53 protein-coding genes (1 of these 53 running past the window's edge) are annotated in these 56175 nt (G+C 64.5%); 34 read left to right on the forward strand and 19 right to left on the reverse strand.

Annotated elements, in window-relative coordinates; genetic code table 11:
• Positions 1-929, forward strand: partial view of a catalase/peroxidase HPI gene (gene katG, locus ACVIGA_RS26580; RefSeq protein ID WP_456668584.1) — the final stretch only. It extends 1237 nt beyond the left edge of the window; 929 of the gene's 2166 nt are visible here — the last part of the coding sequence; its start codon lies off the left edge, out of view; the stop codon is at positions 927-929.
• Between the two features lie 99 nt (positions 930-1028).
• Here the strand turns inward: katG and ACVIGA_RS26585 are convergent, their stop codons facing one another.
• The 3 genes from ACVIGA_RS26585 to ACVIGA_RS26595 all read right to left on the reverse strand — a co-directional run bounded on the left by ACVIGA_RS26585 (position 1029) and on the right by ACVIGA_RS26595 (position 2956).
• Positions 1029-1229 (reverse strand): hypothetical protein, encoded by a 201-nt coding sequence (locus ACVIGA_RS26585; RefSeq protein WP_223966658.1) that lies wholly within the window; start codon positions 1227-1229, stop codon positions 1029-1031.
• 251 nt (positions 1230-1480) lie between these two features.
• On the reverse strand, positions 1481-2503 hold the full coding sequence (locus ACVIGA_RS26590; RefSeq protein WP_456668585.1) for an aldo/keto reductase: 1023 nt from the start codon (positions 2501-2503) through the stop codon (positions 1481-1483).
• A 27-nt stretch (positions 2504-2530) separates the two neighbouring features.
• Positions 2531-2956: a PaaI family thioesterase gene (locus tag ACVIGA_RS26595; RefSeq protein WP_456668586.1), complete on the reverse strand. Its 426-nt coding sequence runs from the start codon at positions 2954-2956 to the stop codon at positions 2531-2533.
• 92 nt (positions 2957-3048) lie between these two features.
• On the opposite strand from ACVIGA_RS26595, the gene ACVIGA_RS26600 reads away from it, so the two are divergent.
• On the forward strand, positions 3049-3678 hold the full coding sequence (locus tag ACVIGA_RS26600) for an NUDIX hydrolase (RefSeq protein ID WP_456668587.1): 630 nt from the start codon (positions 3049-3051) through the stop codon (positions 3676-3678).
• Positions 3679-4062: 384 nt separating this feature from the next.
• The gene (locus ACVIGA_RS26605; protein WP_456668588.1) at positions 4063-5259 is read left to right on the forward strand and encodes a hypothetical protein; all 1197 of its coding nucleotides are present in this window, start codon (positions 4063-4065) and stop codon (positions 5257-5259) included.
• A 72-nt stretch (positions 5260-5331) separates the two neighbouring features.
• On the opposite strand, the gene ACVIGA_RS26610 is transcribed toward ACVIGA_RS26605, so the two are convergent.
• Complete coding sequence (locus ACVIGA_RS26610; protein ID WP_050405553.1) at positions 5332-5631, reverse strand: hypothetical protein; 300 nt, start codon at positions 5629-5631, stop codon at positions 5332-5334.
• A 205-nt stretch (positions 5632-5836) separates the two neighbouring features.
• On the opposite strand from ACVIGA_RS26610, the gene ACVIGA_RS26615 reads away from it, so the two are divergent.
• Complete coding sequence (locus ACVIGA_RS26615; protein ID WP_223966664.1) at positions 5837-6316, forward strand: hypothetical protein; 480 nt, start codon at positions 5837-5839, stop codon at positions 6314-6316.
• A gap of 19 nt (positions 6317-6335) precedes the next feature.
• Positions 6336-7238, forward strand: a complete 903-nt coding sequence (locus ACVIGA_RS26620) for an HpcH/HpaI aldolase/citrate lyase family protein (RefSeq protein WP_456668589.1) — start codon at positions 6336-6338, stop codon at positions 7236-7238.
• A 15-nt stretch (positions 7239-7253) separates the two neighbouring features.
• Here ACVIGA_RS26620 and ACVIGA_RS26625 read toward each other — a convergent pair whose 3' ends face one another.
• Both ACVIGA_RS26625 and ACVIGA_RS26630 read right to left on the reverse strand, forming a co-directional pair.
• A complete protein-coding gene (locus ACVIGA_RS26625; protein WP_456668590.1) occupies positions 7254-8468 on the reverse strand; it encodes an EAL domain-containing protein in 1215 nt (404 codons plus the stop codon).
• A 350-nt stretch (positions 8469-8818) separates the two neighbouring features.
• Positions 8819-10078 (reverse strand): MFS transporter, encoded by a 1260-nt coding sequence (locus ACVIGA_RS26630; RefSeq protein ID WP_456668591.1) that lies wholly within the window; start codon positions 10076-10078, stop codon positions 8819-8821.
• 174 nt (positions 10079-10252) lie between these two features.
• Here ACVIGA_RS26630 and ACVIGA_RS26635 point away from each other — a divergent pair, with 174 nt between their 5' ends.
• The 4 genes from ACVIGA_RS26635 to ACVIGA_RS26650 all read left to right on the forward strand — a co-directional run bounded on the left by ACVIGA_RS26635 (position 10253) and on the right by ACVIGA_RS26650 (position 14754).
• On the forward strand, positions 10253-11200 hold the full coding sequence (locus tag ACVIGA_RS26635) for a TAXI family TRAP transporter solute-binding subunit (protein WP_456668592.1): 948 nt from the start codon (positions 10253-10255) through the stop codon (positions 11198-11200).
• A gap of 153 nt (positions 11201-11353) precedes the next feature.
• On the forward strand, positions 11354-13462 hold the full coding sequence (locus ACVIGA_RS26640) for a TRAP transporter permease (protein ID WP_456668593.1): 2109 nt from the start codon (positions 11354-11356) through the stop codon (positions 13460-13462).
• On the forward strand, positions 13459-13836 hold the full coding sequence (locus ACVIGA_RS26645; protein WP_456668594.1) for a DUF1850 domain-containing protein: 378 nt from the start codon (positions 13459-13461) through the stop codon (positions 13834-13836). Before ACVIGA_RS26640 ends, ACVIGA_RS26645 begins: the two co-directional genes overlap by 4 nt.
• 111 nt (positions 13837-13947) lie before the next feature.
• Complete coding sequence (locus ACVIGA_RS26650) at positions 13948-14754, forward strand: SDR family NAD(P)-dependent oxidoreductase (protein WP_456668595.1); 807 nt, start codon at positions 13948-13950, stop codon at positions 14752-14754.
• Between the two features lie 2 nt (positions 14755-14756).
• On the opposite strand, the gene ACVIGA_RS26655 is transcribed toward ACVIGA_RS26650, so the two are convergent.
• Both ACVIGA_RS26655 and ACVIGA_RS26660 read right to left on the reverse strand, forming a co-directional pair.
• The gene (locus tag ACVIGA_RS26655) at positions 14757-15527 is read right to left on the reverse strand and encodes a hypothetical protein (RefSeq protein WP_456668596.1); all 771 of its coding nucleotides are present in this window, start codon (positions 15525-15527) and stop codon (positions 14757-14759) included.
• 172 nt (positions 15528-15699) lie between these two features.
• Positions 15700-17244, reverse strand: coding sequence for a cation:proton antiporter (locus ACVIGA_RS26660; protein WP_456668597.1), 1545 nt, complete (start codon positions 17242-17244; stop codon positions 15700-15702).
• Positions 17245-17402: 158 nt separating this feature from the next.
• Between ACVIGA_RS26660 and ACVIGA_RS26665 the strand changes: the two genes are divergently transcribed.
• From ACVIGA_RS26665 to ACVIGA_RS26680, 4 genes are all read left to right on the forward strand, one after another.
• Entirely contained in the window at positions 17403-18185 is a 783-nt protein-coding gene (locus ACVIGA_RS26665; RefSeq protein WP_456668598.1) for a hypothetical protein, read from the forward strand.
• 124 nt (positions 18186-18309) lie between these two features.
• Positions 18310-20217 carry a propionyl-CoA synthetase gene (locus ACVIGA_RS26670; protein ID WP_456668599.1) on the forward strand — a complete coding sequence of 636 codons (1908 nt, stop codon included), beginning with the start codon at positions 18310-18312 and terminating at the stop codon, positions 20215-20217.
• Between the two features lie 323 nt (positions 20218-20540).
• Entirely contained in the window at positions 20541-20813 is a 273-nt protein-coding gene (locus ACVIGA_RS26675) for a hypothetical protein (protein WP_194458312.1), read from the forward strand.
• A 93-nt stretch (positions 20814-20906) separates the two neighbouring features.
• Positions 20907-22022: an acyltransferase family protein gene (locus ACVIGA_RS26680; RefSeq protein ID WP_456668600.1), complete on the forward strand. Its 1116-nt coding sequence runs from the start codon at positions 20907-20909 to the stop codon at positions 22020-22022.
• 118 nt (positions 22023-22140) lie between these two features.
• On the opposite strand, the gene ACVIGA_RS26685 is transcribed toward ACVIGA_RS26680, so the two are convergent.
• Positions 22141-22836 carry a DUF1013 domain-containing protein gene (locus ACVIGA_RS26685; RefSeq protein ID WP_050405544.1) on the reverse strand — a complete coding sequence of 232 codons (696 nt, stop codon included), beginning with the start codon at positions 22834-22836 and terminating at the stop codon, positions 22141-22143.
• A 229-nt stretch (positions 22837-23065) separates the two neighbouring features.
• On the opposite strand from ACVIGA_RS26685, the gene ispH reads away from it, so the two are divergent.
• The 3 genes from ispH to rnhA are packed head-to-tail and all read left to right on the forward strand — an operon-like array spanning position 23066 to position 25475.
• On the forward strand, positions 23066-24040 hold the full coding sequence (gene ispH / locus ACVIGA_RS26690) for a 4-hydroxy-3-methylbut-2-enyl diphosphate reductase (RefSeq protein ID WP_223966682.1): 975 nt from the start codon (positions 23066-23068) through the stop codon (positions 24038-24040).
• A 5-nt stretch (positions 24041-24045) separates the two neighbouring features.
• Entirely contained in the window at positions 24046-25026 is a 981-nt protein-coding gene (locus tag ACVIGA_RS26695) for a homoserine kinase (RefSeq protein WP_456668601.1), read from the forward strand.
• Positions 25014-25475, forward strand: a complete 462-nt coding sequence (gene rnhA / locus ACVIGA_RS26700; RefSeq protein ID WP_456668602.1) for a ribonuclease HI — start codon at positions 25014-25016, stop codon at positions 25473-25475. Before ACVIGA_RS26695 ends, rnhA begins: the two co-directional genes overlap by 13 nt.
• A 189-nt stretch (positions 25476-25664) precedes the next feature.
• Here rnhA and ACVIGA_RS26705 read toward each other — a convergent pair whose 3' ends face one another.
• From ACVIGA_RS26705 to ACVIGA_RS26730, 6 genes are all read right to left on the reverse strand, one after another.
• Positions 25665-26150 (reverse strand): peroxiredoxin, encoded by a 486-nt coding sequence (locus tag ACVIGA_RS26705; RefSeq protein WP_223966688.1) that lies wholly within the window; start codon positions 26148-26150, stop codon positions 25665-25667.
• 108 nt (positions 26151-26258) lie between these two features.
• The gene (locus ACVIGA_RS26710; RefSeq protein WP_456668603.1) at positions 26259-26816 is read right to left on the reverse strand and encodes a DUF924 family protein; all 558 of its coding nucleotides are present in this window, start codon (positions 26814-26816) and stop codon (positions 26259-26261) included.
• Positions 26817-26843: 27 nt separating this feature from the next.
• Positions 26844-28526 (reverse strand): long-chain-fatty-acid--CoA ligase, encoded by a 1683-nt coding sequence (locus tag ACVIGA_RS26715; protein WP_456668604.1) that lies wholly within the window; start codon positions 28524-28526, stop codon positions 26844-26846.
• A 165-nt stretch (positions 28527-28691) separates the two neighbouring features.
• Positions 28692-30065: a D-alanyl-D-alanine carboxypeptidase family protein gene (locus ACVIGA_RS26720; RefSeq protein ID WP_374707959.1), complete on the reverse strand. Its 1374-nt coding sequence runs from the start codon at positions 30063-30065 to the stop codon at positions 28692-28694.
• Positions 30066-30316: 251 nt separating this feature from the next.
• Complete coding sequence (locus tag ACVIGA_RS26725; protein ID WP_456668605.1) at positions 30317-32095, reverse strand: glucan ABC transporter ATP-binding protein/ permease; 1779 nt, start codon at positions 32093-32095, stop codon at positions 30317-30319.
• A 312-nt stretch (positions 32096-32407) separates the two neighbouring features.
• Positions 32408-33463, reverse strand: coding sequence for an ABC transporter substrate-binding protein (locus ACVIGA_RS26730; protein ID WP_456668606.1), 1056 nt, complete (start codon positions 33461-33463; stop codon positions 32408-32410).
• A gap of 262 nt (positions 33464-33725) precedes the next feature.
• Between ACVIGA_RS26730 and ACVIGA_RS26735 the strand changes: the two genes are divergently transcribed.
• The 8 genes from ACVIGA_RS26735 to ACVIGA_RS26770 all read left to right on the forward strand — a co-directional run bounded on the left by ACVIGA_RS26735 (position 33726) and on the right by ACVIGA_RS26770 (position 41463).
• Positions 33726-34160, forward strand: coding sequence for a hypothetical protein (locus tag ACVIGA_RS26735; RefSeq protein WP_375777206.1), 435 nt, complete (start codon positions 33726-33728; stop codon positions 34158-34160).
• Positions 34161-34283: 123 nt separating this feature from the next.
• Complete coding sequence (gene hisE / locus ACVIGA_RS26740; RefSeq protein ID WP_456668607.1) at positions 34284-34697, forward strand: phosphoribosyl-ATP diphosphatase; 414 nt, start codon at positions 34284-34286, stop codon at positions 34695-34697.
• Between the two features lie 63 nt (positions 34698-34760).
• A complete protein-coding gene (locus ACVIGA_RS26745) occupies positions 34761-35342 on the forward strand; it encodes a YqaA family protein (RefSeq protein WP_223966697.1) in 582 nt (193 codons plus the stop codon).
• Between the two features lie 124 nt (positions 35343-35466).
• Complete coding sequence (locus ACVIGA_RS26750; protein ID WP_456670896.1) at positions 35467-35970, forward strand: hypothetical protein; 504 nt, start codon at positions 35467-35469, stop codon at positions 35968-35970.
• Positions 35971-36141: 171 nt separating this feature from the next.
• Positions 36142-37113 carry an NAD(P)H-dependent flavin oxidoreductase gene (locus ACVIGA_RS26755; RefSeq protein WP_420968630.1) on the forward strand — a complete coding sequence of 324 codons (972 nt, stop codon included), beginning with the start codon at positions 36142-36144 and terminating at the stop codon, positions 37111-37113.
• 95 nt (positions 37114-37208) lie between these two features.
• Positions 37209-37982, forward strand: coding sequence for a thioesterase family protein (locus tag ACVIGA_RS26760; RefSeq protein ID WP_456668608.1), 774 nt, complete (start codon positions 37209-37211; stop codon positions 37980-37982).
• Between the two features lie 215 nt (positions 37983-38197).
• Positions 38198-40339 carry an ATP-binding protein gene (locus ACVIGA_RS26765; RefSeq protein WP_456668609.1) on the forward strand — a complete coding sequence of 714 codons (2142 nt, stop codon included), beginning with the start codon at positions 38198-38200 and terminating at the stop codon, positions 40337-40339.
• A 167-nt stretch (positions 40340-40506) separates the two neighbouring features.
• A complete protein-coding gene (locus ACVIGA_RS26770) occupies positions 40507-41463 on the forward strand; it encodes an alpha/beta fold hydrolase (RefSeq protein ID WP_456668610.1) in 957 nt (318 codons plus the stop codon).
• Positions 41464-41505: 42 nt separating this feature from the next.
• Here ACVIGA_RS26770 and ACVIGA_RS26775 read toward each other — a convergent pair whose 3' ends face one another.
• Positions 41506-43068 carry an AMP-binding protein gene (locus ACVIGA_RS26775; protein WP_456668611.1) on the reverse strand — a complete coding sequence of 521 codons (1563 nt, stop codon included), beginning with the start codon at positions 43066-43068 and terminating at the stop codon, positions 41506-41508.
• A gap of 65 nt (positions 43069-43133) precedes the next feature.
• Between ACVIGA_RS26775 and ACVIGA_RS26780 the strand changes: the two genes are divergently transcribed.
• The 3 genes from ACVIGA_RS26780 to ACVIGA_RS26790 all read left to right on the forward strand — a co-directional run bounded on the left by ACVIGA_RS26780 (position 43134) and on the right by ACVIGA_RS26790 (position 45326).
• Complete coding sequence (locus ACVIGA_RS26780) at positions 43134-44132, forward strand: NAD(P)H-dependent flavin oxidoreductase (protein ID WP_456668612.1); 999 nt, start codon at positions 43134-43136, stop codon at positions 44130-44132.
• Between the two features lie 114 nt (positions 44133-44246).
• Entirely contained in the window at positions 44247-44489 is a 243-nt protein-coding gene (locus tag ACVIGA_RS26785; RefSeq protein WP_223966703.1) for a hypothetical protein, read from the forward strand.
• 108 nt (positions 44490-44597) lie between these two features.
• On the forward strand, positions 44598-45326 hold the full coding sequence (locus ACVIGA_RS26790) for a hypothetical protein (RefSeq protein WP_456668613.1): 729 nt from the start codon (positions 44598-44600) through the stop codon (positions 45324-45326).
• Between the two features lie 140 nt (positions 45327-45466).
• Here the strand turns inward: ACVIGA_RS26790 and ACVIGA_RS26795 are convergent, their stop codons facing one another.
• A complete protein-coding gene (locus tag ACVIGA_RS26795) occupies positions 45467-46891 on the reverse strand; it encodes a toll/interleukin-1 receptor domain-containing protein (RefSeq protein ID WP_456668614.1) in 1425 nt (474 codons plus the stop codon).
• Positions 46892-47286: 395 nt separating this feature from the next.
• Between ACVIGA_RS26795 and ACVIGA_RS26800 the strand changes: the two genes are divergently transcribed.
• From ACVIGA_RS26800 to ACVIGA_RS26810, 3 genes are all read left to right on the forward strand, one after another.
• Positions 47287-48426 carry a patatin-like phospholipase family protein gene (locus ACVIGA_RS26800; protein WP_456668615.1) on the forward strand — a complete coding sequence of 380 codons (1140 nt, stop codon included), beginning with the start codon at positions 47287-47289 and terminating at the stop codon, positions 48424-48426.
• Between the two features lie 169 nt (positions 48427-48595).
• A complete protein-coding gene (locus ACVIGA_RS26805; RefSeq protein WP_456668616.1) occupies positions 48596-49123 on the forward strand; it encodes a hypothetical protein in 528 nt (175 codons plus the stop codon).
• 12 nt (positions 49124-49135) lie between these two features.
• The gene (locus ACVIGA_RS26810) at positions 49136-50476 is read left to right on the forward strand and encodes a tetratricopeptide repeat-containing protein (protein WP_456668617.1); all 1341 of its coding nucleotides are present in this window, start codon (positions 49136-49138) and stop codon (positions 50474-50476) included.
• A 24-nt stretch (positions 50477-50500) separates the two neighbouring features.
• Here ACVIGA_RS26810 and ACVIGA_RS26815 read toward each other — a convergent pair whose 3' ends face one another.
• On the reverse strand, positions 50501-51166 hold the full coding sequence (locus tag ACVIGA_RS26815; protein ID WP_456668618.1) for an O-methyltransferase: 666 nt from the start codon (positions 51164-51166) through the stop codon (positions 50501-50503).
• 94 nt (positions 51167-51260) lie between these two features.
• Here ACVIGA_RS26815 and ACVIGA_RS26820 point away from each other — a divergent pair, with 94 nt between their 5' ends.
• Complete coding sequence (locus tag ACVIGA_RS26820; protein ID WP_456668619.1) at positions 51261-51893, forward strand: TetR family transcriptional regulator; 633 nt, start codon at positions 51261-51263, stop codon at positions 51891-51893.
• Between the two features lie 312 nt (positions 51894-52205).
• On the opposite strand, the gene ACVIGA_RS26825 is transcribed toward ACVIGA_RS26820, so the two are convergent.
• Entirely contained in the window at positions 52206-52457 is a 252-nt protein-coding gene (locus ACVIGA_RS26825) for a C40 family peptidase (RefSeq protein WP_097673702.1), read from the reverse strand.
• A 520-nt stretch (positions 52458-52977) separates the two neighbouring features.
• On the opposite strand from ACVIGA_RS26825, the gene ACVIGA_RS26830 reads away from it, so the two are divergent.
• The 3 genes from ACVIGA_RS26830 to ACVIGA_RS26840 all read left to right on the forward strand — a co-directional run bounded on the left by ACVIGA_RS26830 (position 52978) and on the right by ACVIGA_RS26840 (position 56077).
• The gene (locus ACVIGA_RS26830; protein WP_456668620.1) at positions 52978-53442 is read left to right on the forward strand and encodes a RidA family protein; all 465 of its coding nucleotides are present in this window, start codon (positions 52978-52980) and stop codon (positions 53440-53442) included.
• Positions 53443-53709: 267 nt separating this feature from the next.
• Positions 53710-55677, forward strand: coding sequence for a thiamine pyrophosphate-binding protein (locus ACVIGA_RS26835; RefSeq protein WP_456668621.1), 1968 nt, complete (start codon positions 53710-53712; stop codon positions 55675-55677).
• Positions 55678-55693: 16 nt separating this feature from the next.
• Positions 55694-56077 carry a c-type cytochrome gene (locus ACVIGA_RS26840; protein ID WP_456668622.1) on the forward strand — a complete coding sequence of 128 codons (384 nt, stop codon included), beginning with the start codon at positions 55694-55696 and terminating at the stop codon, positions 56075-56077.
• Positions 56078-56175 lie beyond the last annotated feature (98 nt).

Consider the following 56175-nt stretch of genomic DNA (forward strand, 5'->3'; position numbering starts at 1 on the left):
ACCTCGGCCCGCTGGTGCCGAAGGAGACGCTGATCTGGCAGGACCCGGTGCCGGCGCTCGATCACGCCGTGATCGACGACAAGGATATCGAGGCGCTCAAGGCGAAGATAACAGCCTCGGGTCTTTCGGTGTCCGAACTGGTGTCGACCGCGTGGGCCTCGGCCTCCACTTTCCGCGGCTCCGACAAGCGCGGCGGCGCCAACGGTGCGCGCATCCGCCTTGCTCCGCAGAAGGACTGGGATGTCAACGAACCGGCCCAGCTCAAGGGTGTGCTGGCCAAGCTCGAAGCCATCCAGAAGGAGTTCGGCAAGAAGGTCTCGCTGGCCGATCTCATCGTGCTCGGCGGCGCGGCTGCGATCGAGAAGGCGGCGAAGGACGGCGGTACCAATGTGAAGGTCCCCTTCACGCCGGGCCGCACCGATGCGACGCAGGATCAGACCGACGTCGAATCGTTCGCTCCGCTCGAGCCGCGGGCTGACGGCTTCCGCAACTACATCAGAGGCAAGCATCAGTTCCTGCAGCCCGAAGAGGCATTGGTCGACCGTGCGCAGCTCCTGCGGCTGACCGGACCGGAATTGACGGTCCTAGTCGGCGGCCTGCGCGTGCTCGGCGCCAACGCCAAGAAGTCGAAGCATGGCGTCCTCACCGGCAAGCCGGGGACGCTGACCAACGACTTCTTCCTCAACCTGCTCGACATGGGCACGGTGTGGAGCGATGCCGGCCAGGGCGTCTATGAGGGCCGCGACCGCAAGACAAAGGCGGTGAAGTGGACCGGCACCCGCGCCGACCTGATCTTCGGCTCACACTCGCAGCTGCGCGCGTTTGCCGAGGTCTATGGCTCGTCGGATGCCAAGGAGCAGTTCGTGAACGACTTCGTCGCGGCCTGGGCCAAGGTGATGAACGCCGATCGCTTCGACCTCGTGAAGTAAGCGGCCGGTAAGTCACGGCAATCAGGGCAGGGCGGCGCTTCGGCGCCGCCCTGTTTTCATTTCGGGGACGCCATTGAGATAAGGCTTTCCGCGCCTTGCTCAGTCGTGCAGCTTCATGTCCCGGATCATCTCCTCGAACTCTGCCTGCGTCGGAATCGCCGGCGGCGATTGCGGGGCGTTGCTCATCACGACGGGAGCATCGCACTGCGAGGCTCCGCGCGAAGGCTCGAAGATCGCGGTCAGGCTCGCCCAGCACACCAGGAGAGCCACGATCCAGTCCAGTACGTTGGATGCCGTCATGGCAGCACCGGTATCAACGTTGTCATGGCCTGATGCTGCAGCCGCCGCGGACATTCCGCAATTCGGAAGGTACGAAACGTAACTTCGGCAAAACCGAGCGACTTGTCCGTACCGAGCGAATGCAAGACTCCATCATTGCGAGCGAAGCGAAGCAATCCATCCTGCCGCTTGCGGAGACGTGGATTGCTTCGTCGCTATCGCTCCTCGCAATGACGGCGGAAAAGATTGAACGCAGCCCTGATGTACGGTTGTTATTCCAGTGGCCGTTCAGTCCGTGCCCGGCGCCCCTCGATCGGATAGGCGGGATCGTTGAAGCCCGGCGTCGAGGGATGGCCGGCGACGACGAGGCGGTTGATCAGGGCTTCGTCCTCGGAGGTGAAGCGATAATCGAGCGCACGGATGTAGTCGTCCCATTGCGCTTCGGTGCGTGGGCCCGCGATGACCGCGCTGACGAACGACGAGTTCAGCACCCAGGACACCGCGAACTGCCCGGCGGTGACGCCGCGGCTCTCGGCGTGGCGCTTGATCTCCTGCGCGAGCTGCAGCGATTCCGGCCGCCACTCGGTCTGCATCATGCGCTTGTCGTTGCGGCCGGCGCGGGTGTCGGCGGGCGGCGCGGCATCGGGTGCGTATTTGCCGGTCAGCACGCCGCGTGCCAGCGGGCTATAGGGCACGATGCCGAGGCCGTAATAGGCGCAGGCCGGGAAATGCTCGACCTCCGGCATCCGGTTCATTGCATTGTAATAGGGCTGGCTCGCGACGGGACGGTCGATGCCGAGCCGGTCGCAGATGTTGCAGATCTCGGCGACGCGCCAGGCGCGGTAGTTGGAGACGCCGAAATAGCGCACCTTGCCGGCGCGGATCAGGTCGCCCATCGCGCGCACCGTCTCGTCGAGCGGCGTGGTGTGGTCTTCCTTGTGCAGATAGTAGACGTCGATGTAGTCGGTGCCGAGCCGCCTCAAACTCTCGTCGGCGGCCTGCAACACCCAGCGCCGCGACAGCCCGCCATGGTTCGGATCGTCGCCGATCGGGTTGGCGAGTTTGGTCGCAAGCACCCAGTTCGACCTGTTATTCGAGATCGCGCGTCCGACGACCTCCTCGGACTTGCCGCCATTATAGGCGTCGGCGCTGTCGATGAAGTTGATGCCGGCCTCGCGCGCCTTCGCCACGATCCGCGACGAGGTCGCCTCATCGGTCGGTCCGCCGAACATCATGGTGCCGAGGCAGATCGGCGAAACCTTCAGGCCGCTGCGGCCGAGCTGGCGATATTGCATCGGGCACTTCCTCCAGAATGACGGGGATCAACTCTCGTTCTTCAGGATCTTGAACACGCCGTTGGCCATCGCGACACAGCGCTTGTCGACGGTCACCTCGGCGGTGATGAAGATCAGGCTGCGAGTCGAGCGTACCACACGGGGACGTGTGGTCAGGATCTCGCCGATCTTGCCGGCCTCGATGAAATGGGTGTCGAGCTGCACCGTCGCAAGCGTCGGCTTGCCCGAGACGAAGCGTGCGGCCATACCGCAGGCGCGGTCGGCGAAGGTCATGATCACGCCGCCTTGCACCAGGCCTCGGCGATTGTGGTGCTTGTCCTCGGTGATCAGCGCGAGCTCGAGCGCGCCGTCCTTCAACCGCTCCCACAATGGGCCGATCAGCGTCAGGAAACCCGTGGTGTCGGCGATCTTCCAGCCGTCGGATTTGAGTTTGTCCGCGGCCTTGGCCGTCATGAGGAGGGATCCCTTGCTTGCAGATGATTGATCGCAGGAGGCATGTCGTTCCGCTCATTTCATCAAACGCTGTTGTGTTGTAGTCAAGCTCAATGGCCCGCACATTTGACGATGCCACCCGGCGGAATATCGCAGAGCTCTGTGCCGCATTCGCGCGCCTGGCGCCGGCGGATGCCGCGCCGACGCTGAAGCGCGCGGCGGTCGCGATCGCACTGACCGAAGGCGACGACGGCAGCGGCACCGCCTTCCTGCTGACCCGCCGCAGCGCGCGCTTGCGCGCCCACAGCGCGCAATGGGCGCTGCCGGGCGGGCGCTGCGATGCCGGCGAGACACAATCCCAGGCCGCGCTGCGCGAACTGCACGAGGAGCTCGGGCTGGCGCTGTCCGAGCGCGACGTGCTCGGCATGCTCGATGACTATCCGACGCGCTCCGGCTATCTGATCACGCCGGTCGTGGTCTGGGCCGGTGCGGATGCGGCGATCACGCCGAACCCGGACGAGGTCGCTTCGGTCCACCGCATCGGTCTCGACGCGGTCGAGCGAGAAGATGCATTCAGCTTCGTCACGATCCCCGAGAGCGCGCGGCGCGTGATCCGCTTCCGGCTCGGCGGCCAGCAGATTCATGCGCCGACCGCCGCGCTGATCTATCAGTTCCGTGAGGTGCTCGCCGGCCGCAACACCCGCGTCGCTGATCTCGAGCAGCCGGTGTTCGCATGGAAGTAGGCCGCAACGATGCGGCTATTTGTGACGCCGCTTGCGGGCGTTCATCTTCATTACCTTGCCTTGTGTAACAGGCGAATGCGCGGCCCTCTCGGGTTCCGGCGGCGCTCGCGACACATTCTCGTAACACGAGAGCCGTGAACGGGTATCCGGAAACGACCCGCAATCCGGACGCTCGGCGCGCGCAGGTGCGGCGAGCGTCAAAGTGCCGGCGGCGGCGAGCCAGAGTGCCATCCTCATCGCAATCTCCAAGGCGTTCCCGGGAAGCACATTCTTCGGAGAACACCGCATTGTGGCGAAAATTCTGGACTTGATCGCGGCATCCGGCCGCTTTCGCTCCGGACATTTCCGGGCTGACTTCGCGGTGGCGCTTGCTACAACGAGGCCATGCACCCGCAATTGATTCGCCTCGTTCCTGGATTTGTCGCGCTCGCGCTCGCCGCCAGCGCGCCGTCTGTATTGGCCGGCGAGGCCGATGCGTTGCCACCGTCCGTCGCCAATGCGATGGCGCAGGCCTCGCCGCAGGCGATCATGGAATATCGCCGCAAGCTGCAGGAATATCAGGCGGCGCGCGACGCCTTCGAGCAGGATGCCAGCGCCTATTGGAGCGCGATCGCCGACAAGCGGCGTGGCCGCAACGCCAAGCGCCGCGACCGCGTGCAGATCACGCTGGACGATTACGTGCTGCAACAGCCGCCGGTCTATGAGGGCCCGAAGCGTCCGGTCAATCCGGCGCCGGAAGAAGAGGGCGGCAAGCCGCCGCGTCCGCCCAAAACGATTCCCGTGGTCTCGGATCTCGTCAGGGCGGCGGCCGAACAGTTCCAGTTCACGCCGCAGCGGCCGTCGAGCGAGGTCGAGTTCAAGCGCGCCTATGCTCGTTACGCGCGCGCCGCAGGGCTGACGCCGGAGCAGGCGGTGCGGGTCTATTCGTTCGAGACCGGCGGCACCGGCAATTACGACGTGCAGGCGGGCATCGAGCACGGCGGCAAGCGCGCCATCTCCACCGCGATGGGCTACAACCAGCTGCTCACCACCAACACCGTCGAGCTCCTGGCCGAGCAGGGCCATGAATTCGTGCGGGACCTGTCAGCGCGGGTGGCGGCGACGCAGGGGCCGGCGCGCAAGGCCATGGAGCACAAGCTCGCGGTGCTGAAGAAGATGGTCGCGTTCACGCTGACCGTACCCGACGACTGGTCGGCGCATCAGCGCCTGGCCGACACGCCGCAGGGCTGGGCCTGTCACGCCATGGTGCTCGACATCGATATCGGCCCGATGCTGCAGACCCACAAGCTGCTGACCTCGGTGATCTTCGCCCGCAACAAGGGCTACACAAGGCCGCTGACCGCGGCCGAGCTCGAGATGATGAACCTGACCGGTGACGGCACCGGCCTCGACATGGTGACCATGCCGCAGGCGATGCGCGAGCAGGTGCCGACCACGAATTTCTTCCAGCGCTCCGGCTACGAACGCAATCCGGTCGCGATCCGTCACAACACCGTCGCCAGGTTGCTCGCCATCACCAACGAACGGATGGATTTCAACAGCAACAAGCCCGGCGCGCGGGAATTGGCCGCGGCGTTCTGAGGTCTGCCGAAGACGCTGGAGCTTGACGCGTTTTCTTCACGCTAACCGGCGTCCACTTCGCTCGAAAACGCTCTAATTCGAGCCGAACATGAACTTGCCGTCGCCCTCGAGATAGGGCCCGGAGCGCATGTAGAGCTGGCCGTTGTGGCCGATGAAGAACAGCGTCCCCTTCGGCACCTTCTTGGCGCCCTTCAGCAGCGTGTTGGCATTGCTGGTCCCCATCTTGTAGGCCCAGGTCTTGCCGTCCTTGTCATAGGCGTAGCCCATGTCGGTCTTCAGCTCCCAGGGCGCAGCTTCCTGCGCGAATGCGCATGTCGTCAGCGCGGCAAACGCCGCAGTCGCAATAAAGGTCTTGGTCAAAAAATGCGTCATGATCCACCTCCGGCCGAAAAAACGGCGTCGTCCCCACGTTTTTGAACAAATCACGAACGGCATTCGCGCGTCAATACGACAATCGGCGCGACCGCTATCGTAGATCACTGACTTTGTGATTTCCCGCGTCAAGCTTGGCGACTATCTTCGCGTTACCGTTTACAAACGCTTCGATTGCCGGAAACACTACCTGGGGATGATCGGGATGAACCACGTCATGAAGATCGGTATCGGTGTCGCGCTGTCGTTCATGGCGCTGGCGTCAGTCGCGCAGGCGGACGAGTTCAAGCTCTCCAACAACCAGCGGATCTCCTGCAGCCGCGGCTTGTCGGCCGGCAAGCTCAACACCGCGACCTGCAAGTCCTACGCCTATCTGTTCAACGCCAAGACCTCCGAATACTTCCGCTGCCAGGTTTCGCTGGCGCTGACTCGGGACAACAAGGAGGTCATCAACGTGCAGGCCGACGGCGGCTGCACCAAGAAGCCGCGCATCTTCGAGACCGACGGCAATTATACGTTCGATGCCACCGAGACCGAGCCGCCGAACACCAATTCGTTCTTCGGTCCGGGCGGCTATGCGATCTGGGCCAGTGATGCCAACACCCAGAAGATCCGCGGCTGCATCACCATCTCGTCCGGCCTCGGCTCCGATATTTCGAAATGCCTCGACATGACGTTTCAGTGACGGCTGTGCGGGCGGCGTGATGCGCAAGGTCCGCCCGGCGCCGCTGTGCCGCTCCTGGCTGTTTCTCGAAGGCGCCAACGAGGCGGTCCTGCAAGGCGCGGCCGCTGGCGGCGCCGATGTGCTGATCCACGAGCTCGAGGACTTCACCCCGCCGCTGCTGCGCCCGAAGGCGCGAGCGCTGGCGGCCGAGCTGTACGCGACCTGGCGCGACCAGGGCGCGGTGGTCGCGGTTCGCGTCAATCCGCTGGACCAGGACGGCATGGATGATCTTGCCGCCGTGATGCGCGGCCATCCCGATATCGTCGCGCTGCCGAAGGTCGCCGAGCCGCATCATGTTGTCAGGCTCGACGAGGCGGTAACACGGTTCGAGCGCGACTATGGCATCGCCGAGGGATCGACCTCGCTGTTGCCGAACATCGAGTTCGCGCGCGGCCTGGTGCAGACCGGCGCGATCGCGGCCGCGAGCCGGCGCACCATCGGTTGCCTGATGGCTGCCGAAGACCTCGCCGCCGATCTTGGCGCCGAGCGCGGCAGCGATGGTCTGGAGCTTGCTTACGCGCGGCAGCGCTTCATCGTCGAATGCCGCGCCGCCAATGTCGTCGCGGTCGACTGTCCCTACACCTGGAGCGACGCCGCGGGCGTCGAACGCGACACGATCTGGGCACGACGGCTGGGTTACACCGCAAAGAGCCTGGTCGATCCTGCGCATGCCGCCATCGTCAACGGCGTGCTCACGCCGAGCGAGGATGAGTTGCACCAGGCCGGCAGGATCGTAGCCGCCTTCGAAGCGGCGCGGGCACAGGGCCTTGGGCGCGTCGAGCTGGACGGCTCGCTGCTGGAAGTCCCGACCTATTCCAACGCAAAGCGCCTGATCGCGCGCGGCGAAGCGCTGCGCGCGATCGATCGCGACACTCAAGCCTGACCGGAGGCCATGCCCTCAGGACGCCGGCTGTTTCTCCGAGAAGTGCATGCGTGAGCGGGCGAACTTCTTGACGCCCATCGGCTTGCCGAACAGGTAGCCCTGGACCTGATCGAAATCCATCTCGTGCGCGGCGAGAAAGTCCGCGCGCGTCTCGACCCCCTGAGCAATAACCTGCGCGCCGGCGTCGTGCGCGAGTTCGACGATACGCCGGCACACCGTCTGTTTCAGGCGCTGATCCGCGCAACCGGTGACGTATTGATGGTCGACCTTCAGCTGGACGAACGGAAAGTTCGGCAATCCCAGCAGGGATGGCCAGTTCGCGCCGACGTTGTCGATCGAGATGCCGATATTGTGCAGGCGAACGCGCCGGGCGACATCGATCGCCAAATCGAGATTGTCGACCACCTCGGCGCTGTCGATCTCGATCAGCAGGCCGGCGAAGGCGGCATGATCCGGAATCCGGTAACAAAGCTCGCGCACCGCGTGATCGTCGGCGAGGAACGAGATCGGCAGGTTGATCGAGAGATCGACCGGTCCGATCTGTTCGAGCAGATAGCGCCAGTCCTCGATCGCGCGCTCGATCACGAACTCGGACAGCGCATGAAAATGCGGATCGGTTTCGTCGGGGATGAAGTAGGCAGGCGGCACGACGCCCCATGCTGGATGGCGCATCCGGATCAGCGCCTCGGCGCCGCTGGGAACCAAGGTCCGGAGATGAATTTTCTGCTGATACCACAGCTCGAGCCAGCCGGCCTTCAGCGCTTCGGGAACATCTACTGCCGGGCTCGGTGCGGGCTCGAGCGGCATCAATGACGCAAGACTGTCACGAAGGGTTCCGGCGCTGAACGGGGTCGAGAGGGCCGGCAGCATGGCGACACCGTACTCGTCGCCGATCTGCCGGACCGCTTTCACGATGATGGAGTCCGGCTGGCCGATGACGAGGACCTTGCCGCCGTAGTCCTTTCTCACCAAAGTCTCGAGAATTTTACTGACTTCGATGCCGTCCACGGACACGCCGAGCACCAGAAGATCGGGCCGTTCCGCGTCCAGTACGGTGTCGAGTTCCAAAGCCTGGCCGCATTCGCTGGTGATGAAGCCGAGGTCCTCCAGCGCCTCTGCGAGAAAGGTCCGAAGGTGTTTTTTGCTGTCCGCAATGCATGCGCGTGGGGTCAGCTTGCGATGTCCGAACCAGCCGGCTCGCGCTTGTCCGATGTGACTGATGTGGTTCATGCCCCGCCTTATCCGTAATTACCCCGGCCTGACTCGTACATCCATGAGCGGCGGCAATCATGGAAATTTCTGGTTCATACATTGATTGGTTCGCTAACCTTAAAGGATTCAATTCGACTCAAATGATCCCGGAATCGCCGCGTCTTGCCGCGGTTACGGGCGCAACAAATGCGTCATCTGGCGTTCATGAGAGCAATCGTGTCCGACTTTGCACCGCACCGGAAACGTTGCGCGCGTGTGTCATCGCGAGACGACGTTAATGACTGTGGTGTCGGGTCGATGCAGAAGCGGAATTGCACCATTGTCGGACGTCAGATCGAGTTGCCGCCGAGCACGAACGGCGAATCAGATCATCCGTTCTGCGATGCCAATGCAGTCGTGCGTGACGTCGCCGTTGCCGTTCGCAACGTCTCCGGCATCAACGCGCAGAAGCCGATCAGCCCGGCACAAGCGACGGCTGCAAGAAACAGAAAGGCGGCGCTGTAGCCGGCGTGGACAATGATGAACCCGGCGACCGCCGTGCTCAGCGCGCCGCCGAGGCCGGTTGCGGTGGCGATCGCGCCCTGGCTGATGTTGAAATGCCCGGTACCGTGCGTGAGATCGGCGACGACGAGCGGAAACAGCGCGCCGAAGATTCCGGCGCCGATGCCGTCGAGCAATTGCACCGACACCAGCCAGTATGGATTGTCCGACAACGGATAGAGCGCGCCGCGAATAGCCAACACCGCGAGCGCTACAGCAAAGATCGGCTTGCGGCCCCAGACGTCGGCCTTGCGCCCGACCAGCATCGCGACCGGCACCATCACTATCTGCGCCGCGACGATGCAGACCGACATCAGCGACGTCCCGAGGTTGCGGTTGACCAATGCGAGCTTCTGTCCGACCAGCGGCAGCATCGCTGCATTGGCAAAATGAAAGATCACGGTCGCGGCGGCGAAGATCAGCAGCGGCTTGCAGGTCAGGAGCACGCGAAAGCCGGACGGCTGGTCATGCAGCGTGCCATGCTCCTCGGCGTCACCGTCGAGCCCGCGCGCGACCTGGTGGTCGATCGCGGCGGCTGGAATCGACAGCGTTGCGGCGACGCTGGCGAGCGCCATCGCCGCGAGCAGCCAGAACACGACGACGGGACCGAACCAGTAGGCGGTACCGCCGGCGATAGCCGCGGCCACCGCGTTGCCGGCATGATTGAACGCCTCGTTGCGGCCGGTCCGCGCAGCGAACGCCTTGGGTCCGACAATGCCGAGCGTCACCGCGGCGATCGCCGGTGCGAACACCGAGCCGGCGGCCGCAGCGAGCGCCTGGGTCGCGGCGACCAGTGCGTACCGGTCGAGCAGCGGCAGCAGCAGACATGCGGCGGTCACGGCGACCGCGGCTGCGATCATCAGGGCGCGCTTGGCGCGGCTGCGGTCGATCAGGGCACCGGCCGGTGTCTGGGCGACGATCCCGGCGATCGCAGCGATCGACATCACCGACCCGATCGAGGCCTCGTCCCACCTCCGTTCGGTCAGGAGGTAGATCGCCAGATAAGGGCCGAGCCCGTCCCGCACGTCGGCGAGGAAGAAGTTCAACGCATCAAGCGCGCGTTCAACGGGCGTCCCGGACGGCTGCAAGTGATACCTCGCGGCGAGATTGCGCACCTCAACCCGCTCGCAGGCACAGGGTTCCTGCGCAGGTAAAGTGGTGCTGCCATCAGGGGTTTCGGCCCTGCATGCGTCATTTGGATGGGTTGACCCGGCAGGGGCGTGCGGCCAATTTCCGGCCCGGCTTAGGGGAGAATAATACTCATGAATTCAAGGTTGATGGCTGCCGCGATCGTGGCCACCAGTGTTTTGTCCGCGCCTGTCGCACAGGCCCAGCAGTTCATTAACGTGCTCACCGGCGGCACCTCGGGCGTCTACTATCCGCTCGGCGTCGCGATCGGGAAGATCTACGGCGACAAGATCCCCGACGTGAAGACCCAGGTGCAGGCGACCAAGGCCTCGGTGGAGAACCTGGTGCTGCTGCAGCAGGGCCGCGGCGAGATCGCCTTCACGCTCGGCGATTCGCTGAAGGCTGCCTGGGAAGGCGACGCCGAGGCCGGCTTCAAGGCCAAGCTCGACAAGCTGCGCACCATCGGTGCGATCTATCCGAACTACATCCAGATCGTCGCCACCGCTGAAAGCGGCATCAAGACGCTCGCCGATCTCAAGGGCAAGAGCCTGTCGGTCGGCGCGCCGAAGTCCGGCACCGAGCTCAACTCGCGCGCGATCCTCGCGGCCGCCGGCATGAGCTACAAGGATCTCGGTAAGGTCGAGTATCTGCCGTTCGCCGAATCGGTCGACTTGATGAAGAACCGCCAGCTCAACGCCACGCTGCAGTCCGCCGGCCTCGGCGTCGCCTCGCTGAAGGACCTCTCGACCTCGAGCGAGATCACCGTGGTCGCGGTGCCGAAGGAGACCGTCGACAAGATCGGCCCGCCCTTCGTCTCCGTGATCATTCCGGCCAACACCTATACCGGCCAGGACAAGGATGTGCCGACCGCCGCAGTCGTGAATTATCTCGTCACTTCGAGCGCGGTGTCGGACGATCTCGCCTATCAGATGACCAAGCTGGTCTTCGAATCGCTGCCGGAACTTGCCAATGCCCACGCCGCGGGCAAGGAGATCAAGCTTGCGAGCGCCGCGACCGGCAGCCCGGTGCCGCTGCATCCCGGCGCGATCCGCTATTACAAGGAAAAGGGCCTGATCAAGTAAGGCCGGCTACGTTTCGAGGTGTCGTGGCCGGGCTCGACCCGGTCATCCATCTTCCAAGGACATTATTTTGCGATGGATGCGCGGGTCGGGCCCGCGCATGACGATTTGGCCAAGGTGCTATAAGCGTCGCGGGCACGGCGGGGGACCAATCATATGCAGCAGCAGGTTGCGGGCGAGCAGCCCATCAAGGTTGAATTCGACAATTTCGAGCATGGTTTTCCGGAGGGGTTCGGCCCGGGCGCCTGGGGGCATCTGGCCTATGCCATCGGTCTCGCCTTTGCGGTGTTCCAGCTCTATGTCGCGGCCTTCAATTATCTGCCGAGCCAGGTGGTGCGCGGCGTCCATGTCGGCTTCCTGATCCTGCTGACCTTCGGTCTGATCGGCAATTTCACCGCGAAAACCGATTTCGGCCGCGCGGTGAGCTGGATCGTCGGCGCCGCCGGTTTCCTCTGCGGGCTCTATCAGTGGATCTTCTATGCCGACCTGATCGCCCGCGACGGCGATCCGACCAACATGGACCTTGCGGTCGGCACGGTGCTCGCGATCCTGATCTTCGAGGGCACGCGGCGGCTGATGGGGGCGGCGCTGCCGCTGATGTGCGGCGCCTGTCTGCTCTACTGGTTCTTCGGGCAATATCTGCCGTCGCCGTTCAACCATCGCGGCTATGACTTCGACCGGATCGTCACCCATCTCTCGTTCGGCACGGAGGGCTTCTACGGCGTGCCGATCTACGTCTCGGCGACCTACATCTTCCTGTTCATCCTGTTCGGCTCGTTCCTGGAGCGCGCCGGGATGATCCAGCTGTTCACCGACGTCTCGCTCGGCCTGTTCGGCCGCACCCGCGGCGGCCCGGCCAAGGTCGCGGTGTTCGCCTCGGGCATGATGGGCACGATCTCCGGCTCCGGCGTCGCCAACGTCGTCACCGTCGGCCAGTTCACGATTCCCTTGATGATCAAGTTCGGCTACCGCCGCGCGTTCGCCGCCGGCGTCGAGGCCACCGCCTCGATGGGCGGCCAGATCATGCCGCCGGTGATGGGCGCCGTCGCGTTCATCATGGCCGAGACGCTCGGCGTGCCCTATTCGGAGATCGTCAAGGCCGCCGTAATTCCCGCGATCCTGTATTTCGCTTCGGCGTTCTGGATGGTGCATCTGGAAGCCGGCAAGCACGGGCTTGTCGGCATGAAGCGTTCGGAGATTCCGAGCGCCTGGAAGGCGCTGGTTGCGCGCTGGTACCTGGTGTTGCCGCTCGCAGCTTTGGTCTACATGCTGTTCGAAGGCTTCACGCCGCTCTATGCCGGCAGCATGGGGCTCGCGTTGACGGTCGCGCTGATCCTCGGCGCCAGCATCACGCTCGGCTTCTCCAACACCGTCGTGCGCTACATCTTCTGGATCGGCCTCGCGCTGGTGGTTGCCGCGGTGTCGCGCCACGGGCTCGAGATCGTTCCGGTGGCCAGCGTCGTCGCCGGCCTGATCGTGATCGCAGCAATCACGCGCGGCGGCCGCGCCACGCTCCGCGCCTGTCGTGACTCGCTCGCCGACAGCGCCAAGTCGGCGCTGACCGTCGGCATGGCCTGCGCCATCGTCGGCACCATCATCGGCATGATGACGCAGACTGGCGTCGGCACCATCTTCGGCAGCTGGATTATCGGGCTCGGCGCCAAGAGCCTGTTCCTGGCGCTGATCATGACCATGCTGCTGTCGATTCTGCTCGGCACCGGCATCCCGACGATCCCGACCTACATCATCACCGCGGCTCTGGCGGCACCTGCGCTGGCCAAGCTCGGCGTGCCGCTGATCGCAAGCCACATGTTTGCGTTCTATTACGGCATCATGGCCGACCTCTCGCCGCCGGTCGCGCTCGCGGCATTGGCGGCGGCGCCGATCGCCAAGGAGAATCCGGACAAGATCGGCTGGGAGGCGATGCGGATCGCGCTTGCCGGCTACGTCATTCCCTTCATCTTCGTCTATTCGCCGGCGCTGATGCTGCAAGGCAATGATCCGATGGTCGCGCAACTCGGGTTCTACGGCGCGGTCGCGCTGGCGACCTTCAAGGCGCTGGTGGCGATCGCCCTGTTCGGCATCGTCGCGATCGGCTTCCTGTTCACGCGGCTGACCCTGATCGAGATCGTGGTCGCCTTCGGCGCCGCGCTCTGCCTGCTCGGCGATTTCCAGTTCTCGGACACGGCGGGCTTCACGCTCGCCGCAGCGGTGCTGCTGTGGCAGTGGCGGCAGCGTCCGCGCGATGCGGTGGCGGCGGCTTGAGCCTCTGCCTCGCATCCGCGGGTGTCGTGAAGGCGCTGTCGATCGCAGCCTTCACGCTCGCCTGGACGCATTCGATCGAGAAGACCGCCTGGCAGGAAGACTGGAAGGTGACGCCGGCCGGGCTGACGCTGCTGCAGGCACGCATCAAGGGCACCGGCGCCGGCATGGAGCCGCCGCCGGAGGCGCGGCTCATTGGCGGCTGGTTTCAATGGTCGCCGCCGCCGGTGCCCAGGGCGGAAGTCGTGCTCGGCAATTCCGGCGCGGCGGGCGAATGGCACCTGTGCCACGCGGGACGCTGCCAGACGCTATCGGAGATTTTCGGACATCCGATCGGTGCTAATGTCACGACGATGAGTGTGTGCAAAAGTCCGTAGCCCGGATGGAGCGCCAGCGTAATCCGGGGCCGATGTTCCCTGATTCCGCTTCGCTTCATCCGGGCTACGGATTACGTCAGGCGGCAAGAACAACAAGCGGGAGAACAGGCGATGGATCGGCTCAAGGGCAAGGTTGCGATGGTGGTCGGGGCGGGCTCGATCGGGCCCGGCTGGGGCAATGGCAAGGCGACCGCCGTGACCTTCGCGCGCGAGGGCGCCAGCGTGTTCTGCGTCGATCGCAACGGCGCCGCGGCAGAAGAGACCGTCGGCCTCATCACCGGTGAGGGCGGCAAGGCGGCGGCATTCACAGCCGATGTCTCGCGCGCCGGCGAGGTCGAGGGGATGGTCGCGGCCTGCCTGAAGGCCTATGGTCGCATCGACGTGCTCGACAACAATGTCGGCATCGCCGAGGTCGGCAGCGTGGTAGAAGTCGCTGAAGCCGAGTGGGACCGCGTCTTCGCGGTCAACCTCAAGAGCGCCTATTTCTCGATGAAGCACGTCATTCCCGTCATGATCAAGCAGGGTGGCGGCTCGATCATCAACATCTCCTCGATCGCCTCGATCCGCCATGTCGGCATTTCCTACGTCAGCTACAACGCGAGCAAGGCGGCGATGAACCAGATGACGCGCTCGACCGCGGTCGAGTTCGCCTCCAAGCATGTGCGTGTCAACGCGATCCTGCCCGGATTGATGAAGACGCCGATGGTCGAACACTCGGCGGGGCTGGCGCAGAGCTATGCCAAGGGCGATGTCGAAGCGATGTGGCGTGCCCGCGACGCGCAGGTGCCGATGGGGCACATGGGCGACGCCTGGGACGTCGCCAACGCCGCGCTGTTCCTGGCGTCGGACGAATCGAAATACGTCACCGGCATCGAGCTCGTGGTCGACGGCGGCATCACATCGAAATCGGGTGCCTGAACTTACTGCGCCAGCGCCAGGATGCCGCCGGCGAAGGAATGCCAGGCCGCCGAGGTGCTGATCGGCCAGTTCAGCAGCTTCACCGCGACCAGCGCCAGCCCGCCATAGATATAGACCGGGTGCGGACGGCCCCGGGTGCGCCAGTCGAACACGATCGCGACGACCAGCAGCAGATAGGCGACGAACGCGGGCGCGATCGTGACCGGGACCGGCGGTGGACCCGGCGGGCCGGGTGGCGCGAGGAAGGTCAGGAACCAGCGTGCGACCGCCGCATCGAGGATCGAGATCGCCGCGAGCAGCATCAGCCGCTTGTGAGTCTCGCGGTCGCGGACATAGATGATCGCGAGCGCGACAACGACGGCAAAGAACAGGATGCCGCTGAACGGGACGATCGAGAAGGCGATGCCTTCGTTGATCTGCCCGATGGCGGCCGAGCGCTTCATGACGCTGATCGAGGCCATGAGGCCCAGCATCGTCATGGCGGTTGCAAGCGATACGCCAATCATGCCGACCCGGCGATGCCGCGCGATCCGCCCCGAAGCGGCAAGCCAGCTCTGCAGCACGAAATAGAGCGTCCAGGCGAAGAACAGCAGACCGTGCAAATGCACGACAGGGGGCGCTTCGAGCGAACCCCGCGCCATCGGCACCCAGTAGGTTGGGGCAAAACCGAGCAGGGCGACCGCCATGCACGACAACGCCATATAGAAATAGAAGTACTGCGCTTCGACTTTCACCGAGGCGCCGGGCGAGTTGCCGTCAATCAGGATTGTCATGAATGTTAGGTCCGGCAAACTCCGTCATGGTTCAATGGGAAATCTGCCGGGATTTGTGACCGCTGCCGGGTACTAAAGCGCAATGAGATCAGGTTGAAGCGTCATCGCGCCTAGATTCTTGTTTGAACCTGATCTTTTCGGAAAACCGCTTCGCACTTTTCCGAATCATGCTTTAGGCCTCGACGCTGAGCTCGGCGCGGTCGAGCTCTTCCTCGACCAGATGGAAGGCGTCGTCGCCGATGGTCTCGGTGCGCCGCAGCTTGAGCAGCGCCTGACGCGCGGCCGCGATGGCGCGGCGGCGGATCGGATCCGACGGCAGCTCGCGTGAGGTCAGGCCGCCGTCGGGGTCGTTCTCCGCACGCATGAGCACGGCGCGATATTCGAGCCGGAGGATCTCGGCTTCTTCCGACGGGTCGGCGTCGATCTCCTCGAGCGCGGCGCGAAACACCACGCTGCGGGCATGGGCCGCCTCGCGTCCGACCGGATCGTCGTCATCGAAATTGAGCGCCAGGATCAGCGGCCGCAAGGTCAGTCCCTGGATCACGAGCGAGCCCAGCACCACGGCAAACGCCGTCAGCAGGATCAGGTCGCGATACGGAAACCATTCAGGCAGTGCAAACGCGGCGGCGAGCGTGACGATGCCGCGCATGCCGCACCACGATACGATGAAGCCGCGCTTCAGGGTCGGCACGGCCTCCACCACATGGGCGGGAAGCCAATGGCGCGCCTTCAGCAGGCGCAGCAGGGCGCCGTAGGGCATCACCCAGAGGATGCGGGCGAGGATCACGACGGCGAGGATCGCGGCCGCAAAGCTGCAATATTTCCACCGCACCTCGTCGTCGAGCTCGGACCAGATCGGGCGCAACTGCAGGCCGATCAGCATGAAGGCGAGCACGTTGAGCACGAACACGACGGTCTCCCACACCGCATAGGACGACACGCGCAGCCGTGCCGAGGTGCGGGCCGGCGCGGTGCGGGCGATGGTGATGGCATAGGCGATGATGGTGAGGATGCCGGACAGGCCGAGATGCTCGGCGACGATCCACACCATGAAGGTGCCGCCGAATTGCGTGATGATCGCGCTCGGCGCCTCGGTGATGCGGCGGGTGATCATCATCCAGACCCGTGCGAACAAATAGCCGGCGGCGAGGCTGCCGACCAGCGCGACCGTGATCGACGGCACGAATTCGCGGATCTTCATGTGCTCGGCGGCGACGAGGCCGACCGCGACGCGATAGATCAACAGCGAAGTGGCATCGTTGAGCAGGCTTTCGCCTTCGAGGATCTTCTGTATCCGGTAGGGCAGGTTGACCTGGCGCAGGATCGCGGTGGCCGCGGCCGCGTCCGGCGGTGCCACGATGGCACCGAGCGCGATCGCGACCGGCCAGGGCATGTCCGGGCGCAGCCAATGCGCCACCACGGCGACGGCTGCCGTGGTGACACCGACCGCGACCACCACCAGCGTCGAGACCGGCAGCCAGTTGTTGCGGAGATCGCGCAGCGAGGTGTCGTAGGCGGCGTCGAGCAGCACTGGTGCGACGAACAGCGCCAGCGCCAGTTTCGGTTCCAGTGCCCAGGTCGGGGCCCATGGTAGCAGGGTCAGCAGCACGCCGCCGAGTGCAAGAAAGGTCGGGTAGGGCACCTTGATCCGCCGCGCCAGCGCCGACAGCGCCACCGCCGCAAGCAACAGGCCGATGATCCATTCGAATGTCAGCAAGGCGAACCCCCAAGTGCGGCCCAACGTGCGGCTCCAAGTGCAGCCGATCGTCGCAATTGACGTATAATCCAGCGTGTGGTTTTGCGGCAAATGGCGCCGCCGGACATCGGGGGTCGGCGGTTCGGGTGCGGGAGAGGTATGTCTTGTCGGCGATCGGGATGCGACGTAGCTCTGCGAATCTGGCTTTCAATCTGACTCTGGCGCTGCTGTGCGTTGGCCTGTCGGGCGCGCTGACGTCAGGCGTTGCGCGCGCGGCCGGCAGCGAGCCAGGCAAGGATGTTCAGGCCGATGCTGGACCCTGCATCGCTGCTGCTGCGGCGGCGGACGACGACAAGACCATCGAGGCCTGCGGCGCGCTGATCGACAATGAGAAGGCGGCCAAGCCGGATCGAGTCAATGCCCTCCTGGCTCGCGCGAGCGCCTATGACCGCAAGCAGATGATTGACCGCGCGATCACAGACTACGACACCGTGCTCCGGCTCGATCCATCGCTTGCGGACGCCCACAATGCGCGCGGCGAGCTGTGGCGCCGCAAGGGTGACCGGCCGAAGGCGATCATGGATTTCGGCGCCGCCGTCAAGCTCAACCCCGATCACGCCGCCGCCAAGGCCAACTACAAGTCGTTGTCGCTGGAGCTGGAGCGGATCGGCGCCCTCATGGCGGTGGCCGGCAAGCCGAGCTTCGATTGCCGCAAGGCGCGCCGGCCGGTGGAGAAGGCGATCTGCGCCAATCCCGAGTTCGCCGATCTCGATCGCGAGATCGGCGCGTCGACTTTCCGCACGGTGCGCGAGGCGAAAGATCCGCGCCAGGCGCGCGAGCTGCAGCGCGATCAGGACCAGTTCATCGCCCGCCGCAACGCGGAATTCGGCAAGCCGGGCTACGATCTGCAAAAGGCGATGCGCGAGCGGTTGCAGCGGATCAACGGGGTCGACGGGCACTAGACCCCGTCCCGAAAACGTTCTCGTTCCACCCGGCCGAAGGTCGCGGTCATTTCGGCTTGAAACGGCGCCGCATCCCGTGACAATGGTCGGAAAATGACGCGCGACCGCGCGAGGGAGAAACGCGATGAACATCCAGCAGAGCCGGTATCATGAGGTGTATGCCCGCTCGCTTCGAGACCCTGAGGGCTTTTGGGCGGAAGCGGCGCGCGAGATCGACTGGATCGAGCCGGCCAAAAAGATTTACGATTCTTCCGTGGGTGCCTACGGACGCTGGTTCGCCGGCGCCGTGGTCAACACCTGCTACAACGCGCTGGATCGCCATGTCGCCGGCGGCCGCGCCGACCAGGTCGCGCTGATCCACGATTCCCCGCTCACCAACACGATCACCAAATTCACCTATTCCGAGCTGCTGAAGGAAGTGCAGGCGCTCGCCGCGGTCATGCAGGATTTCGGCGTGGCCAAGGGCGACCGCGTCATCCTCTATATGCCGATGGTGCCGGAGGCCGTCGTCGCGATGCTCGCCTGCGCGCGGATCGGCGCGGTGCACAGCGTGGTGTTCGGCGGCTTCGCGGCCAAGGAGCTCGCGACCCGCATCGACGACGCCAAGCCGAAGCTGATCTTCTCGGCGAGCTGCGGCATCGAGCCCGGGCGCATCGTGCAGTACAAGCCGCTGCTCGATGAAGCGATCCGCCTCGCCGGCGCCAAGCCCGACACCTGCATCATCCTGCAGCGGCCGCAGCAGGCGTGCGAGCTCACCGCGGGCCGCGACCATGACTGGGCGGCGCTGCGCAGCGCGGCGCTCGACGCCGGCAAGGCCGCGCCTTGCGTGCCGGTCGCCGCGACCGATCCGCTCTACATCCTCTACACCTCGGGCACGACCGGAATCCCGAAGGGCGTGGTGCGCGACAATGGCGGGCATCTCGTGGCGCTGAAATGGTCGATGCACAATCTCTACGGCGTGAAGCCCGGCGAGATCTGGTGGTGCGGCTCCGACATCGGCTGGGTGGTCGGCCACTCCTACATCGTCTATGGCCCGCTGATCCACGGCGCGACCACCATCATGTATGAGGGCAAGCCGGTCGGCACGCCGGATGCTGGCGCGTTCTGGCGCGTGATCTCGGAGCACAAGGCGGTCGCCTTCTTCACCGCGCCGACTGCGTTTCGCGCGATCAAGAAGGAAGATTCCGAGGGCAAGCTGCTCAGGAGCTACGACCTCTCGAGCTTCCGCACGTTGTTCCTCGCCGGCGAGCGCGCCGATCCGCCGACCGTGGAATGGGCGGAGCAGCAGCTCAAGGTGCCTGTCATCGATCACTGGTGGCAGACCGAGACCGGCTGGTGCATCGCGGGCAATCCGGTGGGGCTCGGCCAGCTGCCGGTCAAGCACGGCTCGCCGACGGTGCCGATGCCGGGCTATCAGGTCGACATCGTCGACGAGGCGGCGAAGCCGGTCGCCGCGGGCACCATGGGCTCGATCGTGATCAAGCTGCCGATGCCGCCGGCCTGCCTGCCGACGCTGTGGCAGCAGGACGATCGCTTCAGGGACGCTTATCTCACGGAATTCCCCGGCTACTACAAGACCTCGGACGCCGGCTACAAGGATGCGGACGGCTATGTCTGGGTGATGGGCCGCACCGACGACATCATCAATGTCGCCGGCCACCGGCTGTCCACCGGCGGCATGGAGGAGATCCTCGCCTCGCATCCCGATGTCGCCGAATGCGCCGTGCTCGGCGTCAAGGATGCGATCAAGGGCGAGGTGCCGTGCGGCTTCCTGGTGCTGAAGGCGGGCGTGACCAAGGCGCCGGATCAGGTCGAGAGGGAAGTCGTGGCGCTGGTGCGCGAGAAGCTCGGCCCGGTCGCCGCGTTCAAGCTCGCGATCACGGTGGCGCGGCTGCCGAAGACCCGCTCCGGCAAGATCCTGCGCGGCACCATCAAGAAGATCGCCGACGGCGAGCCCTGGACCATGCCGGCGACCATCGAGGACCCCAAGGTGCTCGACGAAATCGGCGAGGCGCTGAAGGGCAAGGCGTAGGTTGCCTGTTGTGCTATCGGCGCGCTGCCGAGAGAGTGCGTTGCTCGGCACCCCTCTCCCCACCCTCTCCCACAAGGGGAGAGGGAGCCTTACCAGCGTGCTCACCTGACGTGAGGCAGCCACCGGCGGAAGGGTTCCCTCTCCCCTTGTGGGAGAGGGTTGGGGAGAGGGGCGGCCGCGGGCGCGATGGCCGATGAGTGCGTGATCGTCCAGCTCGCTCGCGCTCCATCGAAACCCATTGGAAGCAAAATGGCCTTGATTTTGATGGATTGCCGGGTCATCCCGGCCTTCCCTGTCATATGCCATGAGATACGGACCACCGGATGCGATCCATTTCCGCACGCGCGCCTCTTGCATTGCTGCTCGCACTGCCACTGCTGGCAGGCTGCCTCGAGCGCGGCCGATCGCCGATCGCGGAGAGCATGGGCGACGACGACCAGTACTGCCAGGCTGGCGGCAAGGTGGCGGTCGGCTCGCCGGAATATGTCGCCTGCCGCAAGGATCGCGACGTGCAGCGCCAGAACGCCGAAGCCCGCACCGATCGGCGGCAGCGCGATCTCGGCGAATACATGATGAACAATCCGGACCGCCATTAGGCGCCATGGTGACAGCCCGCCCGGTGAGGTATGCGTGGACCGCCGCCGGGCCGAATTCCGGCAAGGTATCGGCTCGCCGCGTGCGATGATGAGATGAGACCAGGTCCTGTGCTTGTGGAAGGCGAGCTCGCGTTGCAACGTGACAGGATCGGGGAGCTCGACGGGCTGCGCGCGATCGCGTTGCTGATCGTCGTCATCTGGCACTATTTCGGCGCGCCGGACGGTCCGCAGGGCTCGCCATGGAAGCTGCTGCATGTCGGCCGCTTCGGCGTCGACCTGTTTTTCATTCTGTCCGGCTATCTCATCACCGATATTCTGCTGCGCCACCGCGCGGCCGAACGATATTACTCGGCCTTCTACGGCAGGCGCGCGTTTCGCATCTGGCCGCTCTACTACCTGATGTGCGCTGGCGCTCTGATCGGCTGGTATTTTTCGTTAAGTCCCGATCTGTTCGACACCAGGGGCGTGCCCGGCTGGCTGTATCTGTTCGGCTTGCAGAATTTCGGCATGGCCAAGGCGCAGACCGATGGTGCTTACTTTCTGGCCGTGACCTGGTCGCTTGCGATCGAGGAGCAGTTCTATCTGCTGTTTCCGTTGCTGGTCCGGAACATTCCACCCGAGCGGCTGTTCGCGATCCTGCTCGTGCCGATCCTGATCTGTCCGATCGGGCGCCTGATCGATAGCGCGCTGCCGGACGCCTATGGCTGGTACGTGCTGCCGCAATTCAGGATCGATTCCCTTGCGATCGGCGCGCTGATCGCCTGGTGGCGCCTCTATCGCAAGCCGGATGCCGAGGTCTCCAGGCGCGTCGCCGCCATCCTCAAATGGTCGATCATCTCGCTTCCCCTGCTGTGGCTGTTCGGGTGGAAGCGCTGGTCGGTGGCGTTCTCGCACACGCAGGTCGAGATCTTCTTCGGTTCTCTGCTGTTTGTCGTTCTGGAAAATCGCGGCTCGCCAAAACTCGCACTGCTGCGCAGTTCGGTCGCGACCTTCTTCGCCAGGACGTCTTATGCGGCGTATCTCACCCACCACGTCATCCTGTACCTGTTGTTCGCCGTGCTGCATCAACCGAGGACGGTCGGGAGCCTTGCCGGCCTCTCGCTGACCTTCGGCGCGCTCGCGCTGACGTTCGCCCTGTGTGCCCTGAGCTATCGATACTTCGAACGTCCGCTGCTCGACTTCGCCCACCGGCGCTTCTCGTTCGGGTAGGCCAAAGCGGTCCCCGGCGCGCCGCTCGCGGGATCAAGGCTGCGCGTGCCGCAAACAAAAACGCAGCGGGTTGCCCGCCGCGTTTCGTATCGTGATCTTCGAGAAACGCAGCCCGCGCTTACTCCTCGTCGTCGGCCTTCTTGCCGCCGATCGTCTTCAGCTTGGCGAACACGGCATCGACATTGAGATCGTCGTGCCGCTCGATCGGCTGATCGTCGAGCTCGTCCTTGCGCGTGGTCTCGGAGGCCGGCAGCAGCGTGGCGCCGCCGTAGACGGTCGTGGTCGGCTTCTCCTTGGCGGCGCGCTGCACCTCGAAATCGAGCTCGATCTGCGAGCACAGGCCGAGCGTCACCGGGTCCATTGGGGTCAGGGTCGACGCGTTCCAGTGGGTGCGGTCACGCACGCTCGCGATCGTGGTCTTGGTGGTGCCGACCAGACGCATGATCTGGGCGTCCTTGAGCTCGGGGTGGTTGCGCACCAGCCAGAGGATCGCGCTCGGCCGCTCATGGCGGCGCGACACCGGGGTGTAGCGCGGGCCTTTCTTCTTGGCGGCGGTCGGCAGCACCACCTTGCTCTCCTGGAGCCTGAGACGGTAATTCTGGTCCCGCTCGCCGCGCTCGATCTCCTCGCGGGTCAGCTGGCCGTTGGAAATCGGGTCCATGCCCTTGATGCCCTGGGCGGCGTCGCCGTCGGCGATGGCGCGCACCTCCAGGGGGTGCATTTTGGTGAAATCGGCCACCTGATCGAACGTCAGGGCGGTATTATCGACCAACCACACGGCAGTCGCCTTCGGCATCAGCGGTGCGTTGCTCATGGCAAATCTCCTTTGTGCTTCGCCCACCTCTGTAGAGGCGAAGCTGGTAGTCATCGGCGATGACGGGAATTATAGGGCCTATATAAGCCCTCCGGGGGGAATGGCGCAATGGGCCAGCAAAATCGCCTTGACAGCGCCCGAAAGCAGTCCCAAGTCCTTATCCTAACTGGCCGTTCCCCGCCCGCCGGCGAGGGGTGATTCGGTCCCGAGATTGCCCCGAGACAGCCTGATGTCAGCGAAAAAACCCGATCTTAGAATCGTGCTTTGTTCCCCCCGCGGCTTTTGCGCCGGGGTGGTCCGCGCCATCGATACGGTCGAACGCGCGCTCACCATTTATGGTGCCCCGGTCTATGTCCGGCACGAAATCGTCCATAACAAGTATGTGGTCGACAGCCTGAAGACCAAAGGCGCCATTTTCGTCGAGGAACTGGCCGAAATCCCCGATGATACCAACGCGCCGGTGGTGTTTTCGGCCCACGGCGTTCCCAAGTCGGTTCCGGCCGAGGCCAAATCCCGCAATTTCTTCTCGCTGGACGCGACCTGCCCGCTGGTGACCAAGGTCCACCGCGAGGCGGCGATCCATTTCAAGCGCGGCCGCGAGATCCTCCTGATCGGGCACTCCCATCACCCCGAGGTGGTCGGAACCCTGGGCCAGCTGCCAGAGGGCGCCGTGACCCTGATCGAGACCGCAGAGGATGCCAAAACCTTCGTGCCGAAGGATCCCGACAACCTCGCCTTCGTGACCCAGACCACGCTGTCGATCGACGACACCGCGGAGATCGTGGCGCTGCTCAAGCAGCGCTTCCCGAACGTCAACGGTCCGCACAAGGAAGACATCTGCTACGCCACCACCAATCGCCAGCTCGCGGTGAAGAAGGTGGCGCCGGTAGTTGATGCCCTGATCGTGGTCGGTGCGCCGAACTCGTCGAACTCGCAGCGCCTGCGCGAGGTCGCCGAGCGCGAAGGCTGCCCCATTGCGATTCTTGCCCAGCGTGCCAGCGACATCGACTGGAGCAGGTTTGAAGGCATCACGAGCCTCGGCATCACCGCGGGCGCTTCGGCGCCGGAAGTGATCGTCGAGGAGATCATGGGCGCCTTCGCCGAGCGCTTCGAGCTTCACGTGGAGACGGTCTCGGCCGCGGAAGAGAACGAGTTCTTCCCGCTGCCGCGTTCGCTGCGGCCCGACGCTGCCGCCGCGGAATAGACTATATGGCGGTTTACACCGACGTTGCCGCCGAAGACCTCGCGGAATTCCTCAAGAGCTACGACATCGGCGAACTGCTCTCCTACAAGGGCATCGCCGAGGGCGTCGAGAATTCGAACTTCCTGCTGCACACCAGCCAGGGCGCCTACATCCTCACGCTCTACGAGAAGCGCGTGGCCGAGGACGACCTGCCGTATTTCCTGTCGCTGATGGCGCATCTCGCCGCGCGCGGGGTGTCGTGCCCGCAGCCGGCGCGCAACCGCAGGGGTGAGGTCTACAGCCGGCTCGCCGGCCGGCCGGCGGCGATCATCAACTTCCTCGAAGGCATGTGGCCGCGGCGGCCGAACGTGGCGCATTGCTCCGGCGTCGGCGAGGCGCTGGCCAGGATGCATCTGGCTGGCCGCGACTTTCCGCTGGTCCGCAACAACCCGCTGTCGGTCTCCGGCTGGCGGCCGCTGTTCAATCTTGCCGCCGCGCGGGCCGACAGCGTGCAGCCGGGTCTGCACGACTTCATTGCGCGCGAGCTCGATCATCTCGAAGCCGCGTGGCCGGCGGATCTGCCGGTCGGCGTGATCCATGCCGATCTGTTTCCCGACAACGTCTTCTTCCTCGGCGACAAGGTCTCGGGCCTGATCGACTTTCCGTTCGCCTGCAACGACATCCTGGCCTACGACGTCGCGATCTGCCTCAACGCCTGGTGCTTCGAGCCGGATCATTCGTTCAACGTTACGAAGGCGCGCGCGCTGCTCAATGCCTATGGCCGCGAGCGGCAATTGTCGGGGCCTGAACAGGCCGCGCTGCCGCTGCTCGCGCGCGGCGCCGCGCTGCGTTTCCTGCTGACGCGCCTGGTCGATTTCCTCAACGTGCCCGAGGGTGCGCTGGTGCAGCCGAAGGACCCGCTGGAATACGTCCGTAAGCTGCGCTTCCACCAGAACGTCGCTGCTATCAACGACTACGGCATCCCGCCGACCGGATGCACGGCGTGAGCGACAAGCCGCATGTGATCGTCTTCACCGATGGTGCCTGCTCCGGAAACCCCGGACCGGGCGGCTGGGGCGCGATCCTCAGATTCGGCGACGTCGAGAAGGAATTGAAGGGCGGCCAGGCCCACACCACCAACAACCAAATGGAGCTGATGGCGGCGATCTCGGCGCTGGAAGCCCTGAAGAAGCCCTGCGTGGTCGACCTCACCACCGACAGCCAATACGTCCGCCAGGGCATTACCGCCTGGATCCATGGCTGGAAGCGCAACGGCTGGCGCACCGCCGACAAGAAGCCGGTGAAGAATGTCGAGCTGTGGCAGCGCCTCGACGCCGCGCTGAAGCCGCACGAGGTGCGCTGGCACTGGATCAAGGGCCATGCTGGCCACGCCGAGAATGAACGCGCCGACGAGCTGGCGCGCGAGGGCGTGGCGATGGCGCGGTTGAAGGGGTAGGGCGCGCCGTCGCGTCCGCGATTTCTGCTATCGCCATATCCAAAAACTGTCATCGCCCGCGAAAGCGGGCGATCCAGTATTCCAGAGACAGTGGCAATTGAAACGTGAGGCCGCGGCGTACTGGGTTGCCCGGTCCATGTGCGCAATTGCGCACAGGTCGGGCAACGACAGTGTGCGCGCGGCGTCAGCTCAGAGCTGCCCGAGCAGCGTGTCGCCGCCGGAGACCTCGACCTTGCCCGGAGCCGGCTCCTTGTTGAGCTTCTTCACCACACCGTCCTCGACCAACATCGAGTAGCGGTGGGAGCGGATGCCGAGACCGTTGCCGGAGGCGTCGAGCTCCATGCCGATCGCCTTGGCGAAGTCGGCGTTACCGTCGGCCAGGAAGACGGCTTCGTCGCGCTGGTCGGTGTCGCGCTTCCAGGCATTCATCACGAAGGCATCGTTGACCGAGACGATCGCGATGGTATCGACGCCCTTGTTCTTCATGGCATAGGCGTTGAGGAAGATGCTCGGCAGATGCATCTTGTGGCAGGTGCCGGTGTAGGCGCCGGGCACTGCGAACAGGGCGACCTTCTTGCCCTTGAAAATGTCTTCGGTGGTTTTGACCTGCGGACCCTCGGCGGTCATTACGCGAAACTTGGCTTCCGGCAGCTTGTCGCCAACATTGATCGTCATCGTTGTTCTCCCTCGGTGAAGCGGAATTGTCTTAAACCCGGCCGTGGGATCGCACAATACGAGCTGATGGAGGAACGGCAATGCCGGAAGCCGGTCACCGTTCCGTCATCAGCCGGAAAACCCGCCGGCGTCGAGAAAGGCCTGTTCGTCGGCCGTGGTTTCCCGGTCCAGCACCCGGTTACGGTGCGGGAAGCGGCCGAACCGGCGGATGATGTCGGCGTGGTCCTCGGCATATTTCAGGTTGTCGGGATGGCAGTCGTATTGCCGGAACAGCGTCACGCAGCGCTGCTGGTCGTCGAGGTCTTCCGAATGCTCGAAAGGCAGATAGAGGAATTCGCGCAGCACCGGGTCGGTCCGCGCATCGACGCCGCGGTCGATGGCGCGCCTTGCCACGTCACGCGCCAGCGCATCACTTGAAAAGGTCCTGGCGTCGCCTCGAAACAGGTTTCGCGGAAACTGGTCGAGCACGATGGTCAGCGCCAGCGCGCCGTCGTCGCTCGCCTCCCATGACGACAATTCGCCGGCAGCCGCCTTCTGCCAGGTGGCAAGGAAGCGGCTGCGGATTTCGGCATCGAAAGTGTCGTCGTGCCTGTACCAGCGATCGCGGCCGGCTTCTCGCCAGAACGCCATGACGTCTGCAGGCGTCGCGATGCGAGCGTCAGTCATGTTTGTCCAACGCCCGCGTCACCTGCTTCAGGCCGCGGCCTTCTTCTCGTCGCGCAGCTCGCGGCGCAGGATCTTGCCGACATTGGTTTTCGGCAGGTCGGCCCTGAACTCGATCTGTTTCGGCACCTTGTAGGCCGTGAGCTGGGTGGCGGCGAACTTGATGATGTCCTCGGCGGTGACGCTCGGGTCCTTCTTGACCACGAAGGCCTTCACGGCCTCACCGGACTTCGCGTCGGGGACGCCGATCACGGCGCATTCGAGCACGCCCGGATGGCTCGCCAGCACTTCCTCGATCTCGTTCGGATAGACGTTGAAGCCCGAGACCAGGATCATGTCCTTCTTGCGGTCGACGATCTTGGTGTAGCCCTTCTCGTCCATCACGCCGATGTCGCCGGTGCGGAAATAGCCATCCGCCGTCATCACCTTGGCGGTCTCGTCAGGCCTGTTCCAGTACCCCGACATCACCTGCGGGCCCTTGGCGCAGATTTCGCCGGCTTCGCCGAGCGGCAGTTCATTGCCGTCGTCGTCGCGGATCGAGAGCCAGGTCGAGGGGACCGGAAGGCCGATGGTCCCGGAGAACTCCGTGATCGTCGCGGGATTGCACGTCAGGGTCGGCGAGGTTTCTGACAGACCATAGCCTTCCGACAACGAGATTCCCGTGACTTTCAGCCATTTTTCAGCGACCGGCTTTTGCGTCGCCATGCCGCCGCCATTGGCGATCTTCAGCTTGGAGAAATCCAGCTTGTCGAAGCCTGGCGTGTTCAACAGGCCATTATAGAGCGTGTTGACTGCCGGGAAAAAGCTGACCTGGTATTTCGCCAGCTCCTTGATGAAGCCGGCCATGTCGCGCGGATTGGGGATCAACAGATTGGTGCCGCCGGAGCGCACGCCCAGCAGGTAGCACGCCGTCAGGGCGAAGATGTGATAGAGCGGCAGCGCGCAGACGATGACCATCTGGTCGACGATCGGCGGCTTCTTCAGCGCCGGCTGCAGCCAGGCGTCATTCTGCAGTACGTTGGCGAGCACGTTCTGGTGGATCAGCGTGGCGCCCTTGGAAACGCCCGTGGTGCCGCCGGTGTATTGCAGGAAGGCGACGTCCTGGCGCGTCAGCACCGGCTTGTTGAGCTTCATGCCGCGGCCGGCCGACAGCGCCTCGTTGAAGCCGACCGCACCCGGGATCGACCAGGCCGGCACCATCTTCTTCACCCGGCGCACCACCAAGTTGACGATCACGCCTTTGAAGCCGAGCAGGTCGCCCATGCTGCCGACGATCACCTGCTTCACCGCGGTGTTAGGCAGCACCTTCTGCACGGTGGTGGCGAAGTTCTCCAGCACGATGATCGCTTCCGCGCCGGAATCCTTGAGCTGATGCTCGAGCTCGCGCGGGGTATAGAGCGGATTGACGTTGACCACGGCATAGCCGGCGCGCAGCACGGCGGCGGTCGCGATGGGATATTGCAGCACGTTCGGCATCATCAGCGCGACGCGTGCGCCCTTCTGCAGGCCCTTGCTCTGCAGGTAGGCGCCGAGCGCCGTCGACATCTCGTCGAGCTCGCGATAGGTGATCGCCTTGTCCATGCAGATGAACGCCTTGCGATCGGCGAACTTCTTGAAGCTCTCTTCCAGCAATTCGACCAGCGACGAATATTGCGTGACGTCGATATCGGCGGGCACGCCGGCCGGATAATGCTTGAGCCAGATGCGCTCCATAATGGCTATTCCCTCTCTAAAATTTTGGCTGACGTCCCGGATTGCTTCCGGATTTTCCGGTCCTTGACCGTGTTATTTCAGGCAGTATTGAGCGATGCCGCGGCCAATGGCAAGCCGCTGCGCGCTATCGACGCATTGGGAATTCGGAGAGGGCCGGCGTTCTGCTTAGCCTGCCGGCTTGGCGTCGGCCTTCGGCTTCTCGGCCTTGGGCTTCGCAGCAGGCTTTGCCGCCGCCGGCTTGCCGGCAGGCTTTGCGGCGGCCGGCTTGTCCGCGGCGGGCTTCGCAGCTGCGGCATCCGGCTTGGCGTTGGCGTGACGCACCGGCTTGGCCGCCGGCTTGTTGTCTGACTTGGAAGCGCTCTTGGCATCACCCTTGGCGTCATCAGCCGCATCGGACTTCTTGCCGGCGACACGGGTGTGCTTGCCCTTGGCGCGCTTGGCCGGCTGCAGCTTCTCGGTGTCGGCATCGACCGCGGCGATCAGCGCAGCCCCGGTCTTGGTCGGTCCCGTATAAACCACGACCGGTTCGGACGCCGCCGCCGGCTGCGCCAGCATGTCGGCCGGTTTGGTCGGCATCGCGGCCTGCAGGCCCGAGGCGAAGAAGCTCACGCCGCTGTCGCCGTTAGTGCTCGCGCCGGCGCTGGCGACGGTGTCTTCTCCGTCCTCGTCGCTGGCGGGCCGCTTGTGCTTGGCGCCGCACATCTCCTCGCGCAGGTTCGGCGGGGTGGTATCGATCGGCACCAGATTGTCGACGGTGCCGAGCGAGGGCCGCAGCCACGCCAGCCCGTTATTGGCAAAGCCGCGATCCAAAAGCTGTGCGGCGCGGATCGCGCGCATGCGGCCCGAGGAAGCGCCGAGCACCACGGCGATCAGCCGCTTGCCGTCGCGCGTCGCCGACGCCACGAGATTGTAGCCGGAGGCGCAGATGAAGCCGGTCTTGAAGCCGTCGGCACCGGGATAGCGGCCGATCAGCTTGTTGAAGTTCTGGGTGACGCGGCGGCCGAAGCGGATCGACGGGATGTGGACGAAATACTCGTATTCCGGCAGGTCGCGGATGATGGCGCGGGCGAGGATCGCCATGTCGCGCGCCGAGGTGATCTGGCCGTCGGCGGGCAGGCCGTTCGGGTTGACGTAGCTCGTTTGCGTCATGCCGAGCTTTTGCGCGGTCTGGTTCATTTCGCCGGCAAAGCCGTCGATCGAACCGCCGATGCCCTCGGCCAGCACCACGGCCATGTCGTTGGCCGACTTCACCAGCATCATCTTGAGCGCGTTGTCGACGGTGACCTGGGTGCCGGGCCGAAGGCCCATCTTCGAGGGCGACTGTGATGACGCAGTCGGCGACACCGTGAGCAGCGTGTCGAGCGACACCCGGCCATCCTTGACCGCCTTCAGCGTCACATAGGCGGTCATCAACTTGCTAAGCGAGGCCGGATACCACGGCATCGTGGCGTTGTCGGCCTGCAGCACCTTTCCGGAATCGGCCTCGACGACCAGCAGCGCCTCGGCTTGCGCGATCTGCGGCGTTGCGATGGCGAGCATCGCTGTGGCCAGAATCCATTTCAACGAGGGGCGCAGCGGGCGAGGAAAATACACGACGGTTCCGGTCCTTTGAGACCCGCCTTCGAGAAGGAGGTCTTGCGATGTGACGTACGGGTTTCAAGCGTGTCCGGCGCCGCATTGCGGCGATGCAAACCTATACCGGCTTGCTAACAGAGAACAGAGGCCGGCCAATTATATCGTGGACGAAATCGGCTGAATTTCGGCAGCCGCCTCAATTGGAAAGGGGAGAATTATGGTGCCTCGATGCCGGCGCGCGCCTGTTCCTGGACCATGAACTGGGCCCGCGCCAGTTCGGCAAAACGCCCGCCTTTCGCCACCAGTTCATCGAAAGTTCCGCTTTCGATCACCCGTCCCTGGTCGAACAACAGGATGCGCGTGGCGTAGCGGATGGTCGAGAGACGGTGCGCGATCGCGAAGGTGGTGCGGCCCTTCATCACTTCGTCGAGAGCAGCATTCACCTTGGCCTCGGTGACGGCGTCGAGCGCGCTGGTCGCCTCGTCGAGGATCAGGATCGGCGGATCCTTGAGCAGCGCACGCGCAATTGATAATCGCTGACGTTCGCCGCCGGACAGCATGCGGCCGCGCTCACCGGCATGGGTGTCGAACTTCTTTTCGCTGCGCTCGATGAAATCCAGCGCCTGAGCGCGCGCCGCGGCGATACGCAGCTCCTCGTCGGTCGCATCGGGCTTGCCGACGCGCAGATTGTCGGCGAGCGAGCGGTTGAACAGCAGCGCTTCCTGGAACACGACGCCGATGTTCCGCCGCAGCGCCGTCAGCTTCAGCGCGCGTATGTCCATACCGTCGATCTTGATGATGCCGGATTGCGGATCGAACGCGCGATGCAGCAGCGCGATCGCGGTGGACTTGCCGGCGCCCGTCGAGCCGACCAGCGCGATGGTCTGGCCGGGCAACGCGGTGAAGCTGAGATCCTCGATCGCCGGCCGCTTGCCGTCATAGGAGAACGAGACGTCGTTGAATTCGACCAGCCCCGACAGCCGGCCGGGATCGACCGCGCCGGGCCGGTCGCGCACCGCCGGCACCGCATCGAGTACGTCGAAGAATTCCTGCAGGCGAGGTGCTTCCATGAACACGTTGTTGATGAAGCTTACCACCTGCTCGAGCTTCTGGATCAGCATGGTGGCGAAGGAGACGAACATCACGATCTCGCCGACCGTGGTGAGGCCCTCATTGTGGAGCGCGATGCCGACCGTGAAGATCGCGAGCACCGTGATCGTGGTCGAGGCGCGTGTGATCACGGTGACCAGCGCCCACCATGACAGCACCGGCATCTGCACCGCGAGCAGCTTGTCGGCGACGTAGCGCAGGCCCTGCACCTCGGAATCGATCCGCACGAAGCTCTGCACCAGCGCGACATTGCCGAGCGCGTCGGAGGCGCGCGCCGAAAGATCGCTGTAATAGGCCTCAACCTCGCTCTGCATGCCGTAGGTCTTGCGCACCACCAGCGTGGTCAGCACGGTGAACACGACACAGAGCGCGAACAGCAGGATCGCCAGCCGCCAGTTGATGTAGAGCGCGAGCGGCAGCAGCACGATCAGCGACATGATCGCGGCGAAGTGTTCGCGGAAGAAGCCGAGCCAGAGCCGCCACAGCGCGTCGGTGCCGTTCAGCATCACCTTCATCAGCCGCCCGGAATGGGTGCCGGAGTGGAAGGTCAGCGGCAGCTGCAGGATGTGCTCGAAATAATCCGTCAGCACTGCCTGGCGCTGGCGGTGCGCGAGACGGTCGGCCTGTAGTGCTACGACCGCGCTGCAGCCGATCGTGAACAGGCCGAACGCCGCCCAGGCCGCGAGCAGCGGCCACGCCGAGGAGGTCGCGAACAGCCCGGTGACCGGCCGGCCCGACAGCACGTCGACGATCTTGCCGAACAGCACCGGCTCGGCGAATTGCGCAGTGGCGAGCAGCATGTTGGCGGCGGCGAGGATCCAGCCGAGCCGCGCCTCCTTGCCGAGCAGTTCGAGGACGCGGGTGTAGAGGCGAAGCATGGACATGCCGGCGGGACTCGTCAGCGGTGGGCGCCCGGTCAGGCGGGATGCAATTTAATCAGGGTTCGCCAGCGAGGGCCAGCGGTGACAGCGCGTCATGCTCAGGCCGACGGAGATTGCGGCGAGCGGCTCCCTACGCCGTCGTCCTGGCGGAAGCCAGGACCCATAGCTACCGAATTTGGTTGTGAATTTGATTGTGAGTGGGATAGCGGCCCCAGCGTCGCGCCACAACAAACGGCTGGGGTAATGGGTCCTGGCTTTCGCCAGGACGACGTTGAACATTCGGTGCCGCCTCGTCGGTAGTGCATTCGCGTGCGGTCAATTCACCAGCCGGCCGTCGATCGGCGGCAGGAATTGGTCGTCGAAGATGTCGGCGGCGTGCGGCCGCTTCTGGAATTTGAAGTCTTCCGCGAGCTGGTCGACCGACCGCTCGAAGCGCTCCGCCTCGATGCCGCCGAGGCCGTTGCGCTTCACCTCGCCGGTCAGGATGTTGTCGCGGATGATGGCGCCCAGCCGCTCAAGCTCGAGATCGCGCGAGCCGCCATCCATCCGGCTCACCACCTCGCCGGCGGCACGGGCCGGGTCCTTGACCGCGAGGTTGGTGCCGCCGATCACCGCGCGCACGAAGCCTTTCACCGCGTCCGGCTTAGCCGCCGCAAGGCGCGGGCTGACGATCACGGCAAAGCCATAGGCTTCGCAGCCATAGTCGGCGAAGCGCAGCACCGCGAGATCGTCGGCGGGCACGCCGCGATCGCGCAGATTGATCGCCGAGAGATAGGAGAAGCCGGTGACGGCATCGATCTGGCCTGCGGAGAGCATCGGCTCGCGCACCGCGGCGCTGATCGTGTTCTGCTTCACGCTCGCAAGCTTGATGCCGTTCTGCCTGGCGACCGCGGGCCACAGCCGGATCGAGAGGTCGCCCTCGGCGACGCCGAGGTTCTTGCCTTGAATGTCGGTCAGCGCCTTGATGCCCCGGCTTTTGCGGGCGATGATCGCATAGGGCGCCTGGTTGAACAGCACGAACACCGCCTTGACGGGCGCCGCACCAGGCTTGTCGCGAAAGCGGATCAGCGCGTTGATGTCGACGAGGGCGAAATCGCTCGCGCCGTCGGCGACGCGCGCGATGGCGTCCGCCGAGCTGGTGGCGACGTTGGTGCCGACCGCAAGGCCCTCGGTGCTGAACAGGCCGCCGGCCGACGCCATCACGAATGGGGCCGCGGCGGCATCAAGCGGACGGTCGAGCGTGAACTGGATGGTGATCGGCTGCGGCGCGTCGCCGGCGCGCAGCGGTGTGACGGCCGGCCACACGCCGCCCGAAAGGCCGATCATGCCGGCCAGTATCCAGCGGAGAACGGTGGTCCGACTTACCTGCATCATGACATCCGGGAGGCGAGACAAAGTGCCGCGCCGGCTGCGCCTGCTTCATGACATCGAATGCGCCAGGGCAGGGTGCAATTCAAGCATCAATTTCAAGCGTTGTTTGCATGCATTCTGCCCCAGGGAAGGTGAACGGCCGATGACTGCCTCGATTTCACCTCAGGTTGTTCAGCTTGCATTCGGTTTGGGGAACCTAATCTAGAGGCAGTGGTTAGCTAACCAGGGCCCGTCGGGCCGGCTTCCACAAAGGATGACTGCAATGTTTGCGCGAAAAGGTGTTTTTTCGTCCATTGGCCGCGCAGCCACATTGGCAACGGTTGCCGCGGTGGCGTTGACGGCCGTTGAGCCGACGATGGCGTTCGCAGGCTCTGCGCCGGCGGGCAAGGCGGCGGCCGTGACCACGTCGCACGGCACGAGCGGCGCGACCGACATCAGCGCGCGCCGTCGCTACTATGGCGGCGGTGGCGCGGCTGCCGCGGCTGCGTTCGCCGGGATCGTCGGCACGGGCCTGGCAATCGCCGCAGCCCAGAACCGTCGCGACTATTACGACTCCTATGGCTACTACGATGGCGGCCCGGGCTACGGCGGCCCAGCCTATTATGGTGGTGGCCCGGCCTATTACGGCGGCGGACCGTATTATGGTTATCACGGCTATTACGGGCGCCGCTCGGCACTGCCCTATACGCCGTATTGACGCCGGCGTCGGTTCTCAGAACTGTCACAAAAGATCGAATCCACCGGCTGCGAGGCCGGTGGATTTTTCGTTGTCGGCTGGCCCGTTAACACGCTGGCGACGCGTTTCGATTAGGCTCGTAGGATGAGTGATTCGATCGAGCGGCTTTACCAGGCGGTGATCGCGGCCAAGGATCTTGATCCGGCTACGTCGCGCACGGCACGGCTGTTCCATCGTGGGCCGGCCAAGATGGCCAAGAAGCTCGCCGAGGAAGCGGTCGAGGTCGTGATCGACGCCGTCACCGGCAAGCCGGACGCCGTCGTCCGCGAGAGCGCGGACCTGCTCTACAATCTCACCGTTCTCTGGGCGTCGGTAGGCGTGAAGCCCGAGGATGTCTGGCGCGAGATGGCGCGGCGCGAGCGGCTGCTCGGGATCGCCGAGAAGCTCCCGAAGTCGCCGGTCAAGGTCTCCAAGGCCCTGCCCAAGACCGCGCCCGTTCCGGTGGTTCGGCGTCGAATTGTCGCGCTGGAGAACCGGCTGCGCAAACGGCAGTCGTAAATCAACCAAATTCGATTCATTCCCGGCATGGACAAATCCGCTCCATGATGGTTCATCGCGCCCATGTTGAAACGGATTTACGACTGGTGCGTCGCGGCGGCCGACAAGCCCTACGCACTCTGGATTCTCGCGGCCGTCGCTTTCGCCGAGAGCTCCTTCTTCCCGATCCCTCCTGACATCATGCTGTTGCCGATGTCGCTGGCGCGGCCGAAGCGGGCCTGGTGGTTCGCGGCCGTCTGCACCGTCGCGTCGGTCGCCGGCGGCGTGCTCGGCTACGCGATCGGCGCGCTGCTCTACGACTCGCTCGGACAATGGCTGATCCATCTCTATGGCCTCTCCGACAAGGTCGACGCGTTCCGCGCTTCCTATGCCGAGTGGGGTGCCGTGATCATCCTCGTGAAGGGGCTGACGCCGATCCCCTACAAGCTCGTGACGATCACGTCGGGCTTTGCCGGCTACAACATCTGGCTGTTCATCCTGTGCTCGATCGTCGCACGCGGCGGCCGCTTCTTCTTCGTCGCGGTGCTGCTCAACCGCTATGGCGATATCATCCGCGCCGAACTCGAGAAGCGGCTTGGCCTGTGGGTCGCGATCGGCGCGATCGTGCTGGTGCTGGGCTTTGTTGTCGCATTCAAGCTGATCTGACCAAAGTTCTAGCCGTTCGCGTCTTTGCTCGCGGACGGCTTCGGACTACGGTCGTTGTGTTGGCTGATGGAATCGACGACCGGTGAATCTCGCGAGACTCAATCCCGCCAGGGCGCGCGTTGCGATGACGGGCCTTGCGCTGTCGATGGCGCTGCCGGCAATGGATAGCGCGTGGGCGCAGACTGCGCCGCCCGCGCTCGGCGTGCAGTCGCCGGCGCAGCAGTCGCAGCCTGTTGAAGTTCAGCCGCAACCGATCGAACTACCGCCCGTGCCCGTCGAGCGAGAAAATCCCGGACTGATCAACGAAATCGGAAAGCTGTTTGAGAAATCGAAGTCGGCGCTGCCGTCATTGAAGAGCCCCAGCGAGACCATGAACGATCTATCCAACATCGCGCGCCCCTCAACGGTGGTGACTGGACGCGCCGCCTGCGTGGTGGCCTCCAACGGTGCGCCGGACTGCAAGATCGGCGCCGATCGATTGTGTCAGAGCAAGGGGTTCAAGGAGGGCAAGGGCCTCGACACCGACGCCTCGGAGAAATGCTCGCCGCTGGTCTATCTGCCCGGCCACAAGCGCGGCCCGAACGACTGCAAGACGGAAAATTTCGTGACACGGGCAGTCTGCCAATAGAGGCGATCGAAACCGCGTCTGGGATGCCAGATGCGCCCGAAAACACGGACATCTGGATGAGGTTTTGTCATCCTTTTGCAGCGCCAAAACGCAATCCTTGACAGTGGAAAGATTGCCTTGTTGGTATGACGCTCAGCATTCGAGACCAACCAACTTGAGGATCCGCCGCCTATGTCCATGCCTGCTCTGTTCAAGGGCCGCCTGTCTCTTCCCGTGATCGGGGCGCCGCTGTTCATCATCTCGGTGCCCGACCTCGTCATCGCCCAGTGCAAGGCCGGCGTGGTCGGCTCGTTTCCGTCGCTGAACGCGCGGCCGCCGGAACTGCTCGACGAATGGCTGTACCGGATCAAGGAAGAGCTTGCCGCCTACGACAAGGCGCATCCGGAGCGGCCGTCGGCGCCGTTCGCGGTGAACCAGATCGTGCACAAGTCGAACAACCGGCTCGATCACGACATGGCGCTTTGCGAGAAGCACAAGGTGCCGATGATCATCTCCTCGCTCGGCGCGCGCGAGGAGCTCAACCAGGCCGTCCACGGCTGGGGCGGCATCGTGTTCCACGACGTGATCAACCAGAAGTTCGCACACAAGGCGATCGAGAAGGGCGCCGATGGCCTGATCCTGGTCGCGGCCGGCGCCGGCGGTCATGCCGGCACGCTGTCGCCGTTCCCGTTCGTGTCGGAGACGCGGCAGTGGTTCGACGGGCCGATCGCATTGTCGGGCACCATCGCCAACGGCCGCGCCATTCGCGCCGCGCGCATCATCGGCGCCGACTTCGCCTATATCGGCTCCGCCTTCATCGCGACCAAAGAGGCAAACGCGGTCGAGGGCTACAAGAGCATGATCACCAATTCGTCCGCCGAGGACATAGTCTACTCCAATTTGTTCACCGGTGTGCACGGCAACTACCTGAAGCCGTCGATCGTCGCGGCCGGCATGGATCCGGAAAACCTGCCGACCTCCGATCCCTCGAAGATGAGCTTTGGCACCGACTCCTCCGGCGAGCGCGCCAAGCCGAAGGCCTGGAAGGAGATCTGGGGCTCCGGCCAGGGCGTCGGCAGCATCTCCAAGGTGGTGCCCGCGGCCGAGCTGATTGGCCGGTTCAAGAAAGAGTATGACGAAGCGGTCGATCCGGCGCTTGCCTAAAGCACGGTGACCAAGATGGATCACCGCGCTTTAGCTTTCTGTTTGAGCATGATCTTTTCGGAAAACCGCTCCACACTTTTCCGGATCATGCTCTGATGGAGCCGATCTTTCGCGTTGATGGCGACCGCGTCGTCACCAGTCCCGATGCCGCGGGTCCGTGGGACCCGCGGATGCAGCACGGTTCCGCGCCGGCCGCGCTGGTGGTGTGGGCTGCCGAAGCGATCCCCGCGCCGGTGCCGATGCGGATCGCGCGGGTCACCATCGACTTGATGCGTCCGGTGCCGGTGGCGCCGCTGACGGTCTCGAGCGAGATCCTGCGCGATGGCCGCAAGATCCAGCTCTGCGGCGTCAGGCTGCTCGCCGACGGCGTCCTCGTCGTCTCGGCCACCGTGCTGAAGATCAAGCAGCAGACAGCCGAGCTGCCGCCCGATATCGCAGCCCTTCCGGTCGATCTGCCGGGGCCCAACGAAAGCACGGTCGAGCCGGGCAATCTTGCGAACAGTCCGTTCACGAAGAACATCTCGATGCGGGCCGCGCGCGGCCGCTTCGGCGTGCTGGGCCCGGGCGCGATCTGGTTCCGCATCAAGCAGCCGCTGATCGAGGGCTCCGCCGTCTCGCAGGCGATGCGTGCGGTGGTCGCCTCGGATTTTTCCAACGGCGTTTCGCCGGCGCTCGATTTCAACCAGTGGACCTTCATCAATGCCGACCTCACCGTGAGCCTGGCGCGTGAGCCGGTCGGCGACTGGGTCCTGCTCGACAGCGAAACCTGGATCGGGCCTGACGGTGCGGGGCTTGCGATGTCGCGGCTCGCCGACCAGCGCGGCTATTTCGGCAGGGCCGTCCAGAGCCTGGTGATCGAGCGGCGCTAGCGCCGGACCCGTTTCACCCACCACGATGGAAGGGCAGCCCGCGGCGGCCGCCCTTGCGCAAAAATACCCCCGCGCGTCCGGAACGGTTGGCGGCACCAACGAGTTTTGGTCTCGTTAGGGGGTGTCATGACGCGCATCGATCTAGCCGCCGGTTTCCTGGCCAAGGCCGTCCGGCGGCCCTGTGCGTTGCGGGCGGCTGGTATCGGTGCTGTGCGGTGGCCCGGAGCCACGCGGTGAAGCCCGGCCCGTCCTCGGAACGCGCGGTCATCCTCGCCGCGAGCGAGCGGGACGCCGTCAAGACCGCCCACCTGATCAAGGAAGCCGGCTACTACGCCAACATCTGCGGCGACCTCGCCGAGTTCGAGCGCCAGGTCGCAAGCGGGGCCGGCCTTGCCATCATTGCCGATGAGGCGATCAGGACCGCCGACCTTGCCGACCTGACGCGCTGGCTGAACGAGCAGCCGTCATGGTCGGATTTTCCCATCGTGCTGATGAGCGAGAAGGGCGGGCCCGAGCGCAATCCCGAAGCGGCACGGCTCGGCCGCGCGCTCGGCAATGTCACCTTCATCGAGCGGCCGTTCCATCCGACCACGCTGGTGAGCCTGGTCGCCGCGGCGGTGCGCGGCCGCCGCCGCCAGTACCAGACCCGCCAGATCCTGGAAGACCTGACCGAGAGCGAAGACCTGTTGCAGACCGCGCTCGATGCCGGCCATCTCGGCGCGCTCGAACTTCATCTGCCGGATTTCGAGCTCGAGCCGTCGCCGACCTGCAAGACATTCTTCGGGCGCAAGCCTCGCGGTCCCTTCACCTATCAGGATCTGCTCGAGGCGGTGCATCCCGATGACCGCGCCCGCCGCAGCGAAACCGTCGAGCAAACGCTGCGCACCGGTGCGGATTACCGGATCGAGTATCGCATCATCTGGCCCGACGGCACCCAGCACTGGCTCGACGTGCGCGCCCGCGCGGTGCGCCGGCCCGACGGCAGCATCCGATCGCTGGTCGGGGTCTGCTCCGACATCACCGCGCGCAAGACCGCGGAGATCGAGCGCGAGGCGTTGCTGGCGCAGCTCGCCGCGGAACGCACCGCGCTCGCCGAGCTCACCGCGACGCTGGAGCAGCGGGTCGAGCAGCGCACCGCCGACCTGATGAAGGAGGTCGCCGCGCGCGAGCGGGCGCAGGAACAGCTCCGCCATGCGCAGAAGATGGAGGCGATCGGCCAGCTCACCGGCGGCGTCGCGCACGACTTCAACAATCTGCTGATGGCTGTGATGGGCAATCTCGATCTGCTGCGCAAGCGGATGCCGGAGGACCCGCGCCTGCGCCGGCTGGTCGATGGCGCGTTGCAGGGCGCCGAGCGCGGTGCCTCGCTGACGCAGCGGCTATTGGCCTTCGCACGGCAGCAGGATCTGCGCGCGGTGCCGGTCGATCTCGGCGCGCTGGTGCACGACATGAGCGAATTGCTCGAACGCTCACTCGGGCCGCGCGTCACGCTGCGGCTCGACATCCCGGACGGACTGCCGGCGGCCTGCGTCGATATTAACCAGCTCGAACTTGCGGTGCTCAACCTTGCGATCAATGCGCGCGATGCGATGCCCGATGGCGGTGTGATCGAGATCGGCCTCGCGGCCTGGCAGGCCAAAAACGATCCCGCGCTGCAGCCGGGCAACTACCTGAAACTGTCGGTGGTCGACAGCGGCAGCGGCATGTCGCCGGACGTGCTGAAGCGAGCGATCGAACCGTTCTTCTCGTCAAAGCCGGTGGGCAAGGGGACCGGGCTGGGCCTATCGATGGTGCATGGGCTCGCGGTGCAGCTCGGCGGCGCGCTGCAGCTGTCGAGCGCGGTCGGCAAGGGCACCACGGCTGTGCTGGTACTGCCGGTCGCGACTGCCGTGCCGGCGGCCGAGAGCCCGGCGCCTGCGGTGCAGAAGGTCAAGCGCTCGGCGGTGATCCTGCTGGTCGACGACGATCCGCTGATTGCGATGTCGACCATGGAGATGCTGGAGGACCTCGGCCATCGCGTGATCGGCGCCAGTTCCGGACCGCACGCGCTCGATATCCTCAGGAGCGACCAGGAGATCGACCTGATGATGACCGATCACGTGATGCCCGGCATGACCGGCCTCGAACTCGCCGCGGCCTCGCGCGAGTTGCGCCCGCATCTCGTCGTCCTGCTCGCCACCGGCTATGCCGAACTGCCCGACGGCACCCAAGTCGACCTGCCGCGGCTGGCCAAGCCCTACCACCAGGATCAGCTGCGCGAGCGGCTCGATCAACTGCTGGGACAGGGTGCTGGTCCGCACACTGCCGCCAGCGCCGACAGTCTCGCCACGCCTTCCAATCTCTCCCCGTCACACTGAAAGCCGCGCTTGCGCGGCGCCTCGACACACTGCCGCGAACCGCTGCCGCGCGGCTGACAATGTCGGAAATGTGATCTGCGCGCGATGGCCGCGCGGGAGGATAAGCGCGTCACCGGTGTTGCTTACATCACGTCGAGGAACGACGAGCACCACGTGGGAGCTGCGTTATGAAGGTATTCATCCGACTGGCGGTCTTTGCCGTTCTCGCCGGCATGGCCATGCAGGTTGCGGCAAGCGACCTGCAATCGAGCCGGCGATCGATTTCGTATCACACGGTGGACGTTCACGGCCTCAACATCTTCTACCGCGAAGCTGGGCCGGCCGACGCACCGGTCGTGCTGTTGCTGCACGGCTTTCCTTCCTCATCGCGGATGTGGGAGCCGCTGCTGCCTCTGCTGGCGGATAAATATCATATCATCGCCCCTGATTATCCCGGATTCGGCAACAGCAGTGCGCCTGCGCCGTCCAATTTTGAATACACCTTCGACAATCTCGCGCGCGTGACGAGCGAGTTCGCGACAAAGCTCGGTCTTGGTCACTATGTGCTGTTCATGCAGGACTATGGCGGGCCCGTCGGTTTCCGTCTGGCGCTTGCCCATCCCGAACGTATCAGCGCCATCATCATCCAGAATGCGGTCGCCCACGAACAGGGTTTGGGCCCGGTTTGGGAAGCGCGCAGGAAATTCTGGGCGGATCCGGCAGGCGAGCTCGACAAGCTCAAGGCCAACTTCACCTCCGCCGAGGCGACGCGTTTGCGTCATGTCGGGACGAGCCCGCATCCCGATCGCTACGATCCGGATATGTGGGGTGACGAATCCGCGTTTCTGGCCCGCCCGGGCCAGGCCGACATCCAGGCCACGCTATTCCTGGATTACCGGACTAACGTTGCCTCCTATCCGCTCTGGCAGAAATGGCTTCGCGAGACGCAGCCGCGAACCCTTGTCCTCTGGGGCAGATACGACCCGTCCTTCATTGTCGCCGGTGCAACCGCCTATGCCGGGGATGTACCGAAAGCCGAGGTGCACATCCTGGACGCCGGACATTTCGCCCTCGACGAAGCGACCGACGAGATCGCCACGCTGGTTCGCGATTTCCTTGCGCGTCTGGACCAGCACAAGGAATGATGTCGAAAATCTGCCGCCGTCAGGTTGACCGGTTGAGTTCTGTCACCCCACCATGCGGTCGCGGCCGGACCAGAAGCGTGCTTTCAGCACCTTCTTGTCGACCTTGCCGACGCCGGTCATCGGCAGCTCCTTGACGAACTGGATCTGCTTCGGCGCGTGCGCCGAGCCCTTCTTCGCCTTCACGAGGCCAATCAGCTCGTCGGCGTCGGGCGTCGCGCCCTCGCGCGCCACCACGACAGCGGTGACGGCCTCGCCCCATTTGTCGTCGGGCACGCCGACCACCGCGACCATCGCCACATCGGCGTGCTGCGACAGCACATCCTCGACCTCGCGGGGGAAGATGTTGAAGCCGCCGGAGACGATCATGTCCTTCTTGCGGTCGAGGATGAACATGTAGCCGCGCTCGTCCTTGCGCGCGATGTCGCCGGTGTGCAGCCAGCCGCTCTTCAGCGTCTCCGCCGTGATGTCGGGCCGCTTCCAATATTCGGCCATCACATGCGTGGCGCGCACGCAGATCTCGCCGGCCTCGCCGGTCGCGACCTCCTGGTCGTCCTGATCGAGGATCTTCACCTGGCAGGCGGTGATCGGGAAGCCGCAGGACAGGAACAGCTCCGGCGTCTTCGGGTCATGGTCCGCCTTGCGCAGCACTGAGACCGGATAGCATTCGGTCTGGCCATAAAGCTGAGAGAACACCGGGCCGATCCGCTCGATGCCCTCGACCAGCCGGCTTGGCGACATCGCGGATGCGCCGTAGAGCAACAGCTCGAGCGAGGAGAGGTCGGTCTTGGGAAGCGCGGGATGATCCAGCATCACGTAGATCATGGTCGGTACGAACAGCGTGAAGTTGATTTTCTCGCGCGCGATGGTCGTGAACACGGCTTCCGGATCGAACCCCTTCAGCATGTGCACGGTGCCGCCGCGCATCAGCGTCGGCAGCACTTTTGTACCCGCGACATGGCTGATCGGCGCCACCGTGAGATAGCGCGGCGTCTCCGGAATCTCGAAGTCGGCGAGGATGGCGGCGGCGAAGCCGCCATATTCGCGGTGATAGCGCAGCGCGCCCTTGGATTTACCGGTCGTGCCGCCGGTGTAGTTTAACGTCGAGATGTCGTCCTCGCGGGCGAAGTTCTTCGCGGTCGCGCTGCCGGCATCCTCGACCACCTGCAACAGGTCGGCGCCGTAATCCGCCGGGCCGAGCGTGAACACGGTCTTCAGGCCCGCCGCCTTCGCCGCGAGCTCGCCGCCGCGATCGCGAAACGTGATGCCGTCGATGATCAGCATCTCGGCCTCGGAGTCCTCGATCTGGAACAGCTGGTCGTCGAGCGAGCCGAGCGGATGCAGCCAGGTGATCGCAAGCCGCGACAATTGCGCGGCGACGCCGGCGCACCAGCTGTCGGCGCGGTTGGCGGTGAGCATCGCGACACGGGTGCCCGGCGCAAAGCCGAGCCGCGTGAACACGCTCTGCATCCGTCCGATCAAATCGGTCGCGCCCTGATAGCTGAGCGAGCCGCCCGGCCATGCGAAGGCCGTGCGCGACGGATAGCGCGCCAGCGCGCGCAGGGTCTGCTCGCACACCGCCGGAAATGCATAGAGCGGATTGCTCATGTCGTTGTTCCTCCCGCCTTTGTCTTTGGCCTCTCTCGTGCCAATGTTGGCGCAACGCTAACACAATGATGCAGGGAAGAAACAACTTGTCCGCTGATCCTCTCGCGCGTTTTCGCGATCGCCTCCGGTTGCCGCTGATTGCCGCGCCGATGTTTCTGGTGTCGGGCGTCGAGCTGGTGGTAGCCGCCTGCCGCAACGGCGTGATCGGTTCGTTTCCGACGGTGAATTGCCGTGAGACGGAACAGCTCGATGCGTGGCTCGGCGACATCGAACGCCGCTTGCAGGCACACGCCGATGCAAGCGGCAGCGCGACCGCGCCGATCTGTCCGAACCTGATCGTGCATCGCTCCAACACGCGGCTGGCGCAGGATCTCGCAGTGCTGCTGCGGCACAAGCCCGAACTCGTGATCACCTCGGTCGGTTCGCCGGCGCCGGTGCTCGCGCCGTTGCACGATGCCGGCGCGCTTGTTTTCGCCGACGTCGCCTCGATCCGTCATGCCGAGCGCGCGGCAGCAGCCGGCGCCGACGGGCTCGTGCTGCTCACCGCGGGCGCCGGCGGGCAAACCGGCTGGCTCAATCCGTTCGTGTTCGTCCGCGCGGTGCGCGCATTCTTCGACGGCCCGATCGTGTTGGCCGGCGGCATCAGCGACGGCCACGCGCTGCGCGCCGCGGAGGCGCTCGGCTGCGATCTCGCCTACATGGGCACCAAGTTCATCGCGACGCGCGAGAGCATGGCGGACGCGAGATACAAGCAGATGCTAGTCGAGGCGACCGCCGACGACATCCTGCTCACGACGGCGTTCACGGGCCTGCAGACCAACATGCTGCGGCCCTCGATCGAGGCCGCCGGTCTCGACCCCGACAATCTGCCGGCGCGCGGCGCGATCGACATCGGCAAGGATATCGACATCGGCGCCCGCGAAAGCCGGCCGAAGCGCTGGCGCGACATCTGGAGCGGCGGTCATTCCACCTCGGGGGTGACCGGGGTGCTCGCGGTCGATGATCTGCTGGCCCAGACGATCGCCGAGTACGAGGCGGCGAGCGCGCGGGTGCGGCTCGCCTGACCCATCAAGTCGCGCCTGTCCGCTTAACGCGGCATTAACCATGCCAGTTCCAACTATGCGCCACGGGATGGTCCGCCGCCGCGGCTGGCCGCCCGGCAGTAGTGGGAATGCGACATGGCTTTTGAGGCGCTCGCCAAGACCCCGGCATCGCTCGACGATCTCCGGAACCGCGTGTTCTACGCCCTGCAGCGGCATCCGCTGTGCCGTCAGGTCGAATTCGATATCGTCAGCACGCCGCGCACCCGCCGCACCAACTGGACCGTCAGCCTGCACTCGGTCCAGCCCGGTGCCCTCTGGACGGCGCATGAGATCGTGGCCGACATCCAGGAAGCCTATGAGCTTGACGCTGCGGCCTGATTTTCGGGCCGTTTCGGGACGATTTCACCTATTTGGCGCTGTCACGGCACGGTAACGCCGCATTTCTCGCGCAGTTTGCGGCAACACCGGCCGGGAATGGAGTAGTTTTTGACCAGAGCCATCACCCTCGCCGCGCTGACGTGCCTCCTCCTCGCCGGCGCCGCGATAACAGCCATTTTGGGCCGTGACAGCCTGCCGGCGGCGCAGGCCGACATTGGTCCGGTCGCCAATCGCGCCGGCAAGCAGGACAAGCTCGCGGTCACGACGCTTGCTACTGCCGCCTTCGAGGCGCCGCAGCCGGCCGAGCCTCCCGCCAGTCCGTCGCCGCTCCTGCTAAGGGCGCAAGCCGCGATCCCGGGCGCGCCCGATACCGTGCGTCAGGCCTATGCCTCCGCCGAGCCTGCCGATCTCGGCCTGCCGACGATCACCGACCCCGTCGTTGCGGCCCAGCCGAAGATCGCCGAGCCCGCATCTGCGCCGGCTGCCCCCGCGCCGCCGCCGAAGGCCGCCGCCAAGCCCGCGCCGCAGAAGACCTACGCGCTGCTTAGCGACGCGCAGATCGCCGGCATGAAGGACCGGCTGAAGCTGTCATCGTCGCAGGAATACTACTGGCCGGCGGTCGAGACCGCGTTGCGCGCCGTCGCGCGCAAGATCCACGCCAAGCGCACGGGCAACCCCGCCGCGGGCAGCATGCCGATCGATCCCGACTCCGAGGAAGTCCAGCAGCTGAAGTCCGCAGCGATGCCGCTGTTGTTCCAGCTCCGCGAGGATCAGAAGAACGAGGTCCGTTCGCTGGCGCGCCTGATCGGCCTCGAACGCGTCGCCTCGATGATCTGAGCGCAAGGGTCGGTCGCGCCGGACCTGCGGCCGACGATTTCTAGAGCGTTTTCGAGCGAAGTGGACACCGGTTCGCGTGAAGAAAACGCGTCAAAACAAAAATCAAGAGCTTCGGTTCTGATTCAATCAGAACCGATGCTCTAATGGGCCTCCAGCGGCCGCAGCTTGTCCACCTTGCGCTGGGTTTCGACGAGCAGTTGCTTCATGAAGTCCTTGTTGCGCTTGAGCCAGGGTTCCAGCGTTTGCCGCACATCGCCCGGCGACTTCTTCTCGATCGCCTGCGCAAGCCGGGTCTGAAACGTCCCCCAATCCTTGAACATCTCCTTCAGGAGAGCATCGTCGGAGATGTTGATCGTCGACTTGATGTCGCCGACGGTCTCGAGTTCGCGCATGTTGCCCTGTCGCAGGATCGAATCGAGGTTTTCCAGGCATTCGTGGTAGCGCTGCAGCAGATCGTCCCAACGCTTGGCGGTGAAGTCCTCGTCGAGGTTCTCGACTGCGTTGTACAACGGTTCCAGAAACGACCATCGGAAGCGCCGCGCCAGTCGCAGCAGGATCGACAGGAAGACGATGTCCTTCGGCATGTTCTGCGCGACCATCAGCCTTGGATCCTCGCTGAATGGCGGCATCGGCACGAAGATGACGACGACCGAGAACGGCGTGCTGTCGAGATATTCGAGCCGGGCAATGACCGGCTGATACAGCTTCAAATCGCGGAATATCGGACTGAGCACCTGCTCACGGTTTCGCCGGCAGGCGATATCCACGTCGGCGAACGAGTTCGCGACGTAGCTCGTCAACTCGTCGAGCCAGGCGCCGCTGTCATACCGATTCTGGGCACTGAGCAGGTCTTCCCAGTCCAGCGTCGCGGCATCAGGGCCCGACAGCAGCGTGGTGGTGGCGGGATCCGCTTCCAGCTTCGCATCCGTCAGGAATCCGCGCGCGCGGTCTGAGGGCGGCAATGCCTTCAGCGCATCGGCCTTCTGCCGGAACGACAACTCATCGCTGAACACGATGCGAAGTCGCAGACGAAACAGCTCTTCCGGGCGGGTGATCTGCATGAACTGCGCGTGCAAGTCCTTCACCGCCTCGTTGAAGTCGCGGGCGTGATTGGCGTTCAGTTTCGGCCGCAGCGGCATGGCACCGAAGGTCGGCCGCACGAACAGATCTTCGAGAAACCGCCGGACCTCGTCCTCGCCGATCCCGTAAAACTCGTTCTCCGCCAGCATCGGAAACGACGGCGAGCTATCGACCGAGAACCACAGCACCTTTGACATCAGCTTCAGCGCGCGCTTGTAGCCGTCGAACTGGGCGATCTCGGACGCGCACCACGTCCAATTGTGCTCGGCATTGGTGTGAATGAAGATCAGGCAGTCGGCCTTGGCCGTGTTGTCGATCATCCATTGCCGCCATTCCGTGCCGCCGGGAATTTCCTCGCAGACGAAGCACTCCACCGAACGTTGACCGTCCAGGCTGCTGAGATATTCGAGCCGCGCCTTCAACAGACGCGCGAGAAATCTGTCTTCGGCACGATGGCTGATAAAGACCGAGAAATCATTTGGCATAGCAAATCCGATCTGCATGAACTTTATGCGACGGCTGGCCGTGTCTCGTCGGCCGAATGCCGCGGCTGTACGTCCCGCCGCGGACTGAATGATAGCTCGTCTCTGAAATCTGCGATCGTCGGGCGCGAAAAAGAAAAACCGCCTGCCCGTGATGTATCTCACTATACCTTAGGGTGTGCCATGTGCAAGATACCTAGGGAACCGGCGCGCGACGCTTGCCGTGCTCCGGGATAGACTGACTAAAATTTTTCGAAACTCGGCCGATGTGTCGATTTGAACGCGTCGCTTCATTTCATGGTCCGGCGCCGTTCGCGCCGGGATCCGCGACCAATTGAGCCCTTCGGCCGTGATCGGTCGGTATCGAGATCAGCAAAAGTCATAGTCGGGGAGCAGTCATGCCGAAGACCAAGCAGCAGCATCTTGATCGTGACGCCGGACCGAAGCGGATATTGGCGCTCGACGGCGGCGGCATTCGCGGCATTCTGACGCTCGAATATCTGGCCGCGATTGAGACGCAGTTGCGCGAGCGGCACAAGAACAACAACCTGCTGCTTTGCGACTATTTCGACCTGATCGGGGGCACCTCGACTGGATCGATCATCGCAGCCGGGCTTGCCTGCGGCATGACCGTGGATGCCTTGAAGAAGCTCTATCGCGGGATCGGTACGGACATCTTTCAGGAGTCATTCTGGCGGCGGGGGTTGCTGGCGCCGAAATTCGATTCCGACGCCTTGCAGCACGCGCTCGATGCGCAGCTCGGCGCCGATACCGTGCTCGGCGGCGATCGCATCCGCACCGGCCTGATGATCATGACCAAGCGGCTCGATACCGGCAGTCCCTGGCCGTTGCACAATCATCCGGACGCGACCTTTGCCAAGCAGGACTGTGCGTTGCGGCTGACCCAGGTGGTGCGCGCCAGCACCGCTGCGCCAACCTATTTCAAACCGGAGGAGATCACGATCTCGGCGCGCGACGGTCACACGGTCAGCGGCGCCTTCGTCGACGGCGGCGTCAGCCCGTTCAACGATCCGGCGCTGCAACTCCTGATGCTCGCGGCACTCCATGGCCACGGCTTTCGCTGGCATAGCGGCAAGGACAAGCTGCTGCTGATCTCGGCGGGTACCGGCGTATTCAAGGCGACCTATGCGACCGACCAGATCGTCCGCATGCCGGCGGCGGAGCAGGGTGTGCGCTCGCTGCAGTCGCTCATGGACGATTGCAGCCGGCACAATCACGGCATGCTGCAATGGCTGACCAATTGCCTGACGCCGTGGCCGATCGATCGCGCGGTGACGGATATGATCGCGGATAGCCAGAACGGGCCGCAACTCGCGACCTATGCGCGCTACAACGTGCTGCTCGAAACGGCTTGGCTGAAGGAGAAGCTCCGCATCGATCGGACGCCGGACGCGCTTGTGAAGGTTGCCGCGATGGACGACCCCAAGAACATGGACGAACTCGCCGGGATCGGACAGCTCGCTGCGAAGGATCAGGTCAAGCCGGAACATTTCCCGGCGGCCTTCGATCTCACGTGATGCCGCGCGGAGCGGCGTCACAACACGCGGACCTCGGCTTCGACAAGGAATTCGCCTTCAGTTAAGTTCGTCACCTGGACACAATGATCCAATCATGAGTCGAGGTGTCGCGATGGCCACGGAACAAGACGCCAAATCACCGAACACGGTGGTTCTCTTCAGCGGTCACATGATCGATGCGCCAGATCGAAAAACGCCACGCTTTCCATCGGACAAGGAGCCCGCTGCGGCTGCTGCGATTGCCGACGCACTTGCGAAGATCGGTGTCACCAAAGGTGATCTCGCCATTTGCGGCGGCGCCTGCGGCGGCGACCTGTTGTTTGCAGAAGCCGCCCTCGCGCAGGGCATGCGGCTTGAAATCTATATTCCATTCGATGAACCGACCTTCCTTGCCGGCTCGGTCGATTTCGCCGGCGGCAATTGGCGCGCGCGCTATTTCGCGGCGAAATCGAAGGCCACGCTCCATGTCATGCCCGACGAACTGGGGCCGCTGCCAGCCGGCGAAAACGCCTATGAGCGCGACAATCAATGGATGCTGGAGCGGGCCGCCCGGTTTGGCGACAAGAAGCTCGCGTTTGTCTGCCTGTGGAACGGTGAAGGCGGCGATGGCCCCGGCGGTGCCAAGCACCTGATGGATGAGGCGGGGCGCAAGACGACATGGGTTTACTGGCTGGATACGAGAAAATTATGGGACTGAAGGATTTGCAAGATGCCGTCTTGTTTCATGATCATGCCTTACGGTCGCAAACCGACCCAGGCCGACCCCAAGTTTGGTCCGGCTGAGATCGATTTTAACGCATTGTGGGATCGCGCCTACGTACCGGCCATTAAGGCGCTCGGTTATCAGCCGGTGCGTGCCGACCAGGACACCAGCGCATTGATCGTCAGTGAAATGCTGGAACGGATCTACTTCGCCGATCTCGTGCTGGCCGACATGACGATTCCGAACGGCAACGTCTATTACGAGGTCGGTATCCGCCACGCATCACAAAAGACCGGGTGCGTGCTGCTTGCAGCCGACTGGTCCAAGCAATTGTTCGATGTCGTCCAGATGCGAACGGTCCGCTATCCGCTCCCCGAGGGCGAGATCACCGAGGCAACCGCTGCCGCGATGCAAGCCGCGATCAAGGAGCCGATCAAGGCGCTTGCTGTGGGGATTTCGCCGATGAATCAGTCGATCCCGGGCTATCCCGACAAGGTCGATCCACGCAAGGCGACCGTGATGCGGGGCCAGCTCGCCGAACAGGCCGCGTTTCAGACCAAGATACGCGCGGTGCGCGCGACGCCCACGGATCAGCGCATGGCACGGGCCCAAGCGCTGATCGCGACCGAGGGAAGCCCGCCCGCCACTTATGCAAAGGCGCTCGCCTTGTTGCTGATGCTGCGGGACTGCGTCAATGATGCCGCCGACTGGAACATCGTGCTGGATTTCATCGGCAAGCTTCCGGAGCGCTTCTCCAACGAGCCTGAAGTGCAGGAGAATCGCGCATTTGCCGCGGCCCAGGCCGGCGACGACATCCAGGCCATTGCCGAGATCCAGACATTGATTGATTTCGCGGGCCCGACGCCGGAGCGGCTCGGCCTGATGGGTGGCCGCCACAAGCGCCTCGCCAGAGCCGCACCAGCCGGCTCTCCCGAACGCAACCAGGAGCTCGAGAAAGCGATCGACTGTTATCAGCAGGGCATGGAGCTCGACCTCAACACCTATTATTGCTCCAGCAATCTACCTCGTCTCTATCGCACGCGGGGAAGCGCAGGCGACGAGGAGCGCGCGCAATCGGTCCTGCGGCTGGTGATCGCCGCCTGCGAGCGGGCGAGGCGAATGCAGATCGCTGACGAATGGCTGCGTCCGACGCTGCTCGCGGCGGCCTTCGATCTCGGCCAGCCCGACAAGGCCGATGAACTCGCGGACGCCGTTATTGCCGAAGGTCCAGCCAGATGGAAGGTGAATGGCGTGCTGAGCGACCTTGAGCAAACGGTCGCACAGGTCGCCGATCCCGCCAAGCGCGCGCGATTGTCCGCCATCGTCGGCAAGATCAAGACGGCCTGATCGCGCGCTTCTTGCATTTCAGCCTCAGCCCAGCCGCATTGACAGCTCGACGTCTTCGCCGAACGGCGTCGACATGTAGCCGTTCGCCGGCGAACGCACCCGTGCCAGATAGTCGGGGCTGTAATCGGCATTGTCGGCGACGACGAAGGCGCCCGGCTTCAGGCGGCGCTCCACGAGATCGAGGATCTCGGGGTAGAGCGCCTTGGCGCCGTCGAGCAGCACAAGGTCGATCGCATCGGGCAGATCGGTGCGCAGCGTCGTCAGCGCGTCGCCCTCACGGATCTCGACCAGGTCGTCAAGGCCGCCGGCGGCGAGATTGTCCCGGGCCCGCGCCACCTTGGACGGCTCGAACTCGGATGTGATCAGCCGGCCGCCGCCATTGTCGCGCAGCGCCGCGGCGAGATGCAGCGTCGAGATGCCGAACGAGGTGCCGAACTCGACGATGTTCCGCGCCCGTGCGCCGCGCGCCAGCATGTAGAGCAGCGCGCCGGTCTCGCGCGAGACCGCGAGCGGCACGTTGTTGAAGCGGCTGTAGAGCGCGCGGTAGTCGGTCCTGCTGCGCATCAGGCCCGCCCGTTCCTCGTCGGAAAGGTCGGCCACCGCGCGCCGGGTTTCTTCCCTCGCGGCGGAGGCTTGCTCGAACAGGCGGTCGAGCAGGCCCGCGAGCTCAGGTGAATTGAGGGTGGTCATGTGGGTCTCCGGTCAAAAAAGCGGCGCATCCTTGCGCCCCGCCAGAAATACGAATAATTATTCGCATTCGCTAATCGCATTCCCCAGGGCGTTCATGACCGAACGGCGAAGCTCTTCAATTTCCTCGCGAAAACAGCCGCAACAGGCCCGCTCCGCCGAGCTCGTCGCGGCGATTCTCGATGCCGCTGTTCAGGTTCTGACCAAGGAGGGCGCGCAGCGTTTCACTACGGCGCGGGTGGCCGAGCGGGCCGGCGTCAGCGTCGGCTCGCTGTACCAGTATTTTCCGAACAAGGCGTCGATCCTGTTCCGGCTGCAGAGCGATGAGTGGCGGCAGAACTCCAGCCTGCTGCGCAACATTCTCGCAGACCGCTCGCGGCCGCCATTGGAGCGGTTGCGTTCGCTGGTGCACGCCTTCATCCGCTCCGAATGCGAGGAGGCCGCGGTGCGCGTCGCACTCAACGACGCCGCGCCGCTCTATCGCGACGCGCCCGAAGCCCGCGAGGTGCGGGCATCCGGCGAGAGTATCGTCGAAGTCTTCATGCGTGAGGCACTGCCGAAGACGTCGGACGCCGTGCGTGCGATGGCCGGCGATCTGATCACGGCGACGATGAGCACGGTCGGCAAGAATTTTTCGGAAGGCCCGCGAAGTCAGGCCGAGATCGAGAGCTACGCGGACGCGATGGCCGACATGTTCTGCGCGTATCTCAGGAGTCTTGGAAAGCGCTGAAGCGCCCACCGTCGATCCGGCCGTCGTTCACGTGTAGTGCTTGGCGACAAGCAGAAACCCGAGCACGCCGCCGGTCACAGCGAAAACGGCCGCGCCATTGCAGAAACTCATGTAAGCGGCCGACCAATAAGAGGCAGTCTGAGAGGCCGCCGCAACTTTCCTCGGTTTCCGAGCCAAACCAATGCATTCCTGAAAAAGGCGCCGCCACCAGGTCAACGCAGGTGACGGCGCCCGTCTGAGGGCTTCAGGGCGAAACCCCGCGGCAGCGTAAGCCGCGATGATGAATGGTTCGTATATCGCCTCGAGGTTCCCTTAGAACGAGGCGTAGGCGTTTCGGAACGCGATGGCGCCGGCCAGTGAGCGCGGCCGCGTGCGCACGGCATGCCCGTCGTTACCGCTCTGGACTATCCACTGGCCATTCTCGTGACCCACGATCTTGCCGACATGGTGACGCCAGACGACGATCGCGCCGACCGAGGGGCCGCCTGCATTGCTGCCGTATCGCGCCCAGGATCGCGCCAGATTGTATTGCGGACCCGGATCGCTGCCGACCTGCGTACGCATGAACCACCCGCACCACGCGGCCGGGCGGCCGGAATGTGCATGGTGTCGATAATGGTGATGACGGCCGCGAGCTTCAGCAGCAGATGAAGCGAAGGCCAAAAGCACGGCGACAGCCGCGAGAGTTTTACGCATTACAAAGTCCTCTTGTTGTTGGCAGGCCATCCTGATTGTGAGAGGGACGCAGCGATGATCTGCGATTTGGTTGCGAAGCGACCGCATCGGTCAGGCGACGCAAAACAGAGGCGGGGACATGGCCCGCACGGGCTTTTAAGAAACGGGCTATGGCCAAAATATGGCAGCCAAATCCCGTCTGGCGGCACACACATGGCCGGCATGTTCTGCGCGTATCTGAAGCGCCTCACGAAGCGCTGATACAGGCAGAATTGCTCCGAGAGCATGTTCGCAGGTACCGCGTCCTGCAGAACCGGGTTAACAGAAGCGCCCGGCAGCAGACGGAGCTCCGCTTCGCTCAGGAGCCGCCACGGTCCGGACAGGAGGGCCAGTTCGCTGGCATGCAATCGTGAATCTTGAGCAACGTCTGAATGAACTCAACATCGAGCTGCCGATGTCGGCGGCGGCCGGCGGCGCCTACGCGCCGGTGGTGGTCCATGGCGACACGATCTATGTCAGCGGTCAGCTTCCGCGCGACGGCGACAAGGTGCATGTCGTCGGCCAGGTTGGCCGTGATGTCACACTGGAGGAAGCCAAGTGGGGTGCACGGTTGGCGCTGATCCGCGGATTGGCCGCGATCAAGGCGCATCTCGGGTCGCTCGATCATGTCACGCAGATCCTGAAGCTCACGGTGTTCGTGCACAGCGCCGCGGATTTCAGCGGTCAGACGGCAGTCGCCGACGGCGCGTCGAAGCTCATCATGGAGCTGTTCGGTCCGGAACGGGGACTGCACACCAGGACGAGCGTTGGCGTCGCGCAGCTTCCGCGCAACGCATCGATCGAAGTCGAGTTGATCGCAGCGCTGGCGCGCTAGAGCATGATCCGGAAAAGTGCGAAGCGATTTTCCGAAAAGATCATGCTCAAACAACAAGCTAAAGCGCGATGACGATTCAACTCAATCTCATCGCGCTCTCGGCAGAGGCGCGTCTTCCTCTTCCCATGCCGATTTCGCGGAGCACCTCAGCCAAAAGTTGCACGCTTACGCGTCTGTGTATTGACGGCTGCCGAGCTTCGGGACGACACTCATGCCAACAAGCAATGAGCTCGTAGGCATCTGGTCTAAGTTCCCGGAGAGGACACCATGTCGAAACGCAGCGAAAAGCGCCGCACGGGCGCGCTCGACCCCGGCCGCCGAAATTTCCTCAAAGGTGCAACCGTCGCCGGTGCGGCGGCACTGGCTGCCCCCGCCGCCGCCAACACCGCAATGTCAGGCATTGCCGAACAGCGTCCCAAGGAAGCGCTCAAGGCTGCGCCTCCCGGGCCGAGGCTCGCGGCGGCGGACGCAATGCCGCCGCGGGCCGATCCGGTCAATCAGACCTCGAGCGGCGGCGACTTCATGGTCGACGTGCTCAAGACGCTCGACATCGATTACCTCGCGATGAACTGCGCCTCGAGCTTCCGCGGACTGCATGAGGCCATCATCAATCATGGCGGCAACAAGAAGCCCGAGATCATCACCTGTCCGCATGAAGAGATCGCGGTGCATATGGGCCAGGGCTACGCCAAGATCGAGGGCAAGCCGCTTGCCATGATCTGCCATGGCGTGGTCGGTCTGCAGCATGCATCGATGGCGATGTACAACGCCTGGTGCGACCGCGTCCCGGTCATCGTGATGGGCGGCAACATCATGGAAGCCGACAAGCGCGCACCGGGCGCCGAATGGCCGCATTCGGCAATCGACCCCGCGGCGCTGACCCGCGACTTCGTCAAGTGGGACGACCAGCCGGCCTCGCTGCAGCATTTCGCGGAATCGGCGCTGCGCGCCTACAAGATATCAACCACGCCGCCGATGGCGCCGGTGATGCTGTCGCTTGACCAGGAGCTGCAGGAAAACCCGATCGAGAATCGCGACCGCCTCCGCATCCCGAAATTCACCCCGGCGCTGCCGCCGCAGGGCGACGACGCGGCGCTGGCCGAGCTCGCCAAAATGCTGGTCGCGGCGGACAATCCGGTGATCCTGTGCGACCGGATGGCGCGCACGCCCGCCGGCATGCCGCGCCTGGTGGAGCTTGCGGAAACCCTGCAATGCGCCGTGATCGATAATTTCGGGCGGATGAATTTTCCTTCGCGCCACCCGCTGAACCAGTCGTTCCGCCGCTCCATCCTGTCGCAGGCCGATCTGATCCTGGCGCTGGAGGTCAACGACATCTGGGGCTCGCTCAGCGATTTCCACGATCGCATCGTGCGGACCTCTGAGCCGCGCTACAAGAAGACCGCCAGGATCGTTACGCTCGGCACCCGCGGCCTGTACATGAAGGCCAACTACCAGGACCTCGGCCGCTATCAGGAGGTCGATCTCGACATATCAGGTGATGCAGAAGCGAGCTTGCCGGCCCTGACCGAGCAGGTCAAACGCCGGATCGACGAGGGACGCAAGACGGCGTTCGACGCGCGCGGCAAGAAGCTCGCGGCCACCAAGCTCGCCACCGTCGAGCAGGCGAAGCTTGACGCAACGATCGGCTGGGACGCGAGCCCGATCACCACGGCGCGGCTGTGCGCCGAGCTCTACAGCCAGATCAAGGATGAGGACTGGTCGCTGGTCGGCACCTCGATCGGCCTGTCATGGCCGCATCGCTTGTGGAATTTCACCAAGCCCTATCAATGGAACGGCGGTTCCGGCGGCGGCGGTGTCGGGTACACTTTGCCGGCTTCGCTCGGGGCTGCGCTCGCCAACAAGCGGCACGGACGATTGACGGTTGCGATCGGCGGCGACGGCGACTTCATGTTCGTGCCGTCGACGCTCTGGACGGCCGCGCACCATCAGATCCCGATGCTCTACATCGTGCACAACAACCGCGCCTACCATCAGGAATACATGTATCTGCAAGCGATGGCCGCCCGCCACGGCCGCGGCATCACCAACGCCGATATCGGCACCACGATCAAGGATCCCTTCGTCGACTATGCGACCGTCGCCAAGGGGTTCGGCGTCTATGGCGAGGGACCAATCCGCGATCCGAATGCGCTGGCGCCGGCGCTGAAGCGCGCCATCGCCATGGTCAAGAGCGGCCAGCCGGCGCTGCTCGACGTCGTGATGGATCAGCGGTGAAGTGGAGATGGCGATGATGAATGGATCTGTAAAGCGTCTCGCCGCCGTCGCCGCGATCGCGGGGGCTTTCGCTACTGGCGACGTCGTTGCATCGCGCGCCGAGGACGCGCCGGCCGGTGATGCCGTCAACGGCAAGCGGCTTTATCTTGCCGACGGCTGCTTCGAATGCCACGGCCGCGCCGGGCAGGGCGGCCGTTTCAATTACCTGACGCCTGCGCTGGCGCAGATCGCGCTGCCGGTGGAGTCCTTCATCGCCTTCCTGCGCGAGGCGCCGAACGACATGCCGTCGTTCTCCGCCGACGTGCTGTCGGACAAGGATGCCGCCGACATCCACGCCTATCTGAGCTCGCTGCCGGGACCGAAGGCAGCCAAGGACATTCCGCCGATCCTGAACCAGTGAGGCAGTTCGCGAGGCGTTGGTCCGTTCCGCCGTCGCTCGCGCGCGCTTTCGCTTCGCCGGAGAGCTTTGCGCTTGCAGCCCATGCGTGGCGGCGCCAC

It is taken from the genome of Bradyrhizobium sp. USDA 3240 (genome assembly GCF_054063295.1).

Bases quoted from the DNA above. Each gene is read 5' to 3' on its own strand.
- ACVIGA_RS26585 (WP_223966658.1), bottom strand. From the start codon at position 1,229: ATGACGGCATCCAACGTACTGGACTGGATCGTGGCTCTCCTGGTGTGC.
- ACVIGA_RS26590 (WP_456668585.1), bottom strand. From the start codon at position 2,503: ATGCAATATCGCCAGCTCGGCCGCAGCGGCCTGAAGGTTTCGCCGATC.
- ACVIGA_RS26595 (WP_456668586.1), bottom strand. From the start codon at position 2,956: ATGACGGCCAAGGCCGCGGACAAACTCAAATCCGACGGCTGGAAGATC.
- ACVIGA_RS26600 (WP_456668587.1), top strand. From the start codon at position 3,049: ATGGCCCGCACATTTGACGATGCCACCCGGCGGAATATCGCAGAGCTC.
- ACVIGA_RS26605 (WP_456668588.1), top strand. From the start codon at position 4,063: ATGCACCCGCAATTGATTCGCCTCGTTCCTGGATTTGTCGCGCTCGCG.
- ACVIGA_RS26610 (WP_050405553.1), bottom strand. From the start codon at position 5,631: ATGACGCATTTTTTGACCAAGACCTTTATTGCGACTGCGGCGTTTGCC.
- ACVIGA_RS26615 (WP_223966664.1), top strand. From the start codon at position 5,837: ATGAACCACGTCATGAAGATCGGTATCGGTGTCGCGCTGTCGTTCATG.
- ACVIGA_RS26620 (WP_456668589.1), top strand. From the start codon at position 6,336: ATGCGCAAGGTCCGCCCGGCGCCGCTGTGCCGCTCCTGGCTGTTTCTC.
- ACVIGA_RS26625 (WP_456668590.1), bottom strand. From the start codon at position 8,468: ATGAACCACATCAGTCACATCGGACAAGCGCGAGCCGGCTGGTTCGGA.
- ACVIGA_RS26635 (WP_456668592.1), top strand. From the start codon at position 10,253: ATGAATTCAAGGTTGATGGCTGCCGCGATCGTGGCCACCAGTGTTTTG.
- ACVIGA_RS26640 (WP_456668593.1), top strand. From the start codon at position 11,354: ATGCAGCAGCAGGTTGCGGGCGAGCAGCCCATCAAGGTTGAATTCGAC.
- ACVIGA_RS26650 (WP_456668595.1), top strand. From the start codon at position 13,948: ATGGATCGGCTCAAGGGCAAGGTTGCGATGGTGGTCGGGGCGGGCTCG.
- ACVIGA_RS26655 (WP_456668596.1), bottom strand. From the start codon at position 15,527: ATGACAATCCTGATTGACGGCAACTCGCCCGGCGCCTCGGTGAAAGTC.
- ACVIGA_RS26665 (WP_456668598.1), top strand. From the start codon at position 17,403: ATGCGACGTAGCTCTGCGAATCTGGCTTTCAATCTGACTCTGGCGCTG.
- ACVIGA_RS26670 (WP_456668599.1), top strand. From the start codon at position 18,310: ATGAACATCCAGCAGAGCCGGTATCATGAGGTGTATGCCCGCTCGCTT.
- ACVIGA_RS26675 (WP_194458312.1), top strand. From the start codon at position 20,541: ATGCGATCCATTTCCGCACGCGCGCCTCTTGCATTGCTGCTCGCACTG.
- ACVIGA_RS26680 (WP_456668600.1), top strand. From the start codon at position 20,907: ATGAGACCAGGTCCTGTGCTTGTGGAAGGCGAGCTCGCGTTGCAACGT.
- ACVIGA_RS26685 (WP_050405544.1), bottom strand. From the start codon at position 22,836: ATGAGCAACGCACCGCTGATGCCGAAGGCGACTGCCGTGTGGTTGGTC.
- ispH (WP_223966682.1), top strand. From the start codon at position 23,066: ATGTCAGCGAAAAAACCCGATCTTAGAATCGTGCTTTGTTCCCCCCGC.
- ACVIGA_RS26695 (WP_456668601.1), top strand. From the start codon at position 24,046: ATGGCGGTTTACACCGACGTTGCCGCCGAAGACCTCGCGGAATTCCTC.
- rnhA (WP_456668602.1), top strand. From the start codon at position 25,014: ATGCACGGCGTGAGCGACAAGCCGCATGTGATCGTCTTCACCGATGGT.
- ACVIGA_RS26705 (WP_223966688.1), bottom strand. From the start codon at position 26,150: ATGACGATCAATGTTGGCGACAAGCTGCCGGAAGCCAAGTTTCGCGTA.
- ACVIGA_RS26710 (WP_456668603.1), bottom strand. From the start codon at position 26,816: ATGACTGACGCTCGCATCGCGACGCCTGCAGACGTCATGGCGTTCTGG.
- ACVIGA_RS26715 (WP_456668604.1), bottom strand. From the start codon at position 28,526: ATGGAGCGCATCTGGCTCAAGCATTATCCGGCCGGCGTGCCCGCCGAT.
- ACVIGA_RS26720 (WP_374707959.1), bottom strand. From the start codon at position 30,065: ATGCTCGCCATCGCAACGCCGCAGATCGCGCAAGCCGAGGCGCTGCTG.
- ACVIGA_RS26725 (WP_456668605.1), bottom strand. From the start codon at position 32,095: ATGTCCATGCTTCGCCTCTACACCCGCGTCCTCGAACTGCTCGGCAAG.
- ACVIGA_RS26730 (WP_456668606.1), bottom strand. From the start codon at position 33,463: ATGCAGGTAAGTCGGACCACCGTTCTCCGCTGGATACTGGCCGGCATG.
- ACVIGA_RS26735 (WP_375777206.1), top strand. From the start codon at position 33,726: ATGTTTGCGCGAAAAGGTGTTTTTTCGTCCATTGGCCGCGCAGCCACA.
- hisE (WP_456668607.1), top strand. From the start codon at position 34,284: ATGAGTGATTCGATCGAGCGGCTTTACCAGGCGGTGATCGCGGCCAAG.
- ACVIGA_RS26745 (WP_223966697.1), top strand. From the start codon at position 34,761: ATGTTGAAACGGATTTACGACTGGTGCGTCGCGGCGGCCGACAAGCCC.
- ACVIGA_RS26750 (WP_456670896.1), top strand. From the start codon at position 35,467: ATGACGGGCCTTGCGCTGTCGATGGCGCTGCCGGCAATGGATAGCGCG.
- ACVIGA_RS26755 (WP_420968630.1), top strand. From the start codon at position 36,142: ATGTCCATGCCTGCTCTGTTCAAGGGCCGCCTGTCTCTTCCCGTGATC.
- ACVIGA_RS26760 (WP_456668608.1), top strand. From the start codon at position 37,209: ATGGAGCCGATCTTTCGCGTTGATGGCGACCGCGTCGTCACCAGTCCC.
- ACVIGA_RS26770 (WP_456668610.1), top strand. From the start codon at position 40,507: ATGAAGGTATTCATCCGACTGGCGGTCTTTGCCGTTCTCGCCGGCATG.
- ACVIGA_RS26775 (WP_456668611.1), bottom strand. From the start codon at position 43,068: ATGAGCAATCCGCTCTATGCATTTCCGGCGGTGTGCGAGCAGACCCTG.
- ACVIGA_RS26780 (WP_456668612.1), top strand. From the start codon at position 43,134: ATGATGCAGGGAAGAAACAACTTGTCCGCTGATCCTCTCGCGCGTTTT.
- ACVIGA_RS26785 (WP_223966703.1), top strand. From the start codon at position 44,247: ATGGCTTTTGAGGCGCTCGCCAAGACCCCGGCATCGCTCGACGATCTC.
- ACVIGA_RS26795 (WP_456668614.1), bottom strand. From the start codon at position 46,891: ATGCCAAATGATTTCTCGGTCTTTATCAGCCATCGTGCCGAAGACAGA.
- ACVIGA_RS26800 (WP_456668615.1), top strand. From the start codon at position 47,287: ATGCCGAAGACCAAGCAGCAGCATCTTGATCGTGACGCCGGACCGAAG.
- ACVIGA_RS26805 (WP_456668616.1), top strand. From the start codon at position 48,596: ATGATCGATGCGCCAGATCGAAAAACGCCACGCTTTCCATCGGACAAG.
- ACVIGA_RS26810 (WP_456668617.1), top strand. From the start codon at position 49,136: ATGCCGTCTTGTTTCATGATCATGCCTTACGGTCGCAAACCGACCCAG.
- ACVIGA_RS26815 (WP_456668618.1), bottom strand. From the start codon at position 51,166: ATGACCACCCTCAATTCACCTGAGCTCGCGGGCCTGCTCGACCGCCTG.
- ACVIGA_RS26820 (WP_456668619.1), top strand. From the start codon at position 51,261: ATGACCGAACGGCGAAGCTCTTCAATTTCCTCGCGAAAACAGCCGCAA.
- ACVIGA_RS26825 (WP_097673702.1), bottom strand. From the start codon at position 52,457: ATGCGTACGCAGGTCGGCAGCGATCCGGGTCCGCAATACAATCTGGCG.
- ACVIGA_RS26835 (WP_456668621.1), top strand. From the start codon at position 53,710: ATGTCGAAACGCAGCGAAAAGCGCCGCACGGGCGCGCTCGACCCCGGC.
- ACVIGA_RS26840 (WP_456668622.1), top strand. From the start codon at position 55,694: ATGAATGGATCTGTAAAGCGTCTCGCCGCCGTCGCCGCGATCGCGGGG.